The organism is Candidatus Zixiibacteriota bacterium (assembly GCA_017999435.1).
In the GTDB taxonomy this organism is placed as follows: domain Bacteria; phylum Zixibacteria; class MSB-5A5; order GN15; family FEB-12; genus JAGNLV01.
This window is the reverse complement of sequence record JAGNLV010000001.1, coordinates 90,172-147,842: the sequence shown is the minus strand read 5'-3', so window position 1 is coordinate 147,842 and position 57,671 is coordinate 90,172. Positions and strand designations below refer to the sequence as shown.

General features: G+C 64.5%; 53 protein-coding genes (1 of these 53 running past the window's edge). 38 read left to right on the top strand and 15 right to left on the bottom strand.

Going from position 1 to position 57,671, the window contains the following annotated elements:
* The 19 genes from KA261_00650 to KA261_00560 all read left to right on the top strand — a co-directional run.
* Positions 1-81, top strand: partial view of a pyruvate, phosphate dikinase gene (locus KA261_00650; GenBank protein MBP7696293.1) — the 3' portion only. It extends 2,841 nt beyond the left edge of the window; only the last 81 of its 2,922 coding nucleotides appear in the window; its start codon lies off the left edge, out of view; its stop codon occupies positions 79-81.
* A 104-nt stretch (positions 82-185) separates the two neighbouring features.
* Positions 186-2,297, top strand: coding sequence for an acetate--CoA ligase family protein (locus KA261_00645; protein MBP7696292.1), 2,112 nt, complete (start codon positions 186-188; stop codon positions 2,295-2,297).
* Positions 2,298-2,406: 109 nt separating this feature from the next.
* The gene (locus KA261_00640) at positions 2,407-2,979 is read left to right on the top strand and encodes a DUF3566 domain-containing protein (GenBank protein ID MBP7696291.1); all 573 of its coding nucleotides are present in this window, start codon (positions 2,407-2,409) and stop codon (positions 2,977-2,979) included.
* Between the two features lie 9 nt (positions 2,980-2,988).
* Complete coding sequence (locus tag KA261_00635) at positions 2,989-4,443, top strand: glutamate--tRNA ligase (protein ID MBP7696290.1); 1,455 nt, start codon at positions 2,989-2,991, stop codon at positions 4,441-4,443.
* Between the two features lie 20 nt (positions 4,444-4,463).
* Complete coding sequence (locus KA261_00630) at positions 4,464-4,964, top strand: ferritin family protein (protein MBP7696289.1); 501 nt, start codon at positions 4,464-4,466, stop codon at positions 4,962-4,964.
* A gap of 56 nt (positions 4,965-5,020) precedes the next feature.
* Positions 5,021-5,206 carry a hypothetical protein gene (locus tag KA261_00625; protein ID MBP7696288.1) on the top strand — a complete coding sequence of 62 codons (186 nt, stop codon included), beginning with the start codon at positions 5,021-5,023 and terminating at the stop codon, positions 5,204-5,206.
* A 17-nt stretch (positions 5,207-5,223) separates the two neighbouring features.
* A complete protein-coding gene (locus tag KA261_00620; protein MBP7696287.1) occupies positions 5,224-5,772 on the top strand; it encodes a redoxin domain-containing protein in 549 nt (182 codons plus the stop codon).
* 149 nt (positions 5,773-5,921) lie between these two features.
* A complete protein-coding gene (locus KA261_00615) occupies positions 5,922-6,218 on the top strand; it encodes a redoxin domain-containing protein (protein MBP7696286.1) in 297 nt (98 codons plus the stop codon).
* A 22-nt stretch (positions 6,219-6,240) separates the two neighbouring features.
* Positions 6,241-7,317, top strand: a complete 1,077-nt coding sequence (locus KA261_00610; protein MBP7696285.1) for an NAD(P)/FAD-dependent oxidoreductase — start codon at positions 6,241-6,243, stop codon at positions 7,315-7,317.
* Between the two features lie 4 nt (positions 7,318-7,321).
* On the top strand, positions 7,322-8,401 hold the full coding sequence (gene nadA, locus KA261_00605; GenBank protein ID MBP7696284.1) for a quinolinate synthase NadA: 1,080 nt from the start codon (positions 7,322-7,324) through the stop codon (positions 8,399-8,401).
* A gap of 100 nt (positions 8,402-8,501) precedes the next feature.
* Positions 8,502-9,848, top strand: coding sequence for a 2-oxo acid dehydrogenase subunit E2 (locus KA261_00600; protein MBP7696283.1), 1,347 nt, complete (start codon positions 8,502-8,504; stop codon positions 9,846-9,848).
* A 1-nt stretch (position 9,849) separates the two neighbouring features.
* Positions 9,850-10,551: a lipoyl(octanoyl) transferase LipB gene (gene lipB, locus KA261_00595; protein MBP7696282.1), complete on the top strand. Its 702-nt coding sequence runs from the start codon at positions 9,850-9,852 to the stop codon at positions 10,549-10,551.
* Positions 10,552-10,591: 40 nt separating this feature from the next.
* Complete coding sequence (locus tag KA261_00590; protein ID MBP7696281.1) at positions 10,592-11,338, top strand: SDR family oxidoreductase; 747 nt, start codon at positions 10,592-10,594, stop codon at positions 11,336-11,338.
* A gap of 378 nt (positions 11,339-11,716) precedes the next feature.
* Positions 11,717-14,260 (top strand): sodium-translocating pyrophosphatase, encoded by a 2,544-nt coding sequence (locus KA261_00585; protein MBP7696280.1) that lies wholly within the window; start codon positions 11,717-11,719, stop codon positions 14,258-14,260.
* Positions 14,261-14,476: 216 nt separating this feature from the next.
* Complete coding sequence (locus KA261_00580) at positions 14,477-16,201, top strand: NAD-dependent malic enzyme (GenBank protein ID MBP7696279.1); 1,725 nt, start codon at positions 14,477-14,479, stop codon at positions 16,199-16,201.
* Positions 16,202-16,529: 328 nt separating this feature from the next.
* A complete protein-coding gene (locus KA261_00575) occupies positions 16,530-17,159 on the top strand; it encodes a DUF47 domain-containing protein (GenBank protein ID MBP7696278.1) in 630 nt (209 codons plus the stop codon).
* Positions 17,160-17,163: 4 nt separating this feature from the next.
* Positions 17,164-18,195 (top strand): inorganic phosphate transporter, encoded by a 1,032-nt coding sequence (locus KA261_00570; protein ID MBP7696277.1) that lies wholly within the window; start codon positions 17,164-17,166, stop codon positions 18,193-18,195.
* 140 nt (positions 18,196-18,335) lie between these two features.
* Positions 18,336-19,733: a dicarboxylate/amino acid:cation symporter gene (locus KA261_00565; protein ID MBP7696276.1), complete on the top strand. Its 1,398-nt coding sequence runs from the start codon at positions 18,336-18,338 to the stop codon at positions 19,731-19,733.
* Complete coding sequence (locus KA261_00560; GenBank protein ID MBP7696275.1) at positions 19,733-20,545, top strand: aldo/keto reductase; 813 nt, start codon at positions 19,733-19,735, stop codon at positions 20,543-20,545. The genes KA261_00565 and KA261_00560 overlap by 1 nt, the downstream gene beginning before the upstream one ends.
* A gap of 94 nt (positions 20,546-20,639) precedes the next feature.
* Here KA261_00560 and KA261_00555 read toward each other — a convergent pair whose 3' ends face one another.
* The 8 genes from KA261_00555 to prfB form a co-directional block, all read right to left on the bottom strand.
* Positions 20,640-21,935, bottom strand: coding sequence for a citrate (Si)-synthase (locus tag KA261_00555; protein ID MBP7696274.1), 1,296 nt, complete (start codon positions 21,933-21,935; stop codon positions 20,640-20,642).
* A 156-nt stretch (positions 21,936-22,091) separates the two neighbouring features.
* The gene (locus tag KA261_00550) at positions 22,092-23,456 is read right to left on the bottom strand and encodes an FAD-binding protein (GenBank protein ID MBP7696273.1); all 1,365 of its coding nucleotides are present in this window, start codon (positions 23,454-23,456) and stop codon (positions 22,092-22,094) included.
* Positions 23,457-23,538: 82 nt separating this feature from the next.
* The gene (locus KA261_00545) at positions 23,539-23,784 is read right to left on the bottom strand and encodes a zinc ribbon domain-containing protein (protein ID MBP7696272.1); all 246 of its coding nucleotides are present in this window, start codon (positions 23,782-23,784) and stop codon (positions 23,539-23,541) included.
* 108 nt (positions 23,785-23,892) lie between these two features.
* Positions 23,893-25,116: a pyridoxal phosphate-dependent aminotransferase gene (locus KA261_00540; protein ID MBP7696271.1), complete on the bottom strand. Its 1,224-nt coding sequence runs from the start codon at positions 25,114-25,116 to the stop codon at positions 23,893-23,895.
* Positions 25,117-25,220: 104 nt separating this feature from the next.
* On the bottom strand, positions 25,221-26,891 hold the full coding sequence (gene pckA, locus KA261_00535) for a phosphoenolpyruvate carboxykinase (ATP) (protein MBP7696270.1): 1,671 nt from the start codon (positions 26,889-26,891) through the stop codon (positions 25,221-25,223).
* Positions 26,888-28,105: an aminotransferase class I/II-fold pyridoxal phosphate-dependent enzyme gene (locus KA261_00530; protein MBP7696269.1), complete on the bottom strand. Its 1,218-nt coding sequence runs from the start codon at positions 28,103-28,105 to the stop codon at positions 26,888-26,890. Before KA261_00530 ends, pckA begins: the two co-directional genes overlap by 4 nt.
* A 4-nt stretch (positions 28,106-28,109) precedes the next feature.
* Positions 28,110-29,102 (bottom strand): phosphate acetyltransferase, encoded by a 993-nt coding sequence (pta, locus tag KA261_00525; GenBank protein MBP7696268.1) that lies wholly within the window; start codon positions 29,100-29,102, stop codon positions 28,110-28,112.
* Positions 29,103-29,122: 20 nt separating this feature from the next.
* Complete coding sequence (gene prfB / locus KA261_00520; protein ID MBP7696267.1) at positions 29,123-30,208, bottom strand: peptide chain release factor 2; 1,086 nt, start codon at positions 30,206-30,208, stop codon at positions 29,123-29,125.
* Positions 30,209-30,429: 221 nt separating this feature from the next.
* Here prfB and KA261_00515 point away from each other — a divergent pair, with 221 nt between their 5' ends.
* The 12 genes from KA261_00515 (at position 30,430) to KA261_00460 (ending at position 43,499) form a co-directional block, all read left to right on the top strand.
* Positions 30,430-31,068, top strand: coding sequence for an MBL fold metallo-hydrolase (locus tag KA261_00515; GenBank protein MBP7696266.1), 639 nt, complete (start codon positions 30,430-30,432; stop codon positions 31,066-31,068).
* Complete coding sequence (locus KA261_00510; protein MBP7696265.1) at positions 31,061-31,906, top strand: histidinol-phosphatase HisJ family protein; 846 nt, start codon at positions 31,061-31,063, stop codon at positions 31,904-31,906. Before KA261_00515 ends, KA261_00510 begins: the two co-directional genes overlap by 8 nt.
* 8 nt (positions 31,907-31,914) lie before the next feature.
* Entirely contained in the window at positions 31,915-32,511 is a 597-nt protein-coding gene (locus KA261_00505; protein MBP7696264.1) for a DNA-3-methyladenine glycosylase, read from the top strand.
* A gap of 160 nt (positions 32,512-32,671) precedes the next feature.
* The gene (locus KA261_00500; protein MBP7696263.1) at positions 32,672-33,889 is read left to right on the top strand and encodes a Glu/Leu/Phe/Val dehydrogenase; all 1,218 of its coding nucleotides are present in this window, start codon (positions 32,672-32,674) and stop codon (positions 33,887-33,889) included.
* A 133-nt stretch (positions 33,890-34,022) separates the two neighbouring features.
* The gene (locus KA261_00495; protein MBP7696262.1) at positions 34,023-34,640 is read left to right on the top strand and encodes a site-2 protease family protein; all 618 of its coding nucleotides are present in this window, start codon (positions 34,023-34,025) and stop codon (positions 34,638-34,640) included.
* A 1-nt stretch (position 34,641) separates the two neighbouring features.
* Positions 34,642-35,328 (top strand): hypothetical protein, encoded by a 687-nt coding sequence (locus KA261_00490; protein MBP7696261.1) that lies wholly within the window; start codon positions 34,642-34,644, stop codon positions 35,326-35,328.
* 74 nt (positions 35,329-35,402) lie between these two features.
* Positions 35,403-37,319: an ABC transporter ATP-binding protein gene (locus tag KA261_00485; protein ID MBP7696260.1), complete on the top strand. Its 1,917-nt coding sequence runs from the start codon at positions 35,403-35,405 to the stop codon at positions 37,317-37,319.
* Positions 37,300-38,433, top strand: coding sequence for a glycosyltransferase family 4 protein (locus KA261_00480; GenBank protein ID MBP7696259.1), 1,134 nt, complete (start codon positions 37,300-37,302; stop codon positions 38,431-38,433). Before KA261_00485 ends, KA261_00480 begins: the two co-directional genes overlap by 20 nt.
* A complete protein-coding gene (locus tag KA261_00475) occupies positions 38,420-39,526 on the top strand; it encodes a glycosyltransferase family 9 protein (GenBank protein MBP7696258.1) in 1,107 nt (368 codons plus the stop codon). Before KA261_00480 ends, KA261_00475 begins: the two co-directional genes overlap by 14 nt.
* The gene (locus tag KA261_00470) at positions 39,526-40,308 is read left to right on the top strand and encodes a glycosyltransferase family 2 protein (protein MBP7696257.1); all 783 of its coding nucleotides are present in this window, start codon (positions 39,526-39,528) and stop codon (positions 40,306-40,308) included. Before KA261_00475 ends, KA261_00470 begins: the two co-directional genes overlap by 1 nt.
* Positions 40,292-41,335, top strand: a complete 1,044-nt coding sequence (locus KA261_00465) for a glycosyltransferase family 9 protein (protein MBP7696256.1) — start codon at positions 40,292-40,294, stop codon at positions 41,333-41,335. The genes KA261_00470 and KA261_00465 overlap by 17 nt, the downstream gene beginning before the upstream one ends.
* Before the next feature lie 7 nt (positions 41,336-41,342).
* Positions 41,343-43,499: a bifunctional (p)ppGpp synthetase/guanosine-3',5'-bis(diphosphate) 3'-pyrophosphohydrolase gene (locus tag KA261_00460; GenBank protein MBP7696255.1), complete on the top strand. Its 2,157-nt coding sequence runs from the start codon at positions 41,343-41,345 to the stop codon at positions 43,497-43,499.
* Positions 43,500-43,543: 44 nt separating this feature from the next.
* Here the strand turns inward: KA261_00460 and KA261_00455 are convergent, their stop codons facing one another.
* The 5 genes from KA261_00455 to KA261_00435 all read right to left on the bottom strand — a co-directional run bounded on the left by KA261_00455 (position 43,544) and on the right by KA261_00435 (position 47,827).
* Positions 43,544-43,795: a dockerin type I repeat-containing protein gene (locus KA261_00455; GenBank protein MBP7696254.1), complete on the bottom strand. Its 252-nt coding sequence runs from the start codon at positions 43,793-43,795 to the stop codon at positions 43,544-43,546.
* Entirely contained in the window at positions 43,726-44,577 is an 852-nt protein-coding gene (locus KA261_00450) for a hypothetical protein (protein MBP7696253.1), read from the bottom strand. Before KA261_00450 ends, KA261_00455 begins: the two co-directional genes overlap by 70 nt.
* A 42-nt stretch (positions 44,578-44,619) precedes the next feature.
* Positions 44,620-44,955 carry a hypothetical protein gene (locus tag KA261_00445; protein MBP7696252.1) on the bottom strand — a complete coding sequence of 112 codons (336 nt, stop codon included), beginning with the start codon at positions 44,953-44,955 and terminating at the stop codon, positions 44,620-44,622.
* Entirely contained in the window at positions 44,946-45,881 is a 936-nt protein-coding gene (locus KA261_00440; protein ID MBP7696251.1) for a hypothetical protein, read from the bottom strand. The genes KA261_00445 and KA261_00440 overlap by 10 nt, the downstream gene beginning before the upstream one ends.
* A gap of 230 nt (positions 45,882-46,111) precedes the next feature.
* Positions 46,112-47,827 (bottom strand): M28 family peptidase, encoded by a 1,716-nt coding sequence (locus KA261_00435; protein ID MBP7696250.1) that lies wholly within the window; start codon positions 47,825-47,827, stop codon positions 46,112-46,114.
* 224 nt (positions 47,828-48,051) lie between these two features.
* Here KA261_00435 and KA261_00430 point away from each other — a divergent pair, with 224 nt between their 5' ends.
* From KA261_00430 to KA261_00400, 7 genes are all read left to right on the top strand, one after another.
* On the top strand, positions 48,052-48,750 hold the full coding sequence (locus KA261_00430) for a tetratricopeptide repeat protein (protein ID MBP7696249.1): 699 nt from the start codon (positions 48,052-48,054) through the stop codon (positions 48,748-48,750).
* Positions 48,743-49,870, top strand: coding sequence for an SO_0444 family Cu/Zn efflux transporter (locus KA261_00425; protein ID MBP7696248.1), 1,128 nt, complete (start codon positions 48,743-48,745; stop codon positions 49,868-49,870). The genes KA261_00430 and KA261_00425 overlap by 8 nt, the downstream gene beginning before the upstream one ends.
* A 68-nt stretch (positions 49,871-49,938) precedes the next feature.
* Positions 49,939-50,850, top strand: coding sequence for a glycosyltransferase (locus KA261_00420; protein MBP7696247.1), 912 nt, complete (start codon positions 49,939-49,941; stop codon positions 50,848-50,850).
* A gap of 53 nt (positions 50,851-50,903) precedes the next feature.
* Positions 50,904-51,626 carry a ComF family protein gene (locus tag KA261_00415; GenBank protein MBP7696246.1) on the top strand — a complete coding sequence of 241 codons (723 nt, stop codon included), beginning with the start codon at positions 50,904-50,906 and terminating at the stop codon, positions 51,624-51,626.
* 3 nt (positions 51,627-51,629) lie between these two features.
* Complete coding sequence (xerD, locus tag KA261_00410) at positions 51,630-52,562, top strand: site-specific tyrosine recombinase XerD (GenBank protein ID MBP7696245.1); 933 nt, start codon at positions 51,630-51,632, stop codon at positions 52,560-52,562.
* Positions 52,507-53,505 (top strand): diguanylate cyclase, encoded by a 999-nt coding sequence (locus tag KA261_00405; GenBank protein MBP7696244.1) that lies wholly within the window; start codon positions 52,507-52,509, stop codon positions 53,503-53,505. Before xerD ends, KA261_00405 begins: the two co-directional genes overlap by 56 nt.
* A 455-nt stretch (positions 53,506-53,960) precedes the next feature.
* The gene (locus KA261_00400) at positions 53,961-54,746 is read left to right on the top strand and encodes a hypothetical protein (GenBank protein MBP7696243.1); all 786 of its coding nucleotides are present in this window, start codon (positions 53,961-53,963) and stop codon (positions 54,744-54,746) included.
* A gap of 315 nt (positions 54,747-55,061) precedes the next feature.
* On the opposite strand, the gene KA261_00395 is transcribed toward KA261_00400, so the two are convergent.
* Entirely contained in the window at positions 55,062-55,766 is a 705-nt protein-coding gene (locus KA261_00395) for a hypothetical protein (protein ID MBP7696242.1), read from the bottom strand.
* Positions 55,679-57,592 carry a hypothetical protein gene (locus tag KA261_00390; GenBank protein MBP7696241.1) on the bottom strand — a complete coding sequence of 638 codons (1,914 nt, stop codon included), beginning with the start codon at positions 57,590-57,592 and terminating at the stop codon, positions 55,679-55,681. The genes KA261_00395 and KA261_00390 overlap by 88 nt, the downstream gene beginning before the upstream one ends.
* Between the last annotated feature and the right edge of the window lie 79 nt (positions 57,593-57,671).

Below are 57,671 nucleotides of genomic sequence, written 5' to 3'. Positions count from 1 at the left end.
CCGATCGCGCGGCTGGCGGCCGCCCAGGCGACGCTCCAGGAGCAGAAGGGGAAGGGGAAAGGCCGCACCGGGACCGAGTAGGACGGCGAGGCGTTCCGGCGGCCCCACGGCGGCCGGGACACAAACCAGACGAGACCGGCCGGCGGCGCGGCAGCGCGTCCCGGCCGGTCAGAGTATGAGGCGGTATGAAACGCGCGCTCGATGCGATCTTTCGGCCCAAATCGGTGGCGGTCATCGGGGCCTCCACGCGGCCCGGCACGATCGGCCGCGAAACCCTCCACAACATCCTCGTCGCCGAATTCAACGGCAAGGTCTTCCCGGTCAACCCGAAAGCGCCCGTGATCCACTCGATCAAGGCCTACTCGACCATTCTCGACGTGCCGGACTCGGTCGATCTCGCCATTGTGATCGTGCCCAAGGAATTCGTCGCCGAGGTCGCACGCCAGTGCGGCGAAAAAGGGGTCAAAGGGCTGGTCGTCATCTCCGCCGGTTTCTCCGAGACCGGCCGGGAGGGGAAGAAACGGGAAATGGAGCTCGTGCGCGTCGTCCAGGACTACGGCATGCGCATGGTCGGACCGAACTGTTTCGGCATCGTCAACACCAGCCCGGAGGTGAATCTCAACGCCACTTTCGGGAAGGTGTTTCCGAAACGGGGCCGGGTCGGCTTCATCACCCAGTCGGGGGCGATGGGGGAGGCGATCATGAACCACGCCCGCGAGCTCGGGATCGGGTTCTCGCTGGTCGCCTCGATCGGCAACAAGGCCGACATCTCCTCGAACGACATCCTCGAGTATTTCCGCGATGATCCGGACACGGACATCATCCTCATGTACCTGGAGAATTTCGGCAACCCGCGGCACTTCACGCTGATCGCCCGGGAGTTGTCGCGGACGAAGCCGATCGTGGCGGTGAAATCGGGGCGGACGACGCTCGGCGCCAAGGCGGCCTCGTCGCACACCGGCGCCCTGGCCGGGCTCGACGTGGGTGTGGACGCGCTCTTCGACCAGACCGGCGTGATGCGCGTCGACACGGTGGAGGAGCTGTTCGACGTGGCGAAGGCGCTGTCGATGCAGCCGGTGCCGCAGGGGAACCGGGTGGCGGTGGTGACCAACGCCGGCGGCCCGGGGATTCTCGCCACCGACGCCCTGATCAACAACGGGATGGAGATGCCGCCGCTGTCGCCCGAGACGGTGAAGCGGCTGCGGCAGTTCAGTTCCGAGGACGCGTCGTTCGCCAACCCGATGGACATGGTGGCCGGGGCCGGTCCCGAGCAGTTCCGCAGGACGCTCGGCGCCATCATCACCGACAAGCGCTACGACAGCATCATCCCCATCTTCGTCCCGCCGGTGACGATCGACGAACTCGAGGTGGCGCGGAGCATCCAGGAGGCGGTGGCCGGGACGAAGAAGACGGTGCTCGCCTGTTTCATGGGGGCCAGCCGCAATTCGGCCGGCATCGAACACCTCCGCAGCCACGGCATCCCCGTCTACATCTACCCCGAGGCGATCGCGAAGACGCTGGCGACGGTGAGCCACTACCGCCGGCGCATGAATGCCCCCCGGGGGAAAGTCCGGACCTTCGAGGTTGACCCGGACCGGGTGCAGGCGGTCATCGAGCGGGCGCGCACGGAAAGCCGCACGACAATCGTGGGTGCGGAGGCGATCGAGATTTTGTGCGCCTACGGCATCCCGGCGGCCGAGTACCGCTTCGCCAGCAGCGAGCGAGAGGCGGCCGCGATTGCGAAAGGGATGGGGCTGCCGGTGGTGATGAAGGTGGCGGCGCCGGCGATTCTCCACAAGACTGAGGTCGGCGGCGTGATGCTCGACCTGCGCACCGAACGAGAGGTGCGCGACGCGTTCCGCGAACTCCGCAAACGGGTCGCGGCCGAGCGCGCCGCGGGCGAGACGTTCGCGGTGGCCCTCCAGCAAATGGTGGCGGGCGGGGTCGAGACGGTTATGGGCATGACCACCGATCCCTCGTTCGGGCCCCTCATCATGTTCGGACTGGGCGGGATCTACGTGGAAATCATGAAAGACGTCGCCTTCCGGATCAACCCGCTCACGACCGCAGATGTGCGCGACATGATGCGCTCGCTGAAGTCCTACCCGCTCCTGAAAGGGTACCGTGGGGCCCCGCCGGTCGATCTGGCGACGGTCGAGGACACGCTGCTGAAGGTGTCGCAGCTGGTGAAGGATTTCGACGCCTTCAGCGAAGTCGACATCAACCCCTTCATCGCCTCGCCGGAGCGCGCGCGGTGCAAGGCGGTGGATGCGCGGTTCATCATGAAAGAGGGCTGAGGGCCGGATTATCGCTTGAATTTCCGCACCGGCGGCGTATCTTGGCACCACCCCCGGCGGCGACCCGCCGTCCGGGGCGGAGAAGGGTGGGAACACCCGGGAGGACGCGATGAAACTGGAGCTGAAAGCGGTCTCGGTCTGGACGGCGGTCAAGATCGGTTTTTTCCTGAACCTGATCATGGGATTCATCATGGGCCTGGTGGCGGCCCTCTTTATGGCCCCGCTCATGGCGGTGATGTCGACGATGATGCCGGCGGGAGCCGGCGGCTCGGAGTTCGCGGCCATGCCGGTGGGACTCCTCCTGGTGATTCTGCCGATCGGGTACGCGATTTTCGGGGCGGTGTTCGGGACCATCACCTTCGCCATCGGCGCGGGCGTGTACAATGTCACCGCCCGCATTCTGGGCGGGCTGGAAATCACGTACACGGTGGTGGAGTGGGGGGATCCGAGCGGCGCGGCGCAAGCGCCGCCGCCGTTCCCGCGCTATCCCGCACCCGCGCCGCCCTATCCGGCCTATCCGCCGCCCACCGGGCGGCCGGGACCCTACTCCGGCTCGCCGATGCCGCCCCCGCCGCCGCCTCCGGAGGCGCGCCCGGAGCCCCAGGCGCCGCACCGGCCGCTCCCTGAGGCGCCCCCGCCGGGCGGACCTCCCGAGGAACCCGAGAAACCGACCCAGCCGTAGATGCCGGAAATGACCGATCGATCCATTCGCGTACGCATCGCCCCGTCGCCGACGGGCTACCTCCACGTGGGGACGGCCCGGACGGCCATTTTCAACTGGCTGTTTGCTCGGCACTCCGGCGGGAAGTTCCTCGTGCGTATCGAGGACACCGACCAGGCGCGGTCGCAGGCGGATCTGATCGCGCCCATTCTCGACGCCATGCGCTGGCTGGGACTGCAATGGGACGAGGCGATCACGTACCAGTCGCAGCGGCTCGACACCTACAACGCCTGCGCGCGGCGCATTCTCGAGCTGGGCCGCGGGTACCGCTGTTTCTGCACGCCCGCGGAACTCGAGCGGGGACGGGAGGAGGCCAAGGCGCGCAAGCAGCCGCTCCGCTACGACCGGCGCTGCCTGCGGCTGCCGCCGGACGAGATCGCGCGGCGCGTGGCGGCGGGCATGCCCTACGCGATCCGCATTCTCGTGCCGGAGGGGGAGACGCGTTTCCACGACCTCGTGCTCGGCGACCTTGGCCGGCACAGCGACGATATCGAGGACATGGTGATCGCGCGCTCGGATGGGTCGGCCACCTACAATCTCGCGGTGGTGGTCGACGATCACGAAATGGGGATCACCCATGTGATCCGGGGAAACGACCACGTCACGAACACCTTCAAGCAAATCCACGTGTACCGGGCGCTGGGGTGGGAGATTCCGCAGTTCGGACACCTGCCGCTGATTCTCCGCCCGGACAAGAAGAAAGTCTCGAAGCGGCTGGGGGACAAGGACGTCAACCAGTACAGCCGTGAGGGAATCCTGCCGGAGGCGATGTTCAACTACCTGTGCCTGCTCGGGTGGAATCCCAAGACCGACCGCGAGATCTATACCCGGGAGGAGCTGATCGCGCTGTTCACGCCGGCCTACTTCAACGCCTCGAACGCCGTCTTCGACGAGGAAAAGCTCGAGGCCTTCAACCGCGAACACCTCCTCCGCCGGAGCAATCACGACCTGGCCACGATGGCGGCCCCGCTGCTGGTCGAGGCCGGGCTCACCACCAAGTATTGGCTCGAGACGCGCTGGAAATATCTCTGCGAGGTGGTCGGGCTGCTCAAGGACCGGGTGCGGCGGGTGACCGATTTCGCGGCCCTCGGCGGGTACTTCTTCGCGTTCGACTACCGCTACGACGCGGCGGCGGCGGCGAAGCATTTTCACGGGGGGGCGGCCGACCTGCTGGCCCGCCTAGCCGACCAGCTCGAACCGCTCGCGGAGCTGACGGCCGACAACTGCGAGCGGGCGGTGGAGGCGGCGGCCGCTGCGGCGGGGGTGAAGAAGGCGAGCGTCATACACCCGACGCGGCTGGCGATTTCGGGGATGCCGGCCGGGCCGGGGCTGTACGAGATCATGGCGCTCCTGGGTCGCTCGGCGGTTCTCGAGCGCCTGCGCAAGGCCATTGATTATATTCACGCAACGCCCGGGGCCTCATGAGAGGCCCGGAAAGGGGCCATATGGCGAAGACCAAAGAGTACATCGCCGAGACGCTCAAGAAGGCGATCAAGGGAGAAGAGGACGGCTACACGTTCTACGATCTCCTCATGGAGCGGGCGACCAACCCGGACGCCAAGCGGAAACTGAAGAACCTCCGGGACGACGAGGTGCGCCACAAGCACACGCTCGTGGAGATTTTCCACAAGCACATCGGACCGGAGATCGGCGACCTGCCGCCGAAGGGGATCAACGCCCTGGCCCAGGTGTTCCGCAAGGGACGGCTGGAGGAACGCAAGAGCGAGATGGAATTCATCAATCTCGCCATCGAGGCGGAGCTGGCGGCGACCCGGTACTACCAGACGGAGCGGGACTTGGTGGACGATCCGGAATTTCGCGAGGTTTTCGACAGCCTGGCCGAGGAGGAGCACCGGCACTACGAACTGCTCCAGGCGGAAAAGGACGCGATTTCCGGGAACTACTTCTGGTTCGGTCTCGACGATACGTCGCCGCTGGAACACTGACGGCGCGGCGCCGGGACCACGCCGCCGGGTGAGGCGGCGGTGACGGTGAGGAACGTATGCAGTGGGAGTGTGTCATCTGCGGGCTTATCCACGAGGACGATGAGCCGCCGCCCGTGTGCCCCGTCTGCGGCGCCCCGGGCAGCCGGTTCACCGAACGGTACGAACCGGAAGATGAGCTTGATGAAGCCCGAGAGGAGGACGAGGGGGACGATGATGACGAGTACTACGGCGAATTTCAGTGACCGCAGGACGGCGAACGATGGCGGCGCCTGAGCGCGTAAAGACCCGGACCAGAACCCTGGAGGTCGGTGACGAGGCCCCCGATTTCACGCTGCCCACCCACAACGAGGGCGACCTCAACCTGGCGTGGTACGAGGGGCGGCGGATCGTGGTGCTGGCCTTCTACCCGGGGGACTGGACGCCCGTGTGCGCGACCCAGATCCCGGAGTACCAGGGGTTGATCGACGAGTTCGCGCGGTACGAGGCGCAGTTGCTGGCGATCTCGGTGGACTCCCGCCCCTGCCACCTGGCCTGGGCGCGCTCCCTCGGCGGGCTGTCGTTTCCCCTGATGTCCGATTTCTGGCCGCACGGCGGCGTGGCCGAAAAGTACGGCGTGCTCTCCGAACGGGGCTTCGCCGAGCGCGCGGTAGTCGTGATCGACAAGCGCGGCATCATCCGCTACATCGAGGTGGTCCCTTCATCGGAACTGCCCGACAACGGCAAGCTCTTTCGGTGTCTCGCGGAGTTGAAGCGCGAAGACGAGAGCGCCGCGGCGGCCGGCGACCGGGGCGCGGGGGAGGACCGCTGAAGAGCGCGTTGATCCCGGTGGGCGGTGCCGCGCCGCCGTTCGACCTGCCCGCCTCGAGTGGCGGCCGGCTGGGAACCGAGGCCCTGGCCGGACGGTTTGCGGTGATAGTGTTTTACCCGAAGAACAACACGCCCGGGTGAAACCACCAATTGGCCGGTCTGGAAGACCGGCGGGCGGATTTCGAGAGGCACGGAGCGCGGGTCCTGGCGGTCAATCCGGCGACCCTCGCGGAACACCGCCAGTGGGCGCTCCTGCTGGGACTGCACTTCCCGATCCTGTCGGATGCCGACTGGCGGGTGACGCGGGCGTTCGGCTGCAAGACGCCCTTTCTCCTGGTCGTGCGGCGGACGGTGTATGCGCTCGGGCGGGACGGACGGGTGGTCTTCGCCGCGCGGGGGCACGCCGCCTGGGACGAAGTGGAGGCGGCGATCCGGGCGGCGGAGTAAGGGACAAGGCCGGCAAGAGGATATGAGCGAACACGAAGCAAGACACGACTCGCGCGACATCTACGATGTGTCGTTTATCGGGGCCGGGCCGGTGGCCATGTACGGGATGTACTACGCCGGGCTGCGCATGATGCGGGCCAAGGCTATCGACATGCTCGAAGAAGTGGGGGGCGGCCTCATGGCGCTCTACCCCGAGAAATACATCTACGACGTGGCCGGGTTCCCGAAAGTGCTGGCCAAGGATCTCGTGCGGCAGTTCGAGGCCCAGGCGGCGCAGTACCCGACCAACACTTTCTGTCTCGGAGAGAAAGTCACCGAGGTGACGCGCGAGGGGGACGGCGTGTTCCGGCTCACCACCGACCGGCAGGCGCACTACACGCGCACCGTAGTCGTGTGCGCCGGGCTCGGAGCGTACATCCCCAAACGGATGGACGTGCCGAACGTGGAAAAACTCGAGGGCCGCGGCGTCTATTACTTCTGCCGGCGGCTGCGCGATTTTGCGGACAAGGACGTGCTCATTGTCGGCGGTGGCGACGCGGCGTTCGACTACTCCATGATGCTCGGACCGGTGGCCCGGTCGGTCACTCACATCCACCGCAACTCGTTCTTCTCCGCCCACGAGGATTCGGTGCGCAAGGTGAAAAACTCCCGGGTCCGGCTGCTCTACCCGTTCTGGGAGCTGAAAGAGCTGCGCGGGGAGGACTGGGTGGAGGGGGCGACCATTGTGCAGACCCGGACCGGCCACGAGGAGCGCTTGGCGGTCGACGCGGTCGTGCTCAACATCGGTTTCCTCACCAACCTCGGACCGATCGAGGGGTGGGGGCTGGAACTGGACAAAAACGCCATTCGGGTGGACACCCGAATGCGTACCAATGTAGAAGGTATTTACGCGGCCGGAGATATCGTGACGTACGAGGGGAAGCTGAAGCTGATCTCGACCGGCTGCGGCGAGGTCGCGATCGCGGTCAACAACGCGAAAGCGTACCTCGACCCGCGGGCCAAAGTCAGCCCGGGGCATTCGACGGAGAAACATGAGGTGGTGATGCGCAAGCTGCAGCAGCGGCAGCAGCAGAGCCGCGGGGAAGAGGATCGGGAGTAGGGTCATGTATTTCGCCCTTCCCAAAGAGTACCGCGAGGCGACGGTCGACGATCTGCAGGCGCGGGCGCAGGCGGTCCGCGACCGGCTCGGCAAACGCCTCTTGATCCTCACGCACCACTACCAGCGTGTGGAGGTGGCGGCTTTCCACGACCACCTCGGCGACAGTTACGGGCTGTCGAAGCTGGCCGCCGCCCAGCGCGAGGCGGAGTTCATCGTGTTCTGCGGCGTCCACTTCATGGCCGAGTCGGCCGATGTCCTCACCGCGCCGGAGCAGAAGGTCTTCCTCCCGAATCCGCTGGCCGGGTGTCCGATGGCGGACATGGCCGAGATGGCGGATGTGCTGGCGGCCTGGGAGTGTCTCGAGGAATTCGGCGGCGACCGCCGGGTCATGCCGATCTCCTACATGAACACGGCGGCCGGGCTCAAGGCCTTTACCGGGCGCCACGGTGGGCTGATCTGCACCTCGTCCAACGCCAGGGCGGCCCTCACCTGGGCCTTCGGGCTGCGGGAGAAGGTCTTCTTTTTCCCGGACGAACACCTCGGCTACAACACCGGGATCGCCCTCGGCATCGCCCCCGAGGAGATGGTGCTGTGGGACTTCAAGCGGGACGGCGGCGGGCTGACCCGCGCGCAGATGGAGAAGGCGAAGATCATCCTCTGGAAGGGGCACTGCCACGTCCACACCAATTTCCGCGCCGAACACGTCGAACAGGTGCGGCGCGACTACCCCGGGGTGAAGGTGGTCGTGCATCCCGAGTGCCCCCACGAGGTGGTCCGGCTGGCCGACAGTGTCGGGTCGACCTCGCACATTGTCGACTTCTGCCGCAAGGCGCCAGCCGGGAGCACGATCGCGATCGGCACTGAGATCAACCTGATCCACCGGATGGCCCTGGAGCATCCCGACAAGAGAATCTTCGAGCTCTCGGGGCAGACCTGCCCGGTGTGCGCCAACATGTACCGGACGACGCTCAATGACCTGGTCTACACGCTGGAGAATCTCGATACGGTCAAGCCGATTGCGGTAAAAGAGCCGATCCGCAGCGAGGCTCGCCTGGCGCTGGAAAAGATGCTTGAAATCGCTTAGCATTTCCGCAGGGGATCCTTGACTCTTCCGGTAGATTTTCCGTATATTAACAGCTTGGATTAGAAATCATTATATGTTTGCCAGATAAGGAAATGGAGCGATGGCAGTTGATGTTCTCGTCCCGCAGATGGGGGAATCGGTGCTCGAGGGAACTATCCTCGAATGGAAGGTCAAAATCGGCGACCGGGTGAAAGCGGATCAGCCGCTGGTCGAGCTGATGACCGACAAGATCAATATCGAAATCCCGTCGGAGACGGACGGGATTCTCACGCACCTGTATGCCAAGGAGGGGGAGGTCGTCCCGGTGGGAACGCGCATCGCCACCATTGACGACGGGGGCGCGGCGGCGAAGACGGCCAAGACCTCCGAGGAACGGCCCCAGGCGGCTCCGGCGGCTGTTTCCGCCCCGGCTGCGCCGCCGAAGCCGCGTCCGGCCGTGGCCGGGACGGCGCCGGCGGGGCAGGGGAAACTCTCGCCCAAGGTGCGGGTGATGATCCGGGAGTACTCGCTGGATCCGGCGACCATCGTGCCGACCGGCAAGGACGGGATCGTCAAGGTCGAAGATGTGCTCCGGGCAGTCGAGGAGCGGAGCCTGGCCCAAGGGTTTGCGGCGGCGCCGATCCCTGCGCCCGCGCCGCCGGAGAGCGCCGCGGCCGGCCCACGTCCGGAGACGCCGCCGCCGGCGGTCCCTGCCGCCCCGAAGGTCACGATCGAGGTCCCCAAGTTCGCGCCCCTGCCCGAATCGCAGCGTGAACGGCGCGAGCCGGTGACGGGAATACGCAAGTCGATCTCCGAGCACATGGTGCGGTCGGTCCAGACCTCGCCGCACGTGACCACGTTCGAGGAACTCGACCTGACCGACCTCGCGGCCTTCCGCAACGAGATCAAGACGGATTTCCGGGCAACCTACGGGGCCAATATCACCTTCATGCCGTTCATCGTGAAGGCGGTCTGTGTGGCGCTGAAGGAGTACCCGAAACTGAACGCCTCGATGACCGAGAAAGAGATCATCTACAAGAACTACTATAACATCGGCATCGCCGCCGCCCGCGAGGAAGGCTTGATCGTCCCGGTGATCAAGGATGCCGACAAGAAGTCGGTCGTCGAGCTGGCGGTGGAGATCGCCCAGCTGGGGGATAAGGCGAAGCGGAACCGGCTGGTTCCGGACGACGTGAGCGGGGGGACATTCTCGATCACGAACGCCGGCATGTTCGGGGCGACTGCCTCGACGCCGATCATCAACCAGCCCCAGGTGGCGATCCTCGGCGTCCACGCGATTGTGAAGCGGCCCTGGGTGGTCAATGGCGAGATCGCCATCCGCGACATTTCGTCGTTCGGCCTGTCGTTCGACCACCGGCTGATCGACGGCCACACGGCGGTGCAGTTTCTGCACCGGATCCACGAACTGCTGGCCGATCCCCGGCGGCTGGCGCTGCACCTGCGGTAGGATGTCGGTCTACACGCCACGTCCCTACGGCTGGGTGCTGGAGGTCGGCCGGGTCGAGTACGAGCGGGCGCTCGCCTGGCAGCGCGGGCTGGTCAAGATGCGGCGCGAAGGGATGGCCCGCGATACGATCATGTTCGTCGAACACCCGGCCGTGTGCACGGTCGGCCGCGACGGGCACGAGGAGCACTACCGGAACATTTCCTCGGCGCCGGTGTTTGTTGAGCGGGGCGGCGATGTCACCTGGCATGGTCCCGGACAACTCGTGGTCTACTTCATCTTCAATCTCGCCCGCCGCGGGCGGGATCTCCACGCCTTTATGACCGCGATCCAGCAGGGAATCGTCGATGCTCTCGCCGAGTGGGAGATCGCGGCCCGCCTCGGGGAGGAGTACACCGGGGTCTGGGTGGGCCCGAAGAAGATAGCCTCGATCGGGGTGGCGGTGAAGAAGTGGATCACGTTCCACGGCGCGGCGATCAACCTCAACACCGACCTGCGCGAGTTTGCCCAGATGGAGCCGTGCGGGCTCAGCGCCGACCTGATGACCTCGGCCGCCGAGCAACTCGGCCGACCGGTCGACATGCAGGCCTTCGCGCAGGCGCTCCTGCGCGGCTACGCCGAGCGCTTCCACACCCAGTTCGACCCGGTGGCGCTCGAGGCGATCGCCGAGGATCTCGAATCGCAGTCCGGCGGCTACACAATCTAGGTTTGCGGGCGACGGGGACAACGGAAGGAAAGGAGACCTGATGGAGTTCGAGGGGAAAGTTGCGTTTGTGTCGGGGGGGACGCGGGGGATCGGGCTGGCGGTGTGCCGGAAACTCGCCGCGCGCGGCGCGCATATCGTGCTCACCTATTTCCGCAGCCGGTCGAATGCGCAGGAGGCGGTGGCCGAGCTGGAGAAGTTTGGGGTGGAGGCGACCGCGATCCGCGCCAACATGGGGAACATGGAGCAGGTCGCCGACGTGCTCAAGACCATCCGCGAGAAATACCGCAAGCTCGACATCCTCGTGTCGAACGCGGCCCTCGGGACCTACACCGACATGATGAATATCGACCGCAAGGACTGGGAGATCGCCATGCACACGAATGCGCGGGCGTTCCTCCAGTTGATCCAGATGGGGATTCCGATGATGCCGCGGGGGAGCAAGGTCGTCGCCCTCTCCTCGCTCGGGTCGATCCGCTACATTCCCGGATACGCGGCGATCGGCGTGTCGAAAGCGGCGGTCGAGAATATGGTGCGCTACGCGGCCATCGAAATGGCCTCCCGGGAGATTTACATCAACTGCGTCTCCGGCGGGTTCATCGACACCGACGCGCTCAAAGTTTTCCCCAACTACGAGGAGATGAAAAAGCAGGTAACCGCCCGCACTCCTTTCGGGCGCATCGGGCGCCCGGAGGAAGTCGCGGAGGCGGTGGTGTTTCTGTGCGGGGACGGGGCGAGCTGGATTACCGGCCAGACGTTGATTGTGGACGGAGGGTACAGCCTGATGTAGCCGGTCGGCGGAGCCGGGGGGGCGTTCCGGACAGGCCGATCGGGCGAAACCGGCCGGGCCGTGACCGTGAAGAAGGCGGTAAGTTTGACCAGACATCAAAACCTATATTGCGGACCTATGTGCTCCGCAAAAGACATTGACAATATTGAAGTTAGGCCAATTTCAGCGATCGGGAGTGCCGCAGACGGATCCCTGTCCCCCGGTGTCGCTTGCGCGATCCGTCACAAGCCCCGATCAAAAATGTTGCGTTGAGGATCGCGATTCATATATTTCCGCTTTTCAAACGCCGTGCCTTCAAGTGAAAATACAGGGCCGTGTCAACAGCGGGCAAATGTGACCTGAGTGACGATACTAGTAGAAAAAAGGAGACGCGAATCTATGAGTGAGAAGGGTCGAAGCGCCGGTGGCGGCCGGCGATTATACGGGGCGATCCGGTCGGTGGCGGCGGGTTTGGCGGCGGCGCTGGCCGCTCCGCTGGCGCGGGCCAGCGAAGCGGACATTGTAGTCCCCGACCTCAACACCGGCGATTTCTTCGGCATGACCGGCCACAACCTCCTGCTCTGGGGGATCGTGGTCTGCCTGCTGGGTATGGTGTTCGGCTGGTACGCCTACCGCGGGCTGCGCAAGCTCCCTGTGCACCAGGCGATGCGGGACATTTCGGAACTGATCTACGAGACCTGCAAGACGTACCTCCAGACCCAGGGGAAATTCATCATGCTGCTCTGGGCCTTCATCGGCCTCATCATCATGGTGTATTTCGGCTGGCTCCGACCGGTGGGCGCGGGCAATCTGCTGATCATCCTCCTGTTCTCGCTTGTGGGTATCGCGGGGAGTTACGGCGTGGCCTGGTTCGGGATCCGGATCAACACCTTTGCCAACTCCCGCTCGGCCTTCGCCAGCCTGACCGGGAAAGCCTACCCGACCTTTGCGATTCCGCTGCGGGCGGGCATCAGCGTGGGGACCCTGCTCATCTCCATCGAACTCATCATCATGCTGGCGATCCTCCTCTTTGTCCCCGGTCACCTGGCCGGTTACTGCTTCATCGGTTTCGCCGTCGGCGAGTCGCTCGGGGCCGCGGCGCTGCGTATCGCCGGCGGCATTTTCACCAAGATCGCCGACATCGGCAGCGATCTGATGAAGATCGTCTTCAACATCAAGGAAGACGACGCCCGCAATCCCGGCGTGATTGCCGACTGCACGGGCGACAACGCCGGCGATTCGGTCGGCCCGACCGCCGACGGGTTCGAGACCTACGGCGTGACGGGCGTTGCGCTCATCACCTTCATCCTCCTCGCCGTCATGAACCCCGCCATCCAGGTGCAGCTACTTGTGTGGATCTTCGTCATGCGCGTCATGATGATCGTCACCAGCATCGCCTCCTACTGGATCAACGGCGCGCTGGCGCGGGGCCGGTACGGCGACCAGGCGACCTTCAATTTCGAGGCCCCTCTGACTTCGCTCGTGTGGATCACCTCGATCGTCTCCATCGCCATGACCTACGTTATCTCCTACGCCATGCTGGCGGAGCTGGGCGGCGGTTCGCTCTGGTGGAAGCTGGCGACGATCATCTCGTGCGGGACCCTGGCCGGGGCGGTGATTCCGGAGCTGGTGAAGATATTTACGTCGACCAAGTCGCGGCACGTGAAGGAAGTGGTGACGGCGGCGCGGGAAGGGGGCGCCTCGCTGAACATCCTGTCCGGGTTTGTCGCGGGCAATTTCAGCGGCTACTGGATGGGCCTGTCGATCATCGCCCTCATGGCGATCGCCTGGGGGATGAGCACCTCGGGCCTGGGCGCCATCATGGCGGCCGCGCCGGTCTTCGCCTTCGGCCTGGTCGCGTTCGGCTTCCTCGGCATGGGGCCGGTCACCATCGCGGTCGACTCCTACGGCCCGGTGACCGACAACGCCCAGTCCGTGTATGAACTGTCGACGATCGAGACGATCCCGAATATCGCACAGGACATCAAGAGGGAATTCGGCTTCACGCCCGATTTCGAGAAAGCCAAGCTCACGCTCGAGGAGAACGACGGCGCCGGGAACACGTTTAAGGCGACCGCCAAACCGGTGCTCATCGGCACAGCCGTGGTGGGGGCCACCACCCTCATCTTCTCCATCATCCTGCTTCTGGCGACAGAGGCGGCGGGGCTCGAGGGGGTGCTGACGCTGGAGCAGATCAACCAGGCGCTCATGATGGCCGGGTACCACTTCTCGCTCCTGAACGCGCCCTTCCTGCTGGGCCTGATCGCGGGCGGGGCGGTGATTTACTGGTTCACCGGGGCGTCGACCCAGGCCGTGTCGACCGGCGCGTACCGCGCCGTCGAATTCATCAAGGCGAACATCCGCCTCGACGGCACTTCGCAGAAGGCCTCGGTGAAAGACAGCAAGCGGGTGGTCGAAATCTGCACCCAGTACGCGCAGAAAGGCATGTTCAACATCTTCATCGTCGTCTTCTTCACCACCCTGGCTTTCGCCTGCGTCGACTCCTACTTCTTCATCGGGTACCTCATCTCGATCGCGATCTTCGGGCTCTACCAGGCGATCTTCATGGCCAACGCCGGCGGCGCCTGGGACAACGCAAAGAAGATCGTCGAAACCGACCTGCGTGAGAAGGGCACGCCCCTCCACGCGGCGACGGTGATCGGCGACACGGTCGGGGATCCGTTCAAGGACACCTCCTCGGTGGCCATGAACCCGGTGATCAAGTTCACGACCCTGTTCGGGGTGCTGGCGGTGGAGCTGGCGATCGAGCTGACGCAGGGGACGCGGGTGGCGCTGGCCGCGCTGTTCTTCGCCATCGCGGCCGCCTTTGTCTACCGCTCGTTCTACCGGATGCGCATCACGACGACCGGAGTTCAGGAACCGGCCAAGCCGAACCGGAAGGCGGCGGCCGGCGAACCGGCGGAAGTCCGCGCCGCGCGCTGAGCCCGGTTTCCATTGAGTATTGACAGCCGGCCCGCTTTTTCGAGCGGGCCGGTTTTCTTTATGGCGCGAGCGGGTGACAGCCGGTGTCGCCGCACACGGCCGGCGAATTCCGGGCCCGGGCGGTGCTGCCCGCGCCGCCTTGACAGTCGCGCCGCCTGCCGGTATATTGCAGCCCGGCTGCCGCTTGACAGCGGCCGCCGTGAAGGAGTGTTACTCATGAAGCGCTTTGACATGCGGGTGGATCCCCTCACGAACGAAATCTACTACGCCGTGCCCCACAAGGGACACATGCTCGTGTCGGATCCTCTGCTGAACAAGGGGTACGCGTTCACCCGGGCCGAACGAAACGAATTCGAGCTCCTCGGTCTACTGGCGGATCAGGTGGGGACGCTGGAACAGCAGCGTACGCGCAACCACAACATCATCAAGTCCATGAACAGCGACCTTGACAAATACGTTGAGTTGATCGGACTGCTCGACCGCAACGAGACCGTCTTCTACTCGCTGTTGGCGCACCACATCGAGGAGATGCTGCCGATCGTGTACACGCCGACGGTCGGCCTGGGCTGCCTGAAACGCTCACACATCATCCGCCGGTGGCGCGGCATCTACGTCTCGCCCTCGAATGTCGAGTGGATGGAGCAAATCCTGCGCAACGTCGGGCTGCCCAACGTGTCGCTCGTGGTGGCGACCGACGGCGAGCGGATTCTCGGCCTCGGCGACCTGGGGGCCGACGGCATGGGCATCCCGATCGGCAAAATCGCCCTCTACGTCGCGGCCGCCGGCATCCATCCCGCCTCGACCCTGCCGGTGATGATCGACGTCGGTACCAACAACGAGCGGCTGCTGAACGATCCGCTCTACACCGGGTACCGCCAGCCGCGCCTGACGGGGGACGCCTACTACGAGGTGATCGAGCGTTTCGTGCAGGGCCTGCGGCGCGTCTTCCCGCGCGCCCTCCTGCAGTGGGAGGACTTCGGCAAGCAGCACGCCGCCACGCTGCTCGAGCGGTACCACGAGCGCATCCTCAGTTTCAACGACGACATCCAGGGGACGGGCGCCACCGCCGCGGCCGTGCTGCGCTCGGCCTTTCGCTTGACCGGACGGCCGGCGGCCGAGGAGCGGATCGCCATTTTCGGTTTCGGCCAGGCCGGCTGCGGCGTGGCGAACGCCCTCGTCACGCTGCTCACGCTCGAGGGCGGCCTGTCGACGGCCGAGGCGAGACGCCGGATATTCGCAGTCGATGTCAATGGACTCCTGCTCCAGGGCGACCCGGCGGACGCCTATCAGGCGGAGTTCCGGCAGCCCCGCGAGGTCGCGGCGGACTGGCCGGCGCCCAAGGACCGGGCGCCCAATCTCCAGGAGGTCATCCGGCACGGACGGATCACGACCCTCATCGGTCTGTCGGGACAAAAGGGAGCTTTCACCCCGGAGATCCTCGCGGCGCTGGCGGCGAATGCTCCGCGGCCGGTCATCCTGGCGCTGTCCAACCCGACCTCGTGCTGCGAAACGACCCCGGAGGCGGTGGTGGCGGCGACCGGAGGACGGGGCATCATCGCCACGGGGAGCCCCAGTCGGCCGGTGACGCTGCCGGACGGGCGGGAGATGACGGTGTCGCAGTGCAACAACCTGTATGTCTTCCCCGGCATGGGTCTCGGGGCGATCGTCTGCCAGGCGCAGAAGGTTTCGCACCGCATGTTTCACGCCGCCACCTGCGCCATTTCGGACATGGTCACCGAGGAGATGCGGTCGACCGGGTGTCTGCTGCCCGCACTCGAAAACGCCCGCGAGATCTCGTTCGCGGTGGCGCTGGCGGTGGCCCGGCAGGCGCGCGATGAAGGCATCGGCCTGGCCGCCTCCGATGACCGCCTCGCAGCCCTCATCCGCGGCGCCATGTGGGAGCCGAAGTACTACCCCTACCGGGCAGACATGGGGCATTAGCGTAAACTTCGACACACGAACCTGCAATTACTCACCGGCCCGCCTCTCCGCGCGGGCCGGTCCTATTTCGGGACGGGGGAGCGGGATCACACTTGGCCGGCCGGCCCCGGCGGACACTTGACCGGTCAACCTCCTTATTGGCTTTCGGTTATTCGCGGCCGCGACGCCCGGGTCGACCGGCCGAGCGGCGACCGACGGGGCAATATTTCCGCTTAAATCGCTTGCCCGACGGTTCGGATCGTGTTAAGATTGCCCCTGATTTGTGACCGGGGAATATCCTCGAACGACGCCGCCGGACCATGACCGGGCGTCTCAGACGGGAGATGCCATGTTAGAGAAACTCCTTCCCAGAGAAACCAGCTTCTTTAAGTTCTTCGAGCAGACGAGCGGGCTGGCGATCGAAGTGTGCGTCGAACTGGACAACCTGGTGAATTCGTCCAACGACGTTGCCGGCCGGGTGGCGCGGATCGAGCAACTGGAGCATGACGCCGACGAGGTGACGCACCAGTGCATCGATGCGCTGCACGCCACCTTCATCACCCCGATCGATCGGGCCGATATCCACCGCCTGATCAAGCGCATCGACGACATCATCGACTGCGTCGACTCGGCCGCGGCGCGGTTTCAGCTTTACGGTCTGACCGTGATGCGGCCGGAAATCCGGCAGCTCACCCAGGTCCTGATCGCCTCGGTGCGCGAGCTCGACAAAGCGGTGCGCGATCTCCCCGCGCTCAACCGTAAGGCCGAGGCGATCCAGGAATGCTGCCAGGCAGTGTACGAGGCGGAGCGGGAGGCCGACGACCTCTTGCGGGCGGCCCTCGTGCGCCTGTTCGCAGAGGAAAAGGACGTGTTCCTGGTGATCAAGTGGAAGGAGATGTTCGAGCGGGTGGAGCGGGCGACCGATCGTTGCCAGGAAGTCGCGAACATCATCTCGGGCATCGTTATCGAGGCATCCTGAGTCGATGGAACCGCTTCAGATCGTCGTCATCGGGGCAATCGGCGCGGCGCTGGTTTTCGATATCATCAACGGATTCCACGACGCCGCGAACTCGATTGCGACGGTCGTGTCGACGCGCGTGCTCAACCCGCGCCTGGCGGTCCTCTGGGCCGCTTTCTTCAACTTCACAGCCATGTTCGTCTTCGTCCCCCGCGTGGCCGACACGGTGTCCAAGATCGTGCGCATCGACGGCAAAGACACCGTGTATGTCTACGTCGTGCTGGCCGGCCTGATCGGGGCGATCATCTGGGACCTCATCACCTGGTGGCTCGGTCTGCCCACCTCGTCGTCGCATGCCCTGATCGGCGGGGTGGCGGGGGCCGGGCTGGCCTACCGGGGGCTCGATGTGATCCGCTGGGACAACGTCTGGAAAACCGTCCAATTCATCCCGCTGGCGCCGATGATCGGCCTCGTCCTGGGATTCTCTTTCATGCTCGGCGTGTTCTGGCTCTTTCGGCGCTGGCGGCCGAATTCGGTCGACCGGCTCTTCCGCCGCGGGCAACTGCTCTCGGCGTCGCTGTACTCGCTCGGGCACGGCGGGAACGATGCGCAGAAGACGATGGGGATCATCATGGCGCTCCTCATCGCCGGCGGGATGATGAGCCCCGATACGAAACTATCGCTGGGCAATTGGGATACGATGTGGATCATCGTGTCGTCGAACCTCGCGATGGGACTCGGCACCGCGTTCGGCGGCTGGCGGATCGTCAAGACGATGGGGATGAAGATCACCAAACTCAAGCCGGTCGGCGGATTCTGCGCGGAGACGGCCGGAGCCGCGACCCTGTTTGTGGCCACGCACTGGGGGATCCCGGTGTCGACGACCCACACGATCACGGGGGGGATTGTCGGCGTCGGCGCGACCACCAACCTGTCGGGGATCAAGTGGGGAGTGGTGCAGCGGGTCGTCTGGGCCTGGATACTGACGCTGCCGGCGGCCGGGCTGATCGCGGCCGGCAGTTTCTGGATCATGCAGCACCTGTTCATCAGCCCCTGACCCCTCCGGGATCCGCGGCGTCGGCCGCCGGTCCCGAAAGGTGAGATCGCCAAGAAATCTTTCGCCGGCGGGAGACGGACGGCTTGCGCGCGGGAGGGCCGCGCCTCTATATTGGCCCACCGGAAGAAAAGCAGCCGAACATGACACCACACATTCCCGCCCCCGGTTCCCGACGCCGACGCCCGCTCTATCTCAAGATTCTCTATGGTCTGCTTCTGGGTGTCATTGGCGGCGTGGCGGCCAATCTCGCGGCGGGCGGAACCGATCCGACGGTCGCGTGGGTGATTCACCATGTGACCGAACCCGTCGGACAGCTGTTTCTGCGGCTTCTCCTGATGGTGGTTGTGCCGCTGGTGTTTTCGTCGCTCATCGTGGGGGTGGCGGGGATCGGCGACCTGCGCACTTTGGGACGTGTCGGCCTGAAAGCGCTCGCCTACACGTTCGCGATCTCCACCATCTCGGTCGTCATCGGCATCACGCTGAGCAACATGATCCGGCCGGGGGAGCGGGTCGACCCGGCCACGGCAACGGCGCTTGAGTCGCGCTATGGGACGGAGGCGGCCGAACGGGTGGAGGCGGTGCAGACGGGGTCGGGGGAGTCCCCGCTGATGCGGGTGGTGCGGACCATTGTGCCCGCGAACCCGCTCGCGGCGGTGGGGGGGGAGACGCCGAACATGCTCCACCTCATGTTTTTCGCGCTCGCTCTGGGCATCGCGGCGACCCTCGTGCCGGCCGGGCTGGCGCGGCCGTTTGTCTCGCTCATGGAGTCGCTCTTCGGGCTGGCGGCCAAACTGATCGACCTGATCATGCTCCTGGCGCCGTATGCGGTCGCCTGCCTGGTGTTCACCAACCTTGCTGAATTCGGCCTCGACCTCCTCGGCGCCCTCGGCTGGTTCATCGTCACCGTGCTCCTGGGGCTGGCCCTGCATATGTTCGGCGTGTACTCGCTGTCGGTCTACCTGTTGTCGCGGCTCAACCCTCTGTACTTCTTCCGGCGGATCCGCACGGTGATGCTCACCGCCTTCTCGACCTCGTCCTCGAACGCCACCCTGCCCACCGCGCTGGCCGAGACGCAGCGGAACCTCGGCGTGCCGCGCGAAATCAGCACCTTTGTGCTGACTGTCGGGGCGACCGCCAATCAGAACGGAACGGCGTTGTACGAAGGAGTCACGGTGCTGTTTTTGGCGCAGCTCTCCGGCGTCGATCTGAGCCTCGGGCAGCAGATTCTCGTCGCTTATATGGCCATCCTCGGCGGGATCGGCACGGCCGGCGTGCCGTCGGGATCGATCCCCTTCATCGTCATCGTCCTGGCGACGATCGGCGTGAACCCGGCCCTCATTGCCGTGATCCTCGGCGTCGATCGGATTCTCGACATGTGTCGGACCACGCTGAATGTGACCGGCGATATCACGGCGGCGACGTTCGTGGCGCGATCGGAGGGGTACGAGTTCGCGCCGAGCGGGGGCAATGGGGATCCCGCGGAGCCGTCGGCTCACGGACCCGAGGCGGCCGAGGAGGGAGGGTCAGGCAGCCGGTGATGACGACCGCGTTTGACACCGCCATCCTGGGAGCTACCGGGAGACCGGTGCGGCGGCTGGGGCTCTCGGCGTCGTACTGGCCGGGGAAAAAAACGATCTACGAGGCGGTCGACTGCGGAGTAACCCTGTTTTTCGCTTACGGATTCGATTTCCAAATGATCCGGGCGCTGCGCAATCTCTTTAGAACCGGCCGCGACCGGTTCGTCGTGGTCACCGGCGCGTACAACCTGATCTGGACGCACACCGACGTCAGAAAGTCGTGCGAGAAGCGGCTTCGGCAGCTCGGCACGGACTATCTCGACTACTTCCTTTTCCTGGGCGTGATGAAACCCCGCGAGTTCCCCGCGCGGGTTCAGGAGGATCTGCTGCGGCTGAGGGAGGAGGGGAAGGTCCGGGGAGTGGGGGTGTCGTGCCACGATCGGCGCTTCGCCGGGCAGCTCATCGCGGAGGGGAGGGTGGACACTCTGATGATGCGCTACAGCGCGGCCCACCGCGGAGCGGAGACGGACATATTCCCCCATGTGGCGGCCCACCATCCGACCGTGATCAGCTACACGGCGACGCGCTGGCGGCAACTGCTGCGGCGGCCCAGAGGGTGGCCGGCGGACCGGCCGATTCCGACCGCGCCCCAGTGCTACCGGTTCGTGCTGTCCCATCCCTGTGTGGACGTTGCGCTGACCGCCCCCTCGAATGCCGCGCAGTTGCGGCAAAACCTGCTCGCCCTCGAGCAGGGGCCGCTGGCGGACGAGGAAATGGCGTTCATGCGGGAATTCGGCGACGTTGTCCACGGGCGAAGGCCGTGGTTTATGTGAGGCGCCCGCCGCGTCCGGGCAAAATGAAGCCGGCCCGCTCGTCCGAGCAGGCCGGCGTGTTTTCATGGTCTCGTGGGAAGAGACGCCCAGCCGCTCAGGCCGGCACGCTCGCCTTCTTCACCTGCTTGCCCAGCCACTCGGTGCTGACCGACTTCGGGCGGGTGATAGCGGTGCCCAGGGCGCGGTTGAGCACGAGCTGGGAGAGGATCCCCATGGCGCGCGACACGCTGAAGAGCACCGTGTAGTACTCGAATTGCGTCAGGCCGAACGGGTAGAGAACCGACCCCGAAGCGGCATCGACATTCGGCCACGGATCCTTCGCTTTCCCCTGCTCCTTGAGCACGTCGGGGACCACGTTGAAGACGCGGTTGACGGTCTGGAAGACCGGATCCTTGGCGAGGTACTTCTTGCCGAACTCGATGAACGCGGTGAAGCGGGGATCGGTGACGCGCAGGACGGCGTGGCCGTAGCCGGGAACCACTTTGCCGCTGTTGAGCGTCTCCCACGCGTACTTGCGCAGCTGCTCCTCGCTCGGGGCGCCGCCGAATTTCTCGATGGTCTCAAGCACCCACGCGAGGCACTCCTGGTTCGCCAAGCCGTGGAGAGGGCCGGCCAGACCGTTGAGACCCGCGCTGAGGGCGTAGTAGGGATCGGAGAGCGCGCTGCCGACGGTGTGGGCGGAGAAGGCGGAGACGTTGCCGCCCTCGTGGTCGCAGTGGAGCACGAGGTACAGCCGCATCATGCGCGCGGTATCCCCCTTGTGCGGCGGCAAACCGAGCATCTTGACATAGTCGGCCGCCCAGTCCTCTTTCTTATTGAGCTCGATGAGGTCGCCCTTGAAATACTTGATGCGGTAGACCGCGGCCGCGATCCCGGTGATCGTGCCGAGGATGCGGATCGAGTCCTCGAGTGCCGGCTCCCAGTAGACGTCCTTCTTCATCCCATCGGTGTAGCGCTTGCGGAACTGCGACTCGTTCTCCATGACGAGAATGCCCGTGTCGAGCATGGCCATCGGGTGCGACGTCTTGGGCATCGCCTTGAGAACTTTGAGGACGTACGGCGGAATCTCCGCGGCCGCGCGGAGTTCCTTCTGCAGACCCTTGAGCTCGTCCGCGGTCGGGAGATTGCCGGTGCAGAGGAGCCAGAAGATCTCTTCGGGCAGACGGTCGGTCAGCTTGCCGATCGGGATGCCGCGAATGATGAGGCCCTGGTCGGGTTCCACGACCGAGGTGTCGCACACCAGACCCTTGACGCCGCGCATGCCGCCGAACGCCTGTGCGATTGTGACGTCGGAAATCTTGACATCGCCGTGCTCCTTGGCGAGTCTCGTGCGCTCCTCGCGCCACTTGGGAATGAGATCGGCGAGAGTTTCCTTCAATGTTTTGGCCATCGATTGCTCCTTTTAATTCTTGAAGGTTTAACGCGAGAGGATATTACCGTTTTGTCAGGTCCCCAATATGTGAAAGGTTTCACATTAACGGGCGGTAGTGTAACACCTGGCTGCAGGCTTGTCAAGTGGGGTCGGGCAAAAAGCCCGAAAGGGGGGTCATTTTTCGAAGATTTTGCCGCGCCCGAGAATGTCATGCGGGTCGAAAACATCCTTGAACTTCTGCATCGCCGCCCGCGTGGCCGGATCGAATTCAAGACTGAGAAAGCGGCGTTTTGCCAGTCCGATCCCGTGCTCGCCCGACAACGTCCCGCCCAACGCGATCGTCCGGCGCATCAATTGCTCAACCCGGCGCCCGATCTCGGCCCGGTCCGCCTCAGAGCCGGTCATGCTGATGAAGTTGACATGCAGGTTGCCGTCGCCCGCGTGGCCATACGAGTTGATCCGCAGGGGGCTGGCCGCGTTCATCTCCATCACAAACGCCACCAGCGACGGGAATTTGGAGTTCGGAACCGCCACGTCTTCGGACACGCGGATCGCGGCCATCGCTTTGAGGGCGGTCGAGATGTTGCGTCTGACGTCCCATAGAGTTTCGGCCGCCTGGGCGTCCGGCTCGACACGCAGGTACGAGGCGCGGTGACGTTCGCAGACAGCCCGGATGTGCGCAGTTTCCTCTTCCGGGTCGCGCTCGGTGGTCTCGATCAGCAGGACAGCGGCGGCGCGATCGATCCCTTCGGTCCTCCTATATGCGTTGGCGGCGGCGGCCGCATCTCCGTCGACATACTCCAGAACCGTGGGGATAAGGCCGGAGCCGGTGATCTCAGCCACGGCCCGGGCGGCATCCTCTGGTTGGCGGAAGGCGACCAGGATGGTTATTCCCGTGGCGCCGGCGAGGATGAGACGGAGAGCTATCCGGGTGATGATGGCCAGTGTCCCCTCGGAACCGATGAGGATGTCCATGAGGTCGAAGCCGCGGTTCTGATTGAAGATACCGGTCTCGAGGAGGCGGCCCTCCCCGGTCACCCCCCGCACGCCCAGCACGTAGTCGCGGGTGACGCCGAACCGCTTGCAGCGCAGGCCGCCCGCGTTCTCGGCAACGTTGCCGCCCAGGGTCGACTGGTCGAATGACGCCGGGTCGGGAGGATAGGCCAGACCGTGGACGAGGGCCTGATCCTGAAGATGTTTGGTGATGACGCCCGGGCCGCAGAACGCAATGCGGCGGGCGGGGTCGATCGACAGCTCGGTCAGGCGCTCGGTGGACACGACGAGCTCGCCGTTGGCCGGAACACACCCCCCGGAGAGCCCGGTCCCAGCGCCGCGTCCCACGAGGGGGAGGCCGCGCTCGGCGCAAAACCGGACGGCCGCAACGACATCCGCCTCACCGGCGGCAAAGACAATGGCGGCCGGCCGGCCGCGAAAATCGGTCGCGTCATGGTGGTATGCGTCGTGGGCCTCGACCTCAAGGACCAAGGCTTCCGGAGAAGAAAGTAATGAGCGCAGGGCCGTAAAGTCGGAAGCGCGCATCGGGGGCCGTCTCCTGGTCGGGCGTTTGCGAAAAAGGGCGTGCCGGCGATTGTGCGGCTCTCCGGCGCCGCCGCTTCGGCGCTCACGAATTTTCGGTCTTGGTCGTTATGCCGGACGTTTCTTTCTGGGCGGCGTCCTTGTAGTCCTTCTTGCGATAATCGGTAATGTAGAATCCGCTGCCCTTGAAGAGGAAACCGGCCCCGCCGGAAATCACCCGCTCGACATAGCCCTGGCATTTCGGGCATTCGGTCAGAGGCAGTTCGCTGATGCGCTGAAACTCCTCGAAACGGCAGCCGCATTCGTTACACACGTACTGGTAGGTCGGCATCGGTCGTCCATCACTCCTTGTCAATCAGCTCACAGATTCTCGCCCGGTGGCCTGTCCGGCCGGGGCCGAGACAGGCGCACCGACAAATATATCACATTTTACACGGAATTAGTTCCCATTTCGTACCCTTGGGCGGAGCTGGGCGACGCCCTCTCCCAGCCGTCGCAAACCCTCGACGAGTCGGTGCTCGGCCGCGGCGTAGGATATACGGAGATGGTTTTCCGCCCAGAAAGCGGAACCCGGCACGACGGCCACGCCGTGCCGCTCAAGCAGAAAGAGGGCCAGGTCGGCGGAGGTCATCATCGGGCGGTCGCCGACTTTGCCGCCGAGGAGGCCGGAAATGTCGGGGAAGAGGTAGAAAGCGCCGTCGGCGTTCGGACAGGTAATGCCGGGGATGGCGCGGAGGGCGGCCAGGGCCCGGTCGCGCTGGGTCTGGAGCCGGATCACCAGGTCTTTTCGGAAGAAGTCCGGCTCCTCCAGCGCCGCCAGGGCGGCATGCTGAGAGATCGACGAGGCGTTGTTGGTTACGTGCGACTGGACCAGAGTCATCGCCTCAATCACTTTTCGCGGACCGACCGCGTAGCCGATGCGCCACCCGGTCATGGCGTAGCTCTTCGAGAAGCCGCTCACAATGATCACCTGGTCGGCCAGATCGGGAGCCAGGCGGAGCAGGCGATACGACTCGGCGGGCGGGTAGACGATCGCCTCGTAAATGTCATCAGTTATTACCCAGAGGCCGCGTTCCCTCGCGACGGCGGCGACGGCCCGGAGAGCGCTCTCGGAACAAACGGCGCCGGTCGGGTTGTGAGGAGAATTGACGATCACGGCGCGGCTGCGGTCGGTGATAGCCGCGCGGAGGGCGGGTTCGTCGATCTGGAAACCGTCCTCGGGCCGGGTCGGCAGCAGCACCGGGACAGCGCCGGCCATCTTGACCTGTTCCGGGTAACTCGGATAGTACGGTGAGGGGATGATGACCTCGCCGCCGGGTCCGGAGATTGCATAGAGGGCGTTGAACAAGGCCTGCTTGGAGCCGCTGGCGACGACGACCTGGTCCGGCGCGAAACGGAGGCCGTGAGTCTCGGAGACGAATCGGGCGATGGCGGTGCGGAGGTCGCGGATGCCGGAGGACAGCGTGTACTTGGTGTGGCCCTCGCTGATGGCGGCCATCCCGGCGCGGGCGACGTGTTCGGGCGTGGCGAAATGGAGCTCCCCGGTGGCCAGGGAGACGATGTCCTGCCCCTCGTGCACCAGGTCGCGCACGCGGGAAAAATACGCAGTCGTCCCCGAGGGCCGAAGCAACGCCATATTCGACGAGAGCTTCATCGCTGCCATCTTCCGGTCATGCCAAGGCGAAACCGAAAGCGGTTTCGCCTGGCAGACACAGACACTGTACGGGCCGCCCGCCGCCAGTGTGAGGCAGTGCGGCGGCGGAAGTATCAGGCGCCGCGCAACGCGCTGATGCCCTCTTTGGTCGGACCCGCCTTGACGACCTCGGGCGGAGTGCCATCGGCGAACTTCTTGAAGTTCTCGATGAACAGTGCCGCGAGCTGCAAGTACTTGTCCTCGTATGCTTTCGGGTCTTCCCACCCTTCGATCGGCCGCAGCACTTTGTCCGGCACGCCGGGACAGGACTTCGGGACTTGAAAGCCGAAGACGGGGTCGGTGCGGTATTCGACCTGGCTGAGAGTGCCGTCGAGCGCCGCGTTCAGCAGGGTCCGGGTGTGGTGGATGCTGATGCGCTTGCCGATGCCGTACGGGCCGCCGGTCCAGCCGGTGTTGACCAGCCAACAGGTCGCCCCGTACTTGAGCATCTTGTTGCGCAGCATGTCGGCATAGAACGCCGGGTGGTGGACCATGAAGGGCGCCCCGAAACAGGCTGAGAAGGTGATCTCCGGCTCCTTGCCCAGATCGACCTCGGTCCCCGCGACCTTGGAGGTGTAGCCGGATATGAAGTGGTACATCGCCTGCTCCGGCGTCAGCCGCGCGATCGGGGGCATCACCCCCGAGGCGTCGCACGTGAGCATCACGATGTTCTTGGGGTGGCCCGCCTGCTTGTCGGGTACGGCGTTGTCGATGTACTCGAGCGGGTAGGCGGCCCGGGTGTTCTCCGTGAGACGCTCATCGTCAAGGTCCAGAAGGCGCGAGACGGTGTCGAAAGCGACGTTTTCCAGGATCGTCCCGAACTTGCGCGTGCAGGCGTAAATCTGCGGCTCCGCGGTCGGGGAGAGCGCGATCACCTTGGCGTAGCAGCCGCCCTCGAAATTGAAGATCCCTTCGTCGCTCCAGCCGTGCTCGTCGTCGCCGATGAGGCCCCGCTTCGGGTCGGCCGACAAGGTCGTCTTGCCGGTCCCGGAGAGGCCGAAGAAGAGCGCCGAGGCGCCGTCGTCGCCGACGTTGGCCGAGCAGTGCATGGAGAGCACGCCTTCGAGCGGCAGCAGGAAATTCATGACGGTGAAGGCGGACTTCTTGATCTCGCCGCCGTAACCGGAATTGCCGATGAGGCAGAGCTTTTCGTCGAAGTTCAGCAGGATGAAGGTCTCGGACAGCGTGCCGTCAATCTGCGGCAGCCCCTTGAACGAGGGGATGGAGACGATCGTGAACTCCGGCACGAAGCGGCGGAGTTCGTCGTTGGTGGCCGGCTCGATGAACATGTTGCGGGCGAAGAGGGAGTGCCAGGCGTACTCGGTGATGACGCGGATGGGGAGCCGGTAGTTCTTGTCGGCGCCGCAGTAGCAGTCCTGCACGAAGAGATCGCGCCCCTGGAGGAAACCCTGGAGGCGGTTCCACACGAGATGGAACTTGTCGAGGCTGAAGGGGCGGTTGTATTCGCCCCACCAGATGCGGTCTTCGGTGGAGGGTTCGCGGACGACGAACTTGTCGTTGGCCGACCGGGCCGTGTGTTTGCCGGTGCTCACGGTGAGCGCGCCGCCGTGGGTCACTTTCCCCTCGCCGCGGAAGATGGCCTCTTCGTAGAGAGCCTCGCTCGGGAGGTTCCAGTAGACGTTGTGGAGGTTGGTGAAGCCGTGGTTGTCCAGGCCGTATTCGCTCTTGACCGCGCCGGCCTCCTTCTGGGCCGGGGTCTTGATGTCGATGATGTACTGGGTCATTTCCAATCCCTCCGCATTTTGCGGTCGCCGATGTAGATTTCGTTGGGCGACTCGGGATCGAGAGCCCACTTGATGCGGGCCACACCTTCCTTGATCTCCTTGATCGTGCCGCAGAAGGAGAGGCGCAGGCGGCCCTCAAGGCCGAACTCTTTGCCGGGGACGCTGACAACCCGGGCAACATCGAGGAGGAACTTCGACAACTTGACCGAATCCTTCTGGTAGGCGCGGAAATCCGGCAGGCAGTAGAACGTGCCTTTGGGCGGGTCGATGACGACGCCGTTGAAGGCCCGCAGCTCGTTCACCATCACCTTGGCGTTGTTCTCCAGCGTGAGACGGAGGCTCTCGACGCTGCTCTGGACGCCCATGAGGGCGCCGGCCGCGGCCGCCTGCGCGACCACCGACGGGCACGAGGTGTTCTGGGCCGAAATGTTGATCATCGCGGCCGTGATGTTCTGGTTGGCCACCGTCCAGCCGATCCGGAACCCGGTCATCGCGTACGATTTCGAGACGCCGTTGACCACGATCAGACGGGAGTTCTCGGACTGGTCCTTCGCATACTTGTAGCAGGGCGTCCACTTGCCGTCGGAAAACACCAGCTTGTGGTAGATGTCGTCCATGATCAGGTAGATCCCCTTCTTCTCGCAGTACTGGACGATCTCGCCGATGAAGTCCTCGCTGTAGACGGCCCCGGATGGGTTGTTCGGGCTGTTGATGACAATCGCTTTCGTGTACGAACTGACCTGCTGGGTGATGTCCGCCATGGTCGGTTCGAAGCGGCCGCTCTCGGGGGTGACGATGACCGGGACGCCGTAGACCATGCGGACGATTTCCGGGTAGCTGACCCAGTAGGGGGCGACGATGATGACCTCGTCCTGGGGGTTGACGATGGTCATCATGAGGTTGTAGAAGGCCTGCTTGGCGCCGGAGAAGGCGATGACGTTGCGGGGGCCGACAACCTTGTTGTAGTTCTCCTCGGTGTACCGGATGATCGCCTTGATGAGGGAGGGGATGCCCTCCGTGGGGGTATACCGGATTTCTGCCGAGGTGAGTTTGGCCGCGCTGGCGAGCACGGCGTCGATGGGGACTTTGCTCTTGGGCTCTCCAGCGCCGAGGTGAATCACGGGTTCGCCGCGCTCTTTCAGGAGGCGGGCGGCCTCGTTGAGCTTGAGCGTCGGCGACTCCTTGACTTCCCGGGCCAGTTGACTGATGCTCATGGTCCTACCCTCGTAAAAGTGTCGCGATCGCGCTGACGTCGACGATGTCATCGGCCGAACAGCCGCGCGAGAGATCGTTGGCGGGTTTGGCGAGTCCCTGGATGATCGGGCCGGTGGCGGTGGCCTTGGCCAGGCGCTGGGTCAGCTTGTAGCCGATGTTGCCCGCGTCGAGATCGGGGAAGACCAGGACGTTGGCGCTGCCGGCGATCGCCGAACCGGGGGCCTTCTTCGCCCCGACTTCCGGCACGATCGCGGCATCCAGCTGAAATTCTCCGTCCGCCTTCAGATCCGGGTGCTCTTTCTTCAACAGGGCCAGCGCGGCCAGTACCTTGTCGACATCCTCGTGCGCGGCCGAACCTTTGGTCGAAAAGGACAGCAGGGCGACGCGCGGCTCCTCCCCGAGGAGGAAGCGCAGAGTGTCGGCCGAGGACACGGCAATCGAGGCGAGCTGCTCGGGCGTCGGGTTGGGCACGACCGCGCAGTCGGCGAACACGAACACCTTGTTCTTCTCTCCCCGGTATTCCGGGATCGTCATGAGAAAGCAGCTCGAGACGGTGGTGATGCCGGGTTTCAGCCCGAGGACGTGGATGGCGGCGCGCAGGACGTTGCCGGTGGTGTTGACGGCGCCGGCGACCGAGGCGTCGGCCCGGTCGTGGCGCACGAGCATGGCGCCGAAGTACAGCTCGGTGGCCATCTGCTCGCGCGCCTGGTCGGGGGTGAGCCCCTTGGCCTTGCGCATCTCGTACAGCTCGTGGGCATATGCCTCGAACTCGGGGTGCCGGCGCGGCGTGATCACCTCGACGGCGCCGAGCTGCAGCCCCCGGCCTTTTGCCTCGGCCGCGATTTTGTCCGGGTCGCCCAGGAGAATGACCCGCGCGATCTTCTCGGCGGTGAGCTTCTTGGCGGCCTCAATACTCCGGGGCTCGGCGCCTTCCGGCAGCACCACTGTCCCGTGTTTCTTCCGGGCACGTTCCTTTATGAGCGATACGGCATCCATGATGCACTCCCACAGTTCGACTATTGTGTATTCCCGGTCGGCGCGAGCGCCCCGAGACTGTCATTGAGTTCCGGATCAGTCAGAAAAGCCTGGATGAACTCCTCCAGGTCGCCGTCCATCACCGCCTGCACGTTGCCCGTTTCCACCGATGTCCGGTGGTCCTTGACCATCTGGTAGGGCTGGAAGACGTACGAGCGGATCTGTGACCCCCACTCGATCTTCTTTTTGGACTCCTCGAACTTGGCCATCTTCTTGGCCTCCTCCTCCCGTTTGAGCTGGTAGAGGCGGGACTTGAGGACGGTGAAGGCGGCCTCTTTATTCTTGTGCTGGCTGCGCTCGGACTGGCAAGTCACCACGATCCCGGTCGGGAGGTGGGTCAGCCGAATGGCCGAGGATGTCTTGTTGACGTGCTGCCCGCCGGCCCCCGAGGAACGGTAGGTGTCGATCCGCACCTCCTCCTCCCGGATCTCGATTTCGATGTTGCCCTCGACTTCCGGGAAGACGTGCACGGAGACGAAGGACGTATGGCGGCGGGCGGCTGCATCGAACGGGGAGATGCGCACGAGGCGGTGGACGCCCGATTCGGCTTTGAGGTAGCCGAAGGCGTAGTCCCCCTTGATTTCGAGCGTCGCCGATTTCAGTCCGGCCTCGTCGCCCGGCTGGTAATCCATGAGTTCGACGGTGAAGCCGTTGCGCTCGGCCCAGCGGTTGTACATGCGAAAGAGCATGTCCGCCCAATCCTGCGATTCGGTGCCCCCGGCCCCCGGGTGGATGGAGAGAATGGCGTTGCGGTGGTCGTCCGGTCCGGACAGCAGGGCGGCCGATTCAATGCGGGCGAGCTCCTTCTCAACGCCGTCCAGGGTCGCTTCCAGTTCGACCAGCTCGCCCGGGCTCTCCACGGCGTCGGCCAGCTCCAGCAGTTCCTCCACGGCCGTGAGATCGGCGGCGAGGCGCTCGTAACTCTCAAGCCACCGGCGATGGACCGCGAGTTCTTTCAGGATCCCCTGGGCGCGCTGGTTGTCATCCCAGAAGTCCGGGGCGCCGGAAGCGTCTTCGAGTTCTTTCACTTTGTCTCGGCGTGCCCCCAGGTCAAAGATACCTCGCAAGCTTTTCGAGGCGACCTTTCAGTTCGGGGACACGGATCTTCAATTCTGCCAGCATCGCGCCGTCACCTCCGTATCTGGAAGGGTCAAATATAAGCGGTCCTCTCGGAAGGGTCAACACGAATCGGGGAGAGATGTTATTTTTTTCACAAGCTCCGCGGGCGCGCGCCGCGCACAAAAGGGCGTTGACAAGCTGCTCTCCGCCGCTATCTTGGGACCCTGATATGCAAGTACAAACACTCGTCGTCGGCGCCTTTCAGGTCAACTGCTATCTGTATTGGGGCGACGCGGCCGGACGCGGGGTCATTATCGACCCCGGCGATGAAGAAGAGCGGATCGCGGACGCGGTTACGAAGGCCGGGTTTGAGCCGGCCGCGGTGCTGCTGACGCACGGACACGGCGACCACATCGCGGCGGTGTCGCCGCTGATGAAGCAGTACGGAATTCCGCTCTGGGCCGGAGCCGGCGAGGAGAAGCTGCTGGCCAATCCGACGGCGAATATCTCAGCCCTCGTGGGGCGCCCGGTGACGACCCCGGTGCCGGACAAGCTGTTGCGGGACAATGAGGTGGTGTCGGCAGGGCCGTTTGACCTGCGGGTGCTCGCGACGCCCGGGCATTCGCCCGGCGGCGTGTGCTACCTGGACGAGCGGGCCGGCGTGCTCTTCACCGGCGACACCCTCTTCTGGGGGTCGATCGGCCGGACCGACCTGCCCGGCGGTTCCCACACGCAACTGATCCGGTCGATTCGGGCGAAGATACTGACGCTGCCGGACGGGGTGATCTGTTACCCCGGCCACGGACCCACGACCACGGTGGGCGGCGAGCGTGTGAACAACCCCTTCCTGATGGATGATTATGTCTGAGCCGAACATCGCGCGGCTGGCCACGCCGCACCTGACCGACTTCCACGTCCACTGCGATTATTCGACCGACGCCGTGGGGACAATCGACGAGTACTGCCGGGCGGCCCTCGCCCGGGGGCTGGCGGAGATCTGCTTCGTCACCCACTACGACACGAACCCGGCGGTCGATTCCGGCGACTGTTTCGTGCGGATCAAAGGGGTCGAACGGCGGGCCGCCCCGGAACACCTGGCCCCCTATGTCGACGAGGTGCACCGGGCGCACGACGAATACTACCCCCGCGGGTTGATGGTCAAACTCGGGATCGAGGTCGGGTGGTGGGAAGGCTGCGAGGACACGGTGCGGGGGGCGATCGAGCGCTACCCCTTCGACTACGTGCTGTGCGGCATTCATGATGTCGGCGACGTCTGCATCTGCTCGCACGACACCGAGGGGAATCTTGGGCGCATGGCGCCCGAGCGGCTCATCGAGGAATACTTTCGCCAGGCGGTGCTGGCCGCGCGCACCGGGCTGTTCAGCGCTCTGGCGCACCTCACCTACTACCGGCGGTTCGGCGAGCAGTACTACGGGAGCATCATCAACGAGCTCCACCGGCCTTACCTGCCGGAGCTGTGGGAGGCGCTCCGCGCCGGGGGCACGGCCATGGAGATCAATACCTCGGCGATCCGCCACGGGCTGGGGGAATACTATCCGCCGCCCGGCCTCATCCACGCGGCCCGGCGGGCCGGCGTGCGCGTCGAGCGCCTGGGGTCGGACTCCCACCGTCCCGAACAGGTGGGGCTTGATTTCGATGCCGCGGCGCCGCTGGTGGCCGAGCAGGCGCCCTACTACGGCGAGTGAGGTCCCGGGTGGCGGCGACACGTTCCCCGAAAAAACTCCCCCGCTCGTTCTACGCCCGGCCTACACTCGAGGTCGCGCCCGATCTGCTGGGCAAGTTCATCGTCTACCGCTCGCCGCGCGGCCGGCTGGCCGCCCGGATCACCGAAGTCGAGGCCTACATCGGGCAGGACGACCCGGCGTGTCACGCCAGCCGCGGAAAAACCGCGCGCAACGAGGTCATGTTCGGACCGCCCGGTTTCAGCTACATCTACTTCATCTACGGCATGTACTACTGCCTGAATGTCGTGACCGAACCGGAGGGACAGCCGGCGGCCGTGCTGGTGCGGGCGGCCGATCCGGCAGAGGGCCTGGATCTCATCGCCCGGCGATCCTCGGGAAACGGACCCCACGCCTGGCTGGCGGGACCGGGGAAGTTGTGCCGGGGATTCGGACTGACCCGCCGGCAAAACGGCATTGATTTGACCCGTGATGTTCTGTATCTTGAGGACCGCCACGCGCCGGTTGAGGCGGTCGGCCGGTCCCCGCGCATCGGGATCCGCGTCGGCGCCGAACGGATGTGGCGATTCTACGACCAAAATGCCAAGTCCCTGTCCCGGCCGGGATAACCGCAGTGAAGAGAGGTGAGGAACCGTGGCCAAGTCATCCCCTGTCAAGGCGAGCGAGACATCGACAAAGAACTCCGGCAAACCCAAGCGGCGCGAACACCCTCGCAGCGTGGTGTCCGTCCGCGACCGCACCATCCCCATTTCGGTCTTCGGCAACGTGATGAAGCAGTTCGACATGGCGGCCGCGAAGCTGAACCTCGAACCGGAACTGCTCAATTTCATCAAACTCCCCCGCCGCAGCACCATCATGCACCTGCCGGTGCAGATGGATGACGGCACCTGGCGGATGTTTTTGGCCTATCGCGTGCAGCATTCGATCGCCCGCGGTCCCGCCAAGGGCGGGATCCGCTACCATCCGGATGTCACGCTCGACGAGGTGCAGGCGCTGGCCTCGTGGATGACCTGGAAGAGCGCGGTCGTCAACATACCTTTCGGCGGCGGCAAGGGAGGGATCGTGTGCGATCCGACCAAGCTCTCGCTGAGCGAGCTGGAGCGGCTGACCCGGCGGTACGCGGCGGACATGGTGGACCTGTTCGGTCCGGACCAGGATGTGCCGGCGCCGGACGTCGGCACCGGCCCGCAGGTGATGGCGTGGTTCATGGACACCTACTCGATGCGGGCGGCGCACCCGGTGCCGGGCGTGGTCACCGGCAAGCCGCTGCAGTTGGGCGGGTCGCGCGGGCGCGTCGAGGCGACCGGGCGCGGCGTCGCCCTCTGCGTCAGGGAAGCGGCGCGCTACCTCGGCTTCGAACTTGGCCGCTGCACCGCCGCCGTGCAGGGGTTCGGCAACGTCGGTTCGATCTCGGCCAAACTGCTGCACGAGCTGGGGGTGAAAGTCACCCACGTCTCCGACGTGAACGGCGCGCTCCGCGATCCGCACGGGCTGGATATCGAGGCGCTCCTCGAGTACGCCCAACAGAAGCGGACGATCGTGGGATTTCCCCGCGCCGAGGCTATCGAGGCGGCCGACGTTCTGGCGGCCGAGGTCGATATCCTGGTGCCGGCCGCCCTGGAAAATCAGATCACGCACGCGAATGCGAAGACTGTGCGGGCGAGGATCATCGCCGAGGGCGCCAACGGACCGACCACGCCGGAGGCGGACGCGATCCTGAACAAGAAAGGGATCATGGTCATCCCCGACATTCTCGCCAACGCGGGCGGCGTGACCGTGTCGTACTTCGAGTGGGTCCAGAACCGGATCGGCTATTTCTGGTCGGAGGAGGAAGTGAACCGTCGGCTCGAGGAGAAGATGGTGATGGCGTTCAACGACGTTCTGCGGGTAGCGCAGGAACACCATGTGGACATGCGCATCGCCGCCTACATGCTGGCGATTACGCGGGTGGTCGAAGTCGTGCGCCTGCGGGGGATCTACGCCTGAACCGGGCGCCCGCTGACAGGCCGCGTCGGGGGGACAGCTCCGCGTCGGGTTTTTGGTGGCCGTCGGGCCGACCGCGCCGTATAATGTGCATGTCGTCGGGACGCTTCAACCCGGCGGCGCGCGAGATTATGTGATGGATGCGGACTTTCTCCAGCGGGCGCTCCTGGCGGGACCGGCGATCCTCTTTTCGCTGACCTTCCACGAATTCTCGCATGCCTACCTGGCCTACTGGTTCGGCGACACCACGGCGCGGGACCTCGGGCGGCTGACCTTCAACCCCCTGGCGCATCTGGACCTCTTCGGCACGATTGTGATGGTTTTCTCGCAGTTCACCTTCGGCTGGGCGAAGCCGGTGCCGGTCAACCCGTGGAATCTGCGCAACCCGCGCCGGGCGGATTTCTGGATCTCGGCAGCCGGGCCGCTGTCCAATCTTACCCTCGCGCTGGCCTTCGGATCGCTCTTCCGGATCCTGGGTCCGCACGCGGGGTCTCTGCCCGAAGCGGTCCCGTTGTTTCTTATGTTCGCCGTGCAGGTCAACATCGCCCTGGCAGTTTTCAACCTGATTCCCCTGTTTCCGCTGGACGGTTCGCATATGCTTCGCAATGTTCTTCCCGAGGAAATGGGGTCGGCGCTGGACTCTTTCGACCGGATCGCGCCGTTCGTGCTCCTGCTGCTGGTGGTGACCGGAGCGGTCAGTGTCATCCTTGTCCCAATCATGCGGGTCCTCATCCCGCTGCTTCTCGGAGCATGAGATGCGCACGCGGCGGGGCATAGTCATCATGCCGTCGGCGGCGCTCGCGCTTGTCCTGTCGGCCGGCTGCGCCGGCGGGTACCGGGGAGGGGCGCCGGAAACGCGCGCCGACCTCGATCGGGTGGAAGTCACCGCCGACGCCTACCTCTTCGATGCGCGCCTGGTGCGGGAGGGGAAGCCGACGTCGGTGCGGTTGGAGATCTACTACACCGACACGCTGATCGGTCTGGGTGGACGGGGCTATCTCGGCAAAGGGGCGCTCAAAGGATGGCTGCGCGAGGATTCACTGAGAGTCTATTTCCCTGGTTCCAACGAGTATGTCTACGAGGCGGTGCCGACGCTCCTGGAGTCGGACGCCTGCGCGCAGGCGGAGGTCCGGGTGCCGCTTGCCGGACTGCTTTCGACCACGCCCGATTCGCTCGGGGCGGCGGAGGATCTCGAGGTGGAGGCCGATTACGTGGATCCCGATGAACCGCGCTTTGTGATTCGCGGGCGGGGATGTCCCTGGCGGCTGGAGATCCGCTACGACCGGCGCGACGACCGGTGGCAGGTCAAGGAGTTCCGTTTCGCGGACGGCGCCGACCTGTGGCTGACGGCGCAGCGGCGGACGGTAAAGCACGGGGCGAAAATGAGCGCCGGCCGGTTCGCGGTCGCCATCCCTGAAAACGCCGTCCGGATCGTACCCTGAAACCGCCGGGCGGTTGACTTCCCTCCCCGCCGGAGCGATATTGCCGACCGGTCACTTTCTTACGGAGCAAGTCAGTGAATCTGTATCGTCGGGCGCTCGCGGCCCTGAAACCCTACTGGAAGCACCTGGTCACCGCCTCGGTGTCGGCGGCCCTCTCGGCAGTGCTCGCCGGCCTGCTGGTGTGGATGCTCGGCCCGCTTCTCATGGTGCTGTTTGAGGTGTCCGATCCGATGGCGACGGTGGCGGCGCCGACGGCTACGGCCGAGGTCCGGCCGGCGACCCCCGGCGAAGCCACCGGGAACTCGGGGATGATCCAGAAGCTCTCCTCCCGGCTGGGCAAAGTCAAGGAGTCGATGCAGGCCTGGGTCGACGGTATCGTGCGCTCGGACAACCGCCGCCAGACCCTTCTCAACTTCTGCTGGCTGGCCTTTCTGGTCGTGATCGCCAAGAACGTCTTCCTCTACCTGCGGGGCTACTTCATGGCCTACGTCCAGCAAGCCCTGGTGCGGCGTTTTCGCGACCAGTTGTTCGAGAAATACCAACGGCTGCCGCTCGGGTATTTTCACGGCCGGCGCACCGGCCAGGTCATCTCCCGGATCACCAACGACGTCCTCGTCCTCAATGATTCCGTCGACATCGGATTCAACAATTTGGTCACCGACGCCATCACGGTGATTGTGCTGTTCGCTTTCCTCGTGATCCTGAGCTGGAAGCTGACGCTGCTGTCGATGATCGTGATGCCGCTCGTGTTCGTGTTCATCTGGTTCGTGGGGAAGAAGCTTCGGAAGTACTCGGCCCGCACGCAGGAGCGGATGGCGGACGTCAACTCGGTGCTGGAGGAGGCGGTCACCAACCTGCGGATCGTGAAGGCGTTTTCGACCGAGGAGTTCGAGACCGGGCGGTTCTTCCGGGCCACCCACCAGTATTTCCGGTCGCTTCTGCGCATGACCCGGATCCGGCACCTCGCGGCGCCGATCAACGACATGCTGGCGACGACGGCCGGGCTGTTTATCCTGCTCGTGGCGGGGACGCGCATCATCGCCGGGACGGGAGAGCTGAGCGCCGGGGACTTCATCACCTTCATCGTCGCCATGCTCGCCATGATCAAACCGGTCAAATCGCTCAGCCAGATCCACATCAAGCTGCAGGAGGGGATGGCGGCGGCGGAACGCATTTTCGAGGTGCTCGACGCCCCCGAGACGGTGGGCGAACCGGCGGCGCCGGTTGTGCTGCCGGAGTTCCGCGAGGTAATCCGCTACGAGGGCGTCTGGTTCCGCTACGAAACCTCCGACGACGTCCTCCGCGACGTGACGTTCGAGGTGCGCAAGGGAGAGGTGGTCGCGATCGTCGGACCTTCGGGCGCGGGCAAGTCCACCCTGCTCGACCTGCTCCCGCGCTTCTACGATCCGCAGCGGGGGAGGGTGGCGATCGACGGGCATGACATCCGCACGCTCTCGCTGGCCTCGCTGCGGCGGCAGATGGGGATTGTCACCCAGGAGACGCTCCTGTTCAATGACACGATCGCCAACAACATCGCGTACGGCTTGACGGACGTCCCGCGCGAGCGGATCGAGGAGGCGGCGCGGATCGCCAACGCCCACCAGTTTATCGCTGAATTCGAGCGGGGCTACGACACGCCGGTGGGGAATCGGGGGGTGATGCTGTCGGGAGGCCAGCGACAGCGGGTGGCGATCGCCCGCGCGCTCCTGCGCGATCCGGCGATTCTGATCTTCGATGAAGCCACGTCGGCCCTCGACACCGAGTCGGAGCTGCTCGTTCAGGAGGCGATCGACCGGCTCATGCGGGACCGGACGGTGCTGGTGATCGCCCACCGGCTGTCGACGGTCAAGAATGCCGACCGCATCATCGTGCTCGACCGCGGCCGCATTGTCGAATGCGGGAGCCACTCCGACCTGCTGCGGCACAACGGACTGTACAACCGGCTGTACACTATGCAGTTTCAGGACGTCGATGCACATACTCCAGCTTGACTCCATCGAACCGGAAACCTACGGCGGTATGGAAGAATGGATTCGGCTGGTCTCCGGCGGATTGGCCGCGCGGGGACACCGGGTCACGGTGGTCGGGCGGACGGGCGCAGAGTTCCTTCGGCGGGTCGAGCTCGATACCCGGGGCGTAGAGACGCTCCACCTGGCAATCGCCGGGGATTTCGGTCCGCTCGTGATCGCGCGCCTGCGCACCTTCATGCGCCAGCGCGCTGTCGATATCGTCACCGTCAATTTCAATAAAGACATCCGGCTGGCCGGAATCGCCGCCCGCTGGGCGGGCCGCCCGCGCGTGATCTGGCGGGTCGGACTGGACATCGCCGGAGACCGCCTCCGGCACCGCCTCCTCACGCCCCGCCTGGTCGACGCCGTCATCACCCCCTCGGCCGCGCTCAAGAAGCAGATCGTCGCCCACGGCTACATCAGTCCGGAGATGGTCACGGTGATTCCGAACGGAATCCCCGACCGGCCGGTGCACGAACAGCGGCCCCAGGCGGCGCGGCGGCTGCGCGAGAAGTACGGCCTGCCGCCGGCGGCGCTGGTGGCGGTGACCTCCGGGAGATTTGTCGATCAGAAGGGGCACGCCTACCTGGTGGCGGCCGCCGGCGAGATCATCCGGCAGGCGCCGGACATTCGGTTTCTCTGGCTTGGGGACGGCCCCCTCGAGACTCGTCTCAAAGCGGCCATCGCGGATGCAGGCCTGGAGAGCTTTTTCGTTTTTGCGGGTATGCTGCGCGACTTCGACCTGGAACTGGCGGGGAGCGATTTCATGCTCCACCCGGCGGTGGAGGAGCCCTTCGGGTTCGTCCTGATCGAAGCGATGCGGGCCGGGCTGCCGGTGGCCGCGACGCGGGTCGGGGGAATCCCCGAGGTGGTTGCGGAGGGGTCGAGCGCAGTCTTGTTCCCGCCGCGCGATCCGGCGGCCCTGGCGGCGGCGGCGGTCGCCCTGGCCTGCGATTCCGACGCCCGCACGCGCCTGGGACGGGCCGGGCGGGAGCGATTCGAGCAGCGGTTCAGCGCCGACCGGCTTGTCGATGACGTCGAGCGGTTCTTCCTGTCGCAACTGGAGGAGGCCGGGCAGAGCCATGGGACGGCTTAAGGAGTTCGAGTACTCGTTCAAGCGGTTCTTCTACCGGGCCACCGCGTCGCTGCTCCGGCCGCGGCCGGTCGGGGAGGGACCGCTCGACGGCGCGGCGCTGCGGAAAGTGCTCTTCCTGCGCCCGGACAAACTCGGCGACATGGTCATTTCCTTCCCCGTCTTCGACGCTCTTCGGACCCGGTATCCCCACCTGCGCATCGGGGTGCTGGCATCGCCGCGAAATTCGGCCATCACCCTGGGCGACCCGCGTTTCGACGAGATCTACATGTACACCAAGCGGGCGCCGCACGACCTCCGCGAACTCCGGCGCCTCCGGCGGGCGCAGTACGACTGCGTGGTCGACCTCGTCTACGGCGATTCGGTCACAACCCTGTACCTCTCGGAGTACGTGGCGCGCGGCAAGCCTCGGATCGGCGTGGGCAAGGAGCGCTACGCCCGGTACTACGACTTCAACCGCTCCGGCCGGGGACAGATTCTTGAATGCACGCTCCAGGTGCTGGCGGCGTTCGGCATCGACCCTGCGGCCGTTAACCCGTACGCGGGGCCGCATCTGAGCCGCAGCGATCAGGAGTTGGCCGCGGCCTTTCTCGGCGCGGCTGCGGCCGACGGCGCCGGCAGTTTGACAGTCGGGCTCAATCTTTCAGCCGGGATGCCGTCGCGCCTGTGGCAGCCGGAGAAATCGGCCGAGCTGGCGGCGCGCATCCTGGCCGCCCGTCCCCGGGCCCGCATTATCGTCATCGTCGTGCCCGGCGACCGCCGCCGCGGGCAGGAACTGGTGCAGGCGGTGCGCGACGCGCGGGTGCACCTGGTGCCGGACGGCCTCACCCTCCGGCAGGTGGCCGCCGTGATCAGCCGGCTTGACCTGCTCGTCACGCCCGACACCAGCCTCGTGCATATCGCGCGGGCGCTCCAGGTGCCGGTGGTCGGGCTGTACAGCTGCCACGAACGCAACTTCCGCCAGTGGCGGCCGTACGGGCAGGACATCGGAGCCGTCGTCGCGCCGAGCGAGGACAACATTTTCGCCATCACGGTCGACCAGGTTATGGCGGCCTTCGAGCAGGTCGCGGCCGGGCGGCTGGGCGTGGAGGAATGATGGGTCTGACGGTTGTGGTCATCACCAAGGACGAGGAGGCCAACATCGAGCGCTGCCTTGAGTCGGTGGCCTGGGCGGACGAGCTCATCGTCGTCGATTCCCAATCGACTGACCGGACGGCCGAGCTGGCGCGGCGGCGCGGGGCGGTTGTGTGCGACGTGGAGTGGCGGGGGTTCGGCCCGGCCAAACGGCGCGGTGTGGCGCTGGCCACCCAGGAGTGGGTGCTGTCGCTCGATGCCGATGAAGTCGTGGGAACCGAGCTCGCCCACCAGATCCGCCAGGTGGCCGCCGGCGGCGGGGAGCACGACGGCTACTACGTCGGCCGGCGCACCAATTTCCTCGGCCGCTGGATCTCGCACTGCGGATGGTACCCCGATCCGGTTCTGCGCCTGTTTCGCCGCGAAAAGGGGAATGTCAACGAGGCCGTGGTCCACGAACAGGTGGAAGTCGACGGATCGGTGGGGCGGCTGTCCGGCGAACTCCTGCACTTCAGCTACCCGACTCTGGAGCACTACCTGGCCAAATCGGCCGTTTACACGACTCTCGGAGCGCGCGAGGCGTTTCGCCGGGGCCGCCGCGCGCGCTGGTATGATCTTGTCATTCGGCCCCCGATCTCGTTCTTTTCGCATTATATTGTCCGGCAGGGATTCCGCGATGGAATGGAGGGATGGATCATTTCGGTGATGTCGGCGGTTGCGGTCTTTGTGAAATATGCCAAGCTGCGCCACCTGCAGCGGACCGCGACCCCGGAACAGAGGGAGCAGTATGGCTTTGGAGATTGACCTGCAGCCGGGGGACAAAATCCTGATCAGCCGGACCGACCGGCTGGGCGACCTCATCCTCGCGCTGCCCTTTGTCGAGACCATCAAGCGGCGCTACCCCGAGTGCCGCGTCGACGTCCTGGCGTCGCTGTACGCCTCGCCGATTCTGGAGAATAACCCGCACATCGACCGGATCGTCCGGGTGCAGAACGACCAGCTCTGGACCGACAACCTGTACAAGAAGGACCTCCTGCACCGGATACGGATGGAAGGCTACCGGGCGGTCGTGGCGCTGTACCCTGAACGGCAGATCTCGCAGTTGTTCCAGCGGGCCGAAATCCCGATCCGCATCGGGACCGCCCGCCGGTTCCACTCGATCTACTTCACCCACCACGTCACCCACAGCCGCAAGGCCAACGTGAAACACGAGTACGAGTACAACCTCGACTTCCTCCAGTTCTTCCGCGATGGCGAGACGGTGGCCAGCCCGAAGGTGTACCTGCGGGAACGGGAACTGCGCAACGCGCGGCGCATTCTCGACGACGTCGGGGCGGAGGAATCGTTTGTCGTTATCCACCCCGGGTCGCGCGGGTCGGCCGAACGCTGGCCGCCCGAGCGCTTTATCGAGCTCTACTGCCAGCTGTCCCGGGAGGGGCTGAGCGTCGTGCTCTCCGGATCGGAGGAGGAGGGCCAGGGGCTGTCGGATCTCACCGCCGGGCTGCCGGTGGCCGTGCGGGACATCTCCGGCCAGACCGATCTGCGGACGCTGGCGGCCGTGCTGTCGCAGGCGCGGGTGGTGGTGGCCAACTCCACCGGCCCGCTCCACTTGGCCACCGCCGTCGGCACCCACGTCGTGGGCCTCTACCCGAGCCGCAAGGCGGTCTCGCCGCGGCGCTGGGGACCGCTCGGCGAACAGCACCGGGTCATCCAGCCGACCGGAGTCAAGTGCGAGTGCCCCCCCAAGGGGTGCCGGTGCATGGATACCATCTCGGTGGAGAGGGTGGTCGAGGAAGTCGTGGCCCTGTACCACGTGCAGTCAGTCGGATGACGGCGATATGAATCTGGCCGAGTTCATCATACGGATCGAATCGTTCAACGCCAACGTGAACATTCCCCTGATCCGCAAAGCCTATGAGTTCTCGGACCGGGCCCACGCCGGCCAGAAACGGCAGTCGGGGGAGCCGTTCATCGAGCACTGCCTCGAAGTCGCTTTCATTCTCGCCGAGCAGCACATGGATTCGACCACGATCGCCGCCGGGCTGGTCCACGACGTGGTCGAGGACACCAAGATCGGGATCGACCACCTCCGGGCCGAGTTCGGCGACGAGATCGCGGACCTCGTCGACGGCGTGACCAAACTGGGCTCGGTCGAATTCACCTCGCGCGAGGAACAGCAGGTCGAGTATTTCCGGAAGATGCTGCTCACCATGGCGCGGGACATCCGCGTCATCCTCATCAAGCTCGCCGACCGCCTCCACAACATGCGGACGCTCGAGGCCCTGCCGCCCGACAAGCAGCGGCGGATCGCCCAGGAGACGCACGACGTCTACGCGCCACTCGCCCACCGCTTCGGGATCAACCGCATCAAGACCGAACTGGAGGACCTCTCGCTGAAATACCTCGAGTCCGAGGTATATTTTGAAATCGCCGCCCGGCTGAAAGAAAAGCGGGAGGAGCGCGAGGCCTACATCGAACAGGTGGTGCGTCCGCTGAAGGAAGAGCTGACCAAGAACAGCATCCAGGCGACCGTCTACGGGCGGGCCAAGCACATCGACTCGATCTACCGCAAGATGCGCATCCGCAACGTGCCCATGGAGGACATGCACGACCTGTTCGCCATCCGCTGCATCGTCAACACCGAGCGGGAGTGCTACCACACCCTGGGTATCGTCCACGCCATGTGGAAACCGGTGTCGGGGCGCTTCGACGATTACATCGCGAACCCGAAGCCGAACGGCTACCGGTCGCTCCACACGGCGGTCTTCGGCCCCCTCAACAAGATCGTCGAAATCCAGATCCGCACCCACCAGATGCACTATGTCGCCGAGAACGGAATCGCCGCGCACTGGCTGTACAAAGAGGGACGCCAGGAAATGAGCCGCTCCGACCGCCAGATGGTCTGGTTGCGCGACGTTCTCGAGTGGCAGAAGGACATGACCAATCCCTCGGATTTCCTCGAATACCTCAAGATCGACCTGTACTCCGAGGACATCTTCGTGTTCACGCCCGCCGGGAAACTGATTCACCTGCCCAAGGGTTCGACCCCGCTGGACTTCGCCTTCCAGATTCACAGCGAGGTCGGCATCCACTGTGCGGGGGCGAAAATCAACGGGCGGCTCCAGCCGCTCTCGACCGAACTGCAGACCGGCGACAGCGTCGAGATCATCACCAATCCCAACCGCACGCCCTCGCACGACTGGCTCAAGCTGGTGAAAACCTCGCAGGCGCGGTCGCGCATCCGCCGCTGGCTCAAGCAGGCCGGGTTCGAGCGGTCGGTGGCTTTGGGCAAGGAAATCGTGGAGCGCAAACTCAAGGAAGAGCGGCTGAAAATGCCCGACGGCGATACGCTCCTGGGCTACGCCCAGCAGCTGGACAAGAAGACGATCGAAGAGCTGCTCGCGGCCATCGGCAGCGGGGCCATGGGCGTCGGCAAACTCATGACGCTGATCGAGCCCGCCCTCGAACCGGAAGAAACCGGCTTCGTCGGACGGGTGATCGAACGCATCCGCGGGTCGAAGGGGATCAAGGTCCACGGCCTGGATGACATGATGTTCCGCTTCGCCGGATGCTGCCAGCCGATCCCGGGGGAGGACATCGTCGGATTCATCACGCGCGGACGGGGGGTGAGCATTCACCGGGCCGACTGCACGGTGGCGATTTCGCTGCAGGAACAGGCCCCGGAGCGCAAGATCGACGTAAGCTGGGATACGGCCAAGGGGCAGTCGTTCGTGGTCCGGCTCGAGATGGTGGTCGAGGACCGCAAGAACATGCTCCGCGACATCACCCAGGCCATCGCGACCGCCGACACCAATGTCCGCGCGGCTGAAATGTATGCGCGCGATACGACGGCGGTGGGGGAATTCGTCGTCGAGGTGTCAAGCCTCGCGCACCTGAACCGAATTCTCGATAAAGTGCGCAAGGTCAAGGGGGTGATCAAGGTGGTTCGGGCGAAGGGGAAGGACAGCCTGGAGAATGTCGAGAATATGGAGTAGGGGAGCGTGACGATTGGGGCCGGGCGAGGAATTGTCGTCGCTGTCTACGCCACTTCCTCGCACATCTCGGTGGGCAGAGGCACACCGCGGAACAGCACGGCAATCAGGAGGGTCACGTCGGCAACGTTTACCCCACAGTCACCATTTAGGTCGCCGCGCAGAATTGGAATGGGTGCCGGGCCGCCGCGAAAGAGATAGTCGATCAAACGGGTGAGATCGCTAATGGTTAGCGTGCTGTCGCCATCGACGTCGCCGGGCGATAGGAGTACTGCGTCAATTGCGTGAGCGGCAAACAAGTCCTCAAAGACAGTGCTGAAGGAATAGCCCAGGTCGAGCCAGCCCGCTCTGAACTCTCGAATGGTCCAGCAGTGATCATGGTTTGGGTCTGCCGGGCAGGGTCGTAGTTTGTCAGGACATGCCAAATTGCGGCAGGACCGGCCCACCAGGAACCGCCATTGTAGTCCTGGTTGTGTCCCCACAATGCGCCGCCAATATATTGGTTGCCGTCGTCGGCATTGTCATCAAGGTCAATAAGAGAAACGGCGACAGCTCCGGGGACCTGCGCGCCGTCGTACTGCGGGTTCAAAGGTGGTGGCGGCAACGGTTCGAGATTCTGATTGTCATCGTAATAAGGCGGGTCGGGCAACGGATATTCAAGATTCTTGACATCACATGCAGGATCGGTGAACGTAGAGTTGACAAACTCCACCTCACCAAGATAGCTGCAGCCTGCGTAGAAAGCCCGACCTTCCGTCAGTGCTGCACGGGCATTCTCGCTGCCATACAGCGGAAACAGGTAATCGTATGGATCACCTCCTCCGGGTATCCGCTCCATATAGCTGAACATGAGGTGGTGGGCAAATTCATGGGCAATAACATGACCATCCCATTCATCCCAATTATCAAGGAAGTTCGCGCGGCTGGCAATGTAGAATCCAGGAACTCCATCGTACTCAAATCTATTGTAGACGCTCGTTGACTTTGAGCCGTCTAGATCGTCCCATATCACCCCCATGTACGGAGCCAAGTCTTGCTCACCGAAGTCATCTACGAGAAGTTGCTGAAGAAGGCGAAACATGTCCAGTATGTTACACGCGCCTCCTACAGACAAGTCAGTGATCTATGTGTATACTTCGGGAACATAGACATTCGTGTATTCAGGGTTATCGACCTGGATGCCGTGAGCATGAAGCCAAAACGTTTCATCATCGAGCGAGAAATCATGGTTATCTGCGTACACGATTTCGGCGGATGCGTTTATGGAAACAAAATAGAACCGAACCCGGCGATTGTTCGTTTGAAAGCTGAAGTAGCCGCTGGCGCCTATGTCTAGCTGCCTGTCCAGAGTATACCGCACGCCATCATTGGATTCGTAGATCCCCAGACCAACGTTGCAGATCGGCCATTCGATTCCGAACTTATTTACATAATTGGCGGTCCCCTCATTCAGTACCATGCGGCATCGTGAACAAGCAGAATTCGTTCCAGCGACCCAGCTTCCACCCGAAACAGGGCCCGCCCCGAATCACCTTTCAACTCGAAAACGCCGGTTCTTGCTCCGGACTTAGTATACACAGCGTTTCCCTCCAGCAGAAAAACCCGAACGGATCCAGTGAAAGCGGAGTCCGTGAAGAATTCCACCTCGCGGGTAGGATCGTATGCGATTCGGATTGTATCCGGTGACTCAGAGCTGAGATTGATGGGGGTCGTTTGCCGCGGGCGCAGTATCGGCGGTCCGTCACCGTGCAGCTGGCGTGGCCTCCTCGTCCCGCGTCGGTTGGTTTGGTCCAAACTATCGATCACCGGATGCCTCTTGAGTTCAGAAGGAGCATTGCTTGCTGCCGTGTCTGCCAAAATGAGGCCAGTGTCGGTTACCTTGAGGCGCCAGAGACGGCTGATCTGATCGTTCTCTTCAGCCTGGCGGAAATCGATGGGTTTGCTTCGAAACTGTGCAACACACTCACGGCCAACATCTACTCCTGCATTTGGACCGAATTGGGGTGGAATGATCTGCCCCAATGTCTGTGCTGCGTGCACCCAGCCCGTAACGACTCGCTTGATCTCCGCCCGGATGACGAACCGAGCCTTCAACTCGACGGTCTGACACCGGGTAAGAGAGCCTATCCAGAGAGTGTCTCCACCCACAAATTCGACGCCTGGATTACCACGAATCAGCACTGTGTCCGGTATTCCCTTCGAATGACTGAATGAGTCCACAGGGGTGAATCTGAACACCACGTCGAAGGGCTCGCCGAGTTTGGGCTCTCCGACTATCTCAACTCCACCAGATCCCTTGAGGTCTCCGTACTCTAAAGCGATATTTGCGTGCGTGGTGTCAGCGACTGCAACCGACACCAAGGCCACCGACCCCATTATGAGCATGAAGATTCGTATAGTGACTTCCTCCCGTGTTGAATGCCAGTGCTTACGCTGCTTAATATGATGCGGGGCTCCCGATGAACCCCTTAGTATCCATAGTGAACACCTGATGCATAGCCGTTGTCAAGCTCCATGTTTACCGGAAACAGGATCCGTGAGTACTCCTTTACAGCACTGATTCGGTGCTCTTTTGCAGGCATCAGGGGCGTCAGGGACTTGCTCAGCAACTTCTTCTATTCAAAGACAACTGTCAGATCCACCGTCTCGGCGTTCCGATTGACCCGGACGACGGTCGTGTCGCCCTTGCGGAAGCGGCCGAGCGCGTTCATGTAGTCGTAGATGTCCCCGATTTCGATCTCGCCCATGCGCGTGATGATGTCGCCGGCCAGCAGACCGGCCCGTTCGCCGGGACGGTCGGGCTGCACGTTATCCACGCGAAGACCTTTGACCTCCGCGACGTAGTCGGGCATGATGCCCAGGGTCACGGAGAACGTCGAGGCGCGCTTGCCTTCGTCAGGATCCTTGGTCTTCTGGAATGTCAGCGGGCCGGGATAGCGGTCGAAATAGGAAACGAGATCGGTCACGACGTCGGCGACCGTGACGAGGCCGGCGTAGTCAATCCTGTCCCAATCGTCCTCCGGCTTGTGGTAGTCGTTATGGGCGCCGGTGAAGAACATGAGGACGGGAATGCCGCGATTGTAGAACGCGGTGTGGTCGGAGGGCCCTTGGCCGGACTTCTTCTGCGTGATCTTCACGTCCTCACGCCTGAGGCTGTCGAAGTAGACGGTGAAGGCCTCGGTCGTGCCGGTCCCCATCACCGCCAGCCCATTGTCCTGTTCGGCCAGCCGCCCGACCATGTCCATATTGACCATCATGCGAACCTTCGCGCTGTCGACGGTCATGTCCCGGGCGAAATGGCTCGAGCCGAGAATGCCGAATTCCTCGCCGCTGAAGGCCGCGAAAAGGAGAGAATAGTGCGGTTTCTCGGCCTGCGCGGCATAGTGGCGGGCGATCTCCAGCAGGACCGAAGTCCCCGATCCGTTGTCGTCGGCGCCGTTGTGAATCTGCGGATCGTTGCCCAGATAGCGCGAGCCGCTTCCGGGGCCGCCAGACCCGAGATGATCGTAGTGGGCGCCGATGATGACTGTCGTGTCGGTCTCGCCCGGCAGGTAGCCGAGCACGTTGTAGCCGGTGTCGTGGACCTTGACCAGTTCCACCGCCCCTTCGGCCGACAGGACGGCCGGATCGCTCAGTGAGAGCCCCAGGTGCTCGAATCCGGCGCGGCGCAGGAAGATGATGGGGATGTCTTTCGGCGTGATCCGGACCGGGCCGATCGGCTGGAGCGTGTCGTCCTGATCCTCGGGGGTGATGAAGAAGATACCGGCTGCGTCATGTTCGAGCGCAGTGTTGATCTTGCTGGTGAGCGAACTGTATGGTTCAAAGTCCACGTGCGGGTTTTCATCCGCAGATGGAGCGTAGCGCTTGATCAGCACGGCTTTGCCGGCGACATCTTTGCCTGCGTAATCGTCGTAATTGCCGTCGGCCTCTTCGACCGTGATGCCGTAGCCGACGTCCACAATGGTGTCGAAGTCGAACGCGAGGCTGGCCGACTGCTTCATCGGCTCAAACTCCCCGTGGAGCGCCAGGGGCGCGCCGTTGAGGACGAGGCGGTTGCCCGGACCAAGCTCGATTGCCCTGACGAACTCGAAAGGCTGCAGCCAGGAACCGTCTGTCCCGCGCGGCTGGAGCCCGGCCGCGGCGAAGGCGGACTCGATGTAGCGGGCGGCTTTCATTTCCCCCTCCTCGCCGACCCGGCGCCCCTCGAGGGAATCATGGGCAAGAACCATCTCGTGGGCCCGCAGGGAATCCGCGGTGATCAGGTAAGCGGCCCGGACCGCCGGAGCGGCCGGCGCCAGCAGCAGCAGCGCAGCGATGAGCATACTCTTCATACAACTTCCTTATACCCGGCAAGCGCCAAAACCTCGCACTCCCGGCGGGCGGCATCAACCCGCCGTCGGCCGCCGACAGAGAACAGGGGGGACAATATCGCTTGCCAATATACGAATTGTCACGCGCTTGTCACGGCCCTTGCCGAACCGCGGGCACTTTTTGATTGCCGCGCGGTTAAGGTGGATTATATTGCCCGCTGAACTATACAAAGGAAAGCAACGGCATGACGGACAGCATTTGTGCAGCTTGCGGCAAACCCCTCACGGCCGGGGACCGTTTCTGCGCCGCCTGCGGCGCGCCGACCGACCTTGACGTTAAGCCGGTCCGCGGCGGGAAACCCGCCTCGAAAAAGCCTCCCGCGGGCGCGCCGCGCAGCGCCTCCACCGGGATGCGTGACGGCGCGATCATTGTCGGGGCGCTTGCGCTGATCACGGTCGGCTGGTTCGTGTTTCGGACCCCCGCCGTTCCGCCGCAGCCGCCCTCCGCCGCGACGCCGGCGGGCCACCCGGAGGTGCCGGGCGCCCCGATGGGCGGGATGACCGGAGGTCTGAGCGATCTGCCGGCCGACTACGACGGACTCGTGCAGGCGGGGAACCGGTACATGGACGCCGGGAACTATGCGGTGGCGGCCGAGAGTTATCGGCGGGCGCTGGCCCTCGATCCGTCGTCGCCCGACGTGCGCACCGATTTCGGCGCTTGCCTCCACGGCATGGGACTGCCTGAGCGGGCCATTGAGGAGTTCCGTGAGGTGATGCAGACCCACCCCGAACACGGCATCGCCAATTTCAACATCGGCATCGTCTATCTCGACATGGGCAAGCCGGACTCGGCCCGCTTCTACTGGGAAAAGTATCTCCAGCTTGAGCCGACCGGGGCGGCCGCCGCCAAAGCGCGCGAACTGCTCGGCAACCTGAATGGATAGCGCAGCGACTTTTTTGGGCAACTGGGCCGAGGCGACCTGGGCAATGGTGGTCGATTCGGCCTTGCTGCTTCTGCTCAGTTTCGTCCTGGCCGGGCTGCTCCACCTCGTGCTCAATGCCCGCACAATCGGGAAACTGGTCTCCGGCGGACGGCGGCGCGAAGTGTTCGCCACCGCGCTGGTCGGCGTGCCGCTGCCTTTGTGCTCCTGTTCGGTGCTGCCGGTGGCCTATCAACTCCGGCGGGCCGGCGTGAGCAAAGCCGGCACCACCGCCTTTCTCATCGCCACGCCCGAATCGGGCGTCGATTCCGTCCTGCTCACCTGGAGCCTCATGGATCCCCTCATGACGGTCGCGCGGCCGGTCGCGGCTTTTCTGACGGCGTTCACCGCGGGCAACATCGAGGCGGCCTTTCCGGATGACCGGCCGACCGGGAAAGACGGAGCGGCAGCCGGGGGAGACGGCTGCGCCTGCGGCTGCGCAGCGGAGCCGAACGCAGCCGTCGCGCCGGTACGGATCGCCGATCGCGCCCCGCGCGCGTCCTGGCTGAGCCGGGTGCTGGCCGGGATCAGGTACGGGTTCACGGATTTGTTCAGCGATCTGGCCGTCTATCTCCTTGTCGGGTATCTGCTGGCGGGTCTGGTGGCGGCCGTATTCGGCAGCGCGCTGTTGTCTCTGCCGCCGTGGCTGACCGCCGGCTGGGGCGGATACGCCGGGGCGATCGTGATCGGCCTGCCGCTCTACATCTGCGCGACCTCGTCGACACCCCTGGCCGCGGCGCTCCTGGGAGCCGGGTTTTCGCCGGGCGCGGTGCTGGTCTTCCTGCTGGTGGGGCCGGCCACCAATGTGGCCTCGATGACCGTGGTCGGCAAAATTCTCAAGGGGTGGGGACTGGCGCGGTACCTCGGGTCGATTGTGATTGTGGCCGTGCTCTGCGGGATCGCGCTCGACTGGGCCTACCGCACCGTGGGTATCGCGGCCGCGTTCCGCGCCGGCGGGCATGACCATGCCTCCTGGTACCACGTCGCCGCCGGCCTGCTGTTTGTGCTGCTGCTGGCGCGGGTGCTGGCGATGAAGATCCGGCGGCGCCTGCGGCGCGGACGGATGACACCGGCGGCCGGATGAGCTCGGGCGCGGCGCGGGCGCAGGCGGGAGCCCTTGCCGCCGGCGTGACCGCAAGGTATCTTGGAGGCATGGCGGATCAGACCTTCCCCTGCGTGTCGCTGATCATCCCGACCTACGGTCGCGAAGAACCGCTGGTGGCCTGTCTGAGGTGCGCGCTGAATCAGTCCTACCGCCCGCTGGAAATTCTCGTCATCGATCAGACCGGGGAGCACGATCCGGAGACGGTCCGGTTTCTCCAGGGCGCGGCCGACCGGGTGCGGGTCATTCGGCACGCACCGCCCAGCGCGGTCACGGCGCGCAACTGCGGGCTGCACGAGGCGCGGGGCGAGATCCTCATCTTCATTGACGACGACACGACGTTCGGGTCGGGATTTGCCGCGGCCCACGTCGCCGCGCACCGGCGCGGGGCCGAGGTCGTCCAGGGACGGGTGGTGGAGCCGGGGCGCGGCGTGGCGCACCGGCCCCAGTGGGTGCGGCCGTGGCTGCGATTTGTGGGCAGCAACACGCACGACCGGGCGGGCGTCACCAACACCCTCACCGGCTGCAATTTCTCGCTCTCGCGCCGAGCGGCTGACCGGGTGGGGGAGTTCGATCCCTTATTCTGCGGCGCCCTGGTCCGCGAGGATGCCGACTACGGGGCGCGCTGCCGCCGCGCCGGGCTGCGCATGGTTTTCGACGCCGATGCCTGCCTGACCCACCACCGGGCGGCGGGCGGAGTGGACCGCGGCGTGACCGGACGGGAGCGCGAATTCGATCTCTCGCTGCTGCGCAATGAACTCTATTTCGCCCGCAAGCATTTCGCGCCGCCGGCGGTCTGGCTGTACAAGCTGCGCATGGCCCGGCGGCTGCGGCGGATTGCCCGGCGGTCCGGCGGGGTTCCGCCGCACCCGATAAGAAAGCTCATCCGCCAGGCCGACGGCCAGGCGCGATTGATGGTCCGGGAAGGCGAATTGCCTGAACTATCCGACGCCCCGCGATGATGGGGAAGGCGTTTTTTGCTTGAGCCGCCGGGCCGGGGAGATGAGAATTCCGTATGCGCTGGTCGGCCCTAATCGAAAATCCGGTCACCCGGAGCGTGCTCGACTTCCTCTTCCCGCCGCTGTGCCTGGGATGCGGCGTGTTCTACGATGGCGACAACCTGGTGTGCGGGCGCTGCGAGGCCGGCCTGGCGGCGCTGGCGTTCGAGGGAACCATCTGCGCCGGATGCGGAGCGGTGATGTCCGCCAGCGGACGGTGCCCCGAGTGCGGGCCGGCGTTCTGGCCGCTGTTCGCGTTCGGCGACTACCGCCCCCCGCTGAAAGAAATCATCCTCCAGTTTAAGTTCAAAGGGATCGTCGCTCCCGCGGACTGGATCGCGGCGAGACTGGCCCCGGTGGTCGACCGGTACCGGAGCGAGATCGAGGCCAGCGCCCTCGTGCCTATACCTCTGCACCCGCGGCGCGAGCACTACCGGGGGTACAACCAGGCGCGCGTCTTTGCGGAGGCGCTCGGCAAGCGGCTGGGGCTGCCGGTCGAAACGGAGCTGCTGGCGCGCGTCCGACACCGCCGGCCCCAGGCACGGATCGACCGCCGACGGAGGGAAGTGAACGTGCACGGGGTTTTCGAAACTGCCGATGACGACGGGCCGCGCCTCGGCGGCCTCATCCTGGTTGATGATGTCGTCACGACCGGGGCGACCATTCGAGAGGCGCGCCGCGTGCTTGAAGCGTCCGGGCATGGGGTGGCCGGGGCGGCGGCGATGGCGCACGGAGTCTAGATCATGGGCACAGTCGCAGCACACATCGAAGACTTCCTCGGCTACCTCAAGCTGGAGCGCGGGATGGCAGCCAATTCGGTGGCCGCGTACCGGAGAGATCTGTGCGAGTTTGCCCGGCTGGCGGCGCCTGGCAGGAAGGGGGAGGCTGCCGGTCAGGTTGCGGTCGAACGTATCGACAGCCGGGCCGCGGCGGCGTACCTGAAGCATCTCACGTCCAAGGGGCGGAAGCCGGCCACCATGGCGCGCAAGATTTCCTCCTTAAAGCAGTTCTTTAACTATCTCGTCGATTCCGCTGTCATCGCGACTAATCCGGTGGCGGGTCTCGCCGCGCCCAGAATTGCGAGGTACCATCCGCACTATCTGTCTCCCCGGGAGATCGAGCAGATGATCGACTCGATCGACACGACCCAGCGCCACGGCTGGCGCGACCGGATGATCATCGAACTCCTGTACGGCAGCGGGCTGCGGATCTCAGAGTTGATCGACCTGGAGCTGGGAGATATCGAGTTCGAGGCGGGGTTCATCCGGGTGACCGGCAAGGGAAACAAGCAACGGTTGGTGCCGCTCGGGGGATATGCCCGGAGGGCGATTGACGAATACCTGGCCGAGGCGCCCGACAGGAAGGTGATCGACGGGGCCAACGTGTTGTTGAGAAACGACTTAGGAGGGAAAATCTCTCGCGTGGGGGTATGGAAAATCATCAAGAAAGCGGTGCTGAAAGCCGGGATCACTAAACCGGTGTCGCCCCACACGCTCCGGCATTCCTTTGCCACCCATTTGCTTGAAGGGGGGGCGGATTTGCGCGTCGTACAAGAAATGCTCGGTCATGCCGATATATCTACAACACAGATCTATACGACCATTGACCGGGACTATATCATTGCGGAGCATCGAAAGTACCATCCTCGGGAGCTGGCCCGGCCCAAAGACCAGTGAGGCTCCGAAACGGCCCACCTACCACTTTGCGGTCAAGCAGGTTGGGGTCGACCTCGATTTCCACCTTCGGCAGTTTTTCGCCGGTCAGGAGGTGTCCTTCCATTACTTCGGCTCGGTCGAAACGCTGCTGACCATCTGCCATCGCTTTCCCGTCGACGCCATCGTCATCGCCAGCCGCTACGACCTGACGGTCGAAGTGGAAATGATCCGAGCGATCAAGGACAACGTCTTTCTCTCCATCATCCCGGTCATCGTCTACCACCCGGACCCGCCGACCGACGTCATGGTGGCCGCCTACGAACAGGGGGCGGAGGACTTCATCTACGGGGAATGGCGGGACAAGCTCGTCAAAGTGCGGATCAGGACCGCGATCGAGCGCAGCCGCCGCGACCTGTCGATCAACCCCTCGACGCGGCTGCCCGGGCCCGCAATCATCGAGCGGGAAATCCAGCGCATGCTCGAGATGCAGGCGGAGTTCGCGGTCGGCTATGTCGACCTGGATAATTTCAAAGCCTACAACGACTACTACGGATACTACCGGGGGGACAAGGTCATCCAGCTCACCGCGCGCGTGGTCAAGGACGCCGTCTGCGACCTGTGCGACGGCGGGTTTGTCGGACACATCGCCGGCGACGATTTCATCTTCATGGTCCCGGTCGACCAGGTGGAGCGCGTGTGCCAGGCGGTGATCCGGACATTCGACACGCTCATTCGGTTTTGCTACGAGGAGGAGGATCGGGAGCGGGGGTACATCACCACCAAGAGTCGGCGCGGCGAGATTGAGAATTTCCCGCTGCTCACGGTGTCGATCGCGGTGCTGCTCAATAGGAACGGGACTTTCGCGCACATCGGGGAGATGGCGAAAATGCTGGCCGACCTCAAGAAAGCGACCAAGCAGAAAGCCGGATCGAATTACATGGTGGAGCGGCGCGGGAAGTACTAGGCGGCGGGAGCCGCCCGCAATCGTCGGGCGGCGTCGGATCTGTGTCACCGCCGGCGACTGGCCGCGCCGGATGAATAAGCTGCGCGGTCAGCTGCCGGGGAGTCGGGCATCCTGCAAACTATACGCGCACCGGCGGCGACTATCTGCGGCCCGGCCGGCGAGGGGAAGGAAACCCGCCGGCATTGGCGGGACGCCGACCGGAAGAGTCGTTGACAAACTTGTCGGCGATTGGTAGGTTGCGGCGGACATGGCGGCACCCGGCAGCCGGGAAACAGCCGCCGCAGGGTTGGTGTCGGTTTCGCCGAACCGCTCCGAGATTCACTCAGCCCGGCTGCGGTCTGCGCCGCGGGACATGCTTCGGAGCCGGCCGCGCCTCTCGAACCCCGGGGGGCCGGCGCGCGGCCGGCGGCGCCGGTACGAAAGTTCGCGGGGCGTCTCGCCCAGGAGGACAGCTCATGTGGAAGCGTCTGATCGTTCTCTCAGCAGGATTGCTGATTGGCGTGCCTTGGTCGGGATGCGGGTCGGGGCCGGAGGAGTCGGCTGACGTCGGACCGGAGCCGCCCTCCCGCGTCGTGGGAATGTTGCAGGGCGGTTTGACCTGGCCGGCGAGTATCAGTGTCTGGTTCGAACACCCGGATCCGGCGTCGATAGATTCGTTCCTGATCTATCGCAAGATCGGCGACGGCTCATTCGCCCCGGTGAAGGTGAAAACGCTGCAGCCGGCCGCCGGGACCGGCAATCCAAAGGGGGGCGAACCCGGGGATGTTCCGCCGCCGCCGGGCAGCGTAGATGTTCCCTTCGACTCCGGACTCCTGGAGCCAAACTGGTTCTATGTCACTGCCATGGACGAGGGACGGGAGAGCCGGCCCTCCGAGATCATTTCCCTGGTGCCGCTCGACGTAGCCTCGGACTGGGGCCGTATCGCCGTCACCAGCCCGCTTGATTACGACACGCTTTCGACCGCACGGCCAACGCTGGCCTATCAACCCTATCCGGGCGCGGAGTCGTACGTCGTGTGGCTGTTCCAGCCGGCTGAGAGCGGTCGGAAATCATTGTACCTCGGGCGCACGGGTGCGACCGAGTTGCCGCTGGCGCCGGATTCCTCATCCATGTACTACTACTACTATCGTATGGAGGTTGATAGCCTGCCCCCGGGGACCTACTGGTGGACGCTGTTCGGGATCGGGGCGGACGGTATTAGTGTGGCATCGGGGGGCGTGGAGTTCGAGATCGCGTACTAGTCCGACGCGCACTATAGATGGCAATGTGCCTCGGCCGTTCGGCGCAGTCTCTTGCTGTCGGGTTCCCCGGTCCCTTCGACCCTCGGAACCCGGCCTACTATGCTCTAAGTGCTCGCGGGGCCCGGCCAATGTCAAAACCGCAGGGGTTCTGCCCTACGCGCTCCTTTCGCAGCGCTATCACACGATCCTTGATCACTCGCCTCGTCTGCCCTTGTCATCGAATGATCGCCAGTTTGCCGATCTGGGTGGGTTCACCGGGGATCTCGACCACCCAATAGTACAGGCCGGTCTCGACCTTCTGATAGTTCCGGTTGATCAAGTCCCACTTCTGCCGGCGGTGAGCCGGATCGGCCGGCTCATGTCGTGATCGAGGGTGCGGACGCGATCGCCGTCGAGCGTGAAAATGTGAATCGTGCATATGGGCGGCAGGTTGGCGAACCAGATCGCCCGGACGCGCTCATCCCAGCGGTCGTTCTGATTGCGGCCCTCGAACCCCTGGTCGCGATACCCGGCATCGGTGCGGTAGGGGTTGGGGAAGACATAGATGCGATCAGATCCGGAGATCGGGGCCTCCCATTCATGCAGGGGGAATGCTTTGACCAATCCCGAGTCGCGGGGGGACTCGAGCGGCTCAACGCCCATGGCGGGCGAGCCGAAATCAAACGCGGTGACGTTCAGCCAGTAGGGGACACTGGGCAGGAGCCCCTCAATCTCGAACTCGTACTCGAAGAATTTCAAATAGCCGTCATCGGTGTACATCTCAGGGGTGAGAGAATCAGGCGGAAGAGTGCGGGGATCGGGCATCTCCGGGTAACACTTGCGAATGGGCGTAGTCACTCCCATCGAGGAGGCGTTGTAGTCGTGGATGCGAAACCAGAAGATCGAGTCGTCGGGGAAGCCGGGGTGCCGGTACGGGGCGAGCTGGTCAAAGGTTAACGGGTCGAAGGTAGAATCCTCGCAGGGATCGGGAGCAGCACCGTAGAGACAGCGCAGGAGCGACAAGGTGAACGGTTCATCCATGAGCCGCCAGGTGACACTTCCTTCCGGATCGGCCAGAAGCATGTACTTGTGTAGTCTTCACGGTCATACGAAGCGACGACCGAGAGGCTTGTGCGTCGCTCGTCACGGCCGAGGTAGATGCGGTACCCCTCGAAATCGACGCGCTGGAGGAAGATGTCTTTTGCGGTTTCACTCTTCTCGCCGTTGAAGCGTACATGGAATCCGTTGTGGATTGGAGTAACCCAGAGGTGCGGGGCGGGCGGCGAAAGGGCCCCCCGGTAATCGGGGATGCCGTCCCCCCTATACCACTGGGTATCGGCTTTGTTGACTACCCACCGGTCGCCAATGAGCATGGAGTCACGCACGCACACCCGGTACTCGCCGGAGTAGCCGTCACCGTCGGTGTCAATCCCGGGATTGTCGTAAACCCACTGCGCCATGAGGGCGTTGCGGTCAAGGTCGGAGAAATTGACCCCGGCTTCATAGAGGTCGGGACGCGCGGGCAGGTGGCGATAGTTACTGGGATCGGTGTGGAAGTCTTCACCGCCGACGACGGCGAAGACGATCGAGAACCGGCCGCCGGGTGACACATCGAAGGGGCCCCAGGAGAGGAGGGCTTCCGGCCACACGCCGCTGCTGACCGCGTTGGCCAGCTCTGGAGGGACCGGGAGCCAGCCGCTGAAGGGGGTCGACGCGATCCGGCTCGCCTGGTAAGACGGGTAATCAACCTCGTTAGCGGCCAGGAGGCGGTAACGGCTCTTGTCGGTGTTCACGTACACAAAGCCCGGGACGTACGAGGGTACGAGCGCGTCTTGGCTCGGCTGGAAGGAGAAGATCCCCTCCTCCGGATCAGGATGGAGGACCGATGCCCACCAGTTGTAGTGGAGGGTGTAAGCCGGATGTGGAGCGCACAGAGGGAGGATCCCGATGATCCCTCTGGTCGAGCCGTAGTAGCACTTCCTGAAAGAATCATAAAGCGGGTTTTCCAGCCACTCGCCCTCGTACGGATCGCCCGAGGCGGTGGCATGCCAGGCGGTATTGAGAGTATCAAGGTGATCGCAGCCGAAAGCCGCCGGCGCCACAGTGCGAATGCCGCAGACTGTCCATTTGGGTCCACAATCCTCGCACGGGTCGCGAAGTCCAACTGAGGGTATGATGTGAAGGCCGGCGTAGGTCTCACGCCATAGCATAGTGCCCTCATTGCGAATGTCTAATCGAACGATAGCGAAGTCCTCGGCATAAGTCATCGACCATGCATACGATGCCTGCCTGACGAAAGCGCCGAGGCTGAGCGGATTCGGGGCGAGGTGGTCCCCGAGTTTCCACAGGCCGAGGCTGTCATCATACGTGCAGAGGAGGTCTTCCTCAGAGACAGCTTCCGCATCGGGTCCTCCGAAACGGTCGGTGATCGACCGACGGACAAATTCGCCAGGCGGCGAAGAGGGGAGCCATTCTCCGGCAATCGCTTCCTCAGCAAGGTAGTAGTAGCCGTTTGAGACAACCGGGTCGCGGCTGCCTTGGACACCGAGCCATAGATCGATCTGCTCCAGGTAGTCGCGCCTGCTCCCGCGCGGGAACTCGCAATGACCGAGGATGGTATCGCCGGTGAAGGCGTCGCGCCCCGACTGTGCGATGGCGCCGCGATTGGAGACGCCGAGAGCGAGCTGGTTGACGATGTGGGTGGTCGTACGGGAGTAATGGTCGGGCAGAGAGTCTCCCTGCGCAACCGCCGCTGCCACGGAGCGAATGAACTGTGACGGCTCCTGCAGCGCATGGGAAGAGAGGGGGAGAAGCAGGGTCGCGGACATCACTGCGATCTTGGTCCCCAGTTTCCGCGAATTGGCCATTAGGCCCCGGTGGTTCCCGCTCATCTCCGACCCCACTGCTTATGCAAATCGGCAGAGTACTCTCTTGAAGGATAAAGTG

Coding starts and splice junctions, on each gene's coding strand:
- KA261_00435 (MBP7696250.1), bottom strand. CDS start 47,827: ATGAAGAGTATGCTCATCGCTGCGCTGCTGCTGCTGGCGCCGGCCGCT.
- KA261_00495 (MBP7696262.1), top strand. CDS start 34,023: ATGGATGCGGACTTTCTCCAGCGGGCGCTCCTGGCGGGACCGGCGATC.
- KA261_00540 (MBP7696271.1), bottom strand. CDS start 25,116: ATGGCAGCGATGAAGCTCTCGTCGAATATGGCGTTGCTTCGGCCCTCG.
- KA261_00610 (MBP7696285.1), top strand. CDS start 6,241: ATGAGCGAACACGAAGCAAGACACGACTCGCGCGACATCTACGATGTG.
- KA261_00500 (MBP7696263.1), top strand. CDS start 32,672: ATGAAGCAGTTCGACATGGCGGCCGCGAAGCTGAACCTCGAACCGGAA.
- lipB (MBP7696282.1), top strand. CDS start 9,850: ATGTCGGTCTACACGCCACGTCCCTACGGCTGGGTGCTGGAGGTCGGC.
- KA261_00570 (MBP7696277.1), top strand. CDS start 17,164: ATGGAACCGCTTCAGATCGTCGTCATCGGGGCAATCGGCGCGGCGCTG.
- KA261_00590 (MBP7696281.1), top strand. CDS start 10,592: ATGGAGTTCGAGGGGAAAGTTGCGTTTGTGTCGGGGGGGACGCGGGGG.
- KA261_00440 (MBP7696251.1), bottom strand. CDS start 45,881: ATGCTCATAATGGGGTCGGTGGCCTTGGTGTCGGTTGCAGTCGCTGAC.
- KA261_00545 (MBP7696272.1), bottom strand. CDS start 23,784: ATGCCGACCTACCAGTACGTGTGTAACGAATGCGGCTGCCGTTTCGAG.
- KA261_00620 (MBP7696287.1), top strand. CDS start 5,224: ATGGCGGCGCCTGAGCGCGTAAAGACCCGGACCAGAACCCTGGAGGTC.
- xerD (MBP7696245.1), top strand. CDS start 51,630: ATGGGCACAGTCGCAGCACACATCGAAGACTTCCTCGGCTACCTCAAG.
- KA261_00550 (MBP7696273.1), bottom strand. CDS start 23,456: ATGCGCGCTTCCGACTTTACGGCCCTGCGCTCATTACTTTCTTCTCCG.
- KA261_00625 (MBP7696288.1), top strand. CDS start 5,021: ATGCAGTGGGAGTGTGTCATCTGCGGGCTTATCCACGAGGACGATGAG.
- KA261_00390 (MBP7696241.1), bottom strand. CDS start 57,592: ATGGCCAATTCGCGGAAACTGGGGACCAAGATCGCAGTGATGTCCGCG.
- KA261_00465 (MBP7696256.1), top strand. CDS start 40,292: ATGGCTTTGGAGATTGACCTGCAGCCGGGGGACAAAATCCTGATCAGC.
- KA261_00645 (MBP7696292.1), top strand. CDS start 186: ATGAAACGCGCGCTCGATGCGATCTTTCGGCCCAAATCGGTGGCGGTC.
- KA261_00640 (MBP7696291.1), top strand. CDS start 2,407: ATGAAACTGGAGCTGAAAGCGGTCTCGGTCTGGACGGCGGTCAAGATC.
- KA261_00630 (MBP7696289.1), top strand. CDS start 4,464: ATGGCGAAGACCAAAGAGTACATCGCCGAGACGCTCAAGAAGGCGATC.
- KA261_00400 (MBP7696243.1), top strand. CDS start 53,961: ATGTGGAAGCGTCTGATCGTTCTCTCAGCAGGATTGCTGATTGGCGTG.
- pta (MBP7696268.1), bottom strand. CDS start 29,102: ATGGATGCCGTATCGCTCATAAAGGAACGTGCCCGGAAGAAACACGGG.
- KA261_00530 (MBP7696269.1), bottom strand. CDS start 28,105: ATGAGCATCAGTCAACTGGCCCGGGAAGTCAAGGAGTCGCCGACGCTC.
- KA261_00460 (MBP7696255.1), top strand. CDS start 41,343: ATGAATCTGGCCGAGTTCATCATACGGATCGAATCGTTCAACGCCAAC.
- KA261_00510 (MBP7696265.1), top strand. CDS start 31,061: ATGTCTGAGCCGAACATCGCGCGGCTGGCCACGCCGCACCTGACCGAC.
- KA261_00480 (MBP7696259.1), top strand. CDS start 37,300: ATGCACATACTCCAGCTTGACTCCATCGAACCGGAAACCTACGGCGGT.
- KA261_00470 (MBP7696257.1), top strand. CDS start 39,526: ATGGGTCTGACGGTTGTGGTCATCACCAAGGACGAGGAGGCCAACATC.
- KA261_00585 (MBP7696280.1), top strand. CDS start 11,717: ATGAGTGAGAAGGGTCGAAGCGCCGGTGGCGGCCGGCGATTATACGGG.
- KA261_00475 (MBP7696258.1), top strand. CDS start 38,420: ATGGGACGGCTTAAGGAGTTCGAGTACTCGTTCAAGCGGTTCTTCTAC.
- KA261_00635 (MBP7696290.1), top strand. CDS start 2,989: ATGACCGATCGATCCATTCGCGTACGCATCGCCCCGTCGCCGACGGGC.
- KA261_00420 (MBP7696247.1), top strand. CDS start 49,939: ATGGCGGATCAGACCTTCCCCTGCGTGTCGCTGATCATCCCGACCTAC.
- KA261_00445 (MBP7696252.1), bottom strand. CDS start 44,955: ATGGTACTGAATGAGGGGACCGCCAATTATGTAAATAAGTTCGGAATC.
- KA261_00560 (MBP7696275.1), top strand. CDS start 19,733: ATGACGACCGCGTTTGACACCGCCATCCTGGGAGCTACCGGGAGACCG.
- KA261_00580 (MBP7696279.1), top strand. CDS start 14,477: ATGAAGCGCTTTGACATGCGGGTGGATCCCCTCACGAACGAAATCTAC.
- KA261_00415 (MBP7696246.1), top strand. CDS start 50,904: ATGCGCTGGTCGGCCCTAATCGAAAATCCGGTCACCCGGAGCGTGCTC.
- pckA (MBP7696270.1), bottom strand. CDS start 26,891: ATGACCCAGTACATCATCGACATCAAGACCCCGGCCCAGAAGGAGGCC.
- KA261_00600 (MBP7696283.1), top strand. CDS start 8,502: ATGGCAGTTGATGTTCTCGTCCCGCAGATGGGGGAATCGGTGCTCGAG.
- KA261_00575 (MBP7696278.1), top strand. CDS start 16,530: ATGTTAGAGAAACTCCTTCCCAGAGAAACCAGCTTCTTTAAGTTCTTC.
- KA261_00555 (MBP7696274.1), bottom strand. CDS start 21,935: ATGGCCAAAACATTGAAGGAAACTCTCGCCGATCTCATTCCCAAGTGG.
- KA261_00395 (MBP7696242.1), bottom strand. CDS start 55,766: ATGGATGAACCGTTCACCTTGTCGCTCCTGCGCTGTCTCTACGGTGCT.
- KA261_00515 (MBP7696266.1), top strand. CDS start 30,430: ATGCAAGTACAAACACTCGTCGTCGGCGCCTTTCAGGTCAACTGCTAT.
- KA261_00425 (MBP7696248.1), top strand. CDS start 48,743: ATGGATAGCGCAGCGACTTTTTTGGGCAACTGGGCCGAGGCGACCTGG.
- KA261_00430 (MBP7696249.1), top strand. CDS start 48,052: ATGACGGACAGCATTTGTGCAGCTTGCGGCAAACCCCTCACGGCCGGG.
- KA261_00490 (MBP7696261.1), top strand. CDS start 34,642: ATGCGCACGCGGCGGGGCATAGTCATCATGCCGTCGGCGGCGCTCGCG.
- KA261_00450 (MBP7696253.1), bottom strand. CDS start 44,577: ATGTTTCGCCTTCTTCAGCAACTTCTCGTAGATGACTTCGGTGAGCAA.
- KA261_00565 (MBP7696276.1), top strand. CDS start 18,336: ATGACACCACACATTCCCGCCCCCGGTTCCCGACGCCGACGCCCGCTC.
- nadA (MBP7696284.1), top strand. CDS start 7,322: ATGTATTTCGCCCTTCCCAAAGAGTACCGCGAGGCGACGGTCGACGAT.